Origin of the sequence: Pseudomonas lini, assembly GCF_001042905.1 — a bacterium.
In the GTDB taxonomy this organism is placed as follows: domain Bacteria; phylum Pseudomonadota; class Gammaproteobacteria; order Pseudomonadales; family Pseudomonadaceae; genus Aquipseudomonas; species Aquipseudomonas lini.
In genome coordinates this window covers 1-57,671 of sequence record NZ_JYLB01000012.1, presented here as the reverse complement: position 1 = coordinate 57,671, position 57,671 = coordinate 1, and the positions used below count along the sequence as shown (strand labels likewise).

Genomic DNA, 57,671 nt, shown 5'->3' with positions numbered 1-57,671 from the left:
TTTGCCGCCGCCGGCCAGTGCCGGTCGCCAGCATTACCTGACCGCCATCAGCAAGGTCGATGATCAGTTGGTGGAAATCATCGATGTTGAAAAAGTCCTGGCGGAAATCGTTCCGTACAACGCCAAGGTATCGCGCGAAAAACTCGAGGATCCGGTGCTGGAGCTCGCTCGAGGCCGTGAAGTGCTGCTGGTGGATGACTCTAACGTGGCCTTGTCGCAATTGCGCGACACCTTGGGTCAACTGGGCGTGAAGATGCACATCGCCAGCGATGGCTTGAAGGCGCTGAACATGCTCAAGGCCTGGGCCGATACGGGAGAAGTCATGACTGACAAGTTGCTGATGATCTTCACCGATGCGGAAATGCCGGAGATGGATGGCTATCGTCTCACCACCGAAATCCGTAACGACCCCCGTTTGCGCGGCCTTTATGTCGTGTTGCACACCTCGCTGTCGGGCAGCTTCAACGACTCGATGGTGAAGAAGGTCGGTTGCGACAACTTCCTCTCCAAGTTCCAGCCCGACAAACTCGTCGACGTGGTGCGCCAACGCCTGATGCTCGATGCAGTGCCTGCTTGATAACGATCTGGAAAAAAGCGCAGTTGCAGTGTTCGGGCCGCTGCGCAGCCAAGCCCCAATGCCGGTAAGTTGAGCGACGAAAATCCTGTGGGAGCGTGGCTTGCCCGCGAAGAATGCACCGCGGTTTTTCAGGTATTACGCGTCATCGTTCTTCGCGGGCAAGCCACGCTCCCACAGGTTCTGCGCAAGCTCCCCCCGCCACAGGGTCTTTGATTCGGCAATCAAGCTCGTATAGGGTGGCGTTTTTACCCACCAGGGAGCTGGCCATGCGTCTGAGCGCGCTTTATCGTTTTCCGTTGAAATCCGGCAAGGGCGAGCCCCTCAATCAGGTCGGCCTGGACAAGCTGGGACTGGACGGCGATCGACGCTGGATGCTGGTGGACGAGGCCAGTGGGCGCTTTCTGACCCAGCGCGCGGTCGCGAAAATGAGTCAGCTGTCGGCGTTGTGGAATGCCGATGGCGGCTTGACCCTCAGTGCTCCGGACCATTCACCGATCGATATTGCGTTGCCTGACGGTGAGGCCGATCTGCGTGGGGTGACCCTCTGGCGCGACACTTTGCGCGTTCCCGATGCCGGCGATGCGGCGGGTGCCTGGGTCAGTGAGTTCATCGGCAAGCCGACGCGTCTGGTGCAAGTACCGCTTGATCGCGCGCGGACCACCCAGGCCGGCTATGGCAAGGACGATGATCAGGTAGCTTTTGCCGACGGTTTTCCGTTGTTGCTGATTGGTCAGGCGTCGCTGGAAGACTTGTCGAGCAAGGTAGGGCGGCCGCTGGAGATGTTGCGTTTCCGGCCCAATCTGGTGATCGAGGGCAGTGAAGCGTATGCCGAAGATAGCTGGAAGCGCATCCGCATTGGCGATGTTGAGTTTCGCGTGGTCAAGTCCTGCGCACGCTGCATTCTGACCACTATCGACCCGCAGACCGGCGAACGCACCGAAGATCGTGAACCGCTGGCGACCTTGCAGAAATACCGGGCCGAGGCCGACGGCGCGATGTTCGGTCAGAACCTGGTCAACGACGGCAATGGCCGGCTTGAAGTCGGCATGCCGGTGACGATCCTCGAATAAAAGCCCTTCAAAATGAAAAAATGCCCGCGTCCAAGGACACGGGCATTTTTTGTCACTGTGAAAACCTGGGGGTTTAGCCGCGGTATTCGCACAGGTAAGCGGTGTCGACGGCCACTTTCAGCTGGAACTTGCTGTTGGCGGGCACGTTGAACTGGCTACCGGCGGCGAAGGTTTCCCAAGTGTCGCTGTCAGGCAGTTTGACGGTCAGGGCGCCGGACACCACGTGCATGATTTCACGCTGGCTGGTGCCGAATTCGTATTCGCCCGGCGCCATGACGCCGATGGTCGCTGGACCTTCAGCGGTGCCAAAGGCGATCGACTTGACGGTGCCGTCGAAGTACTCGTTGACTTTAAACATGGGCGGTTCCTCGAAAAGGGCTAAAAAGGGCCGGCCAGTATGCACAAGGTGTCGATAGGCGTCACCTCCTGCACTCAAGGATTAGCGGGGAAAACTAGCGGTAACAAACGCGCAGTATTGCGCGCGTCTTCCAGCGCCCGATGCTGCTGACCGTTGAACTGCAGGCCCGCCAGTTGCAAGGCTCCATTGAGCCCCAGCGGGCGCTCGAGCCGACGAGCCTTGGCGAAGCGTTGCTTGAGGTTCATGTGCGGCACCCGGCTCAGGGCGCTGTCGAGTTGCAGGCGCTGCCAGTCCTGAAGCAGTTGTTTACGGTCGTAATCGCCCCAACTGGCCCAGCCTTCCAGGCGCGCGTGATGTTGGCCGAGCCAGCGTTCGAACAACGGCCAGATGTCGGTGAGCGGCTGTGCGGCATCGATATTGGCCTGGGTGATGTGGGTCAGTTCCCGGCAAAACGGCGTTAGCAAGGGCCGGCGCAACGGGCGCACGAAGCACTGGAAGTGATCCAGTTCCTGGCCCTTGCGGTCCACGAGGGTGGCACCGATTTCGATGATTTCCATTTCTGTTACTGGCCAGCCACCCTCATCGGTGGTGGCTTCCAGATCAATGACCAACCAGTGAGGCATCGCAGGGTTCCTGGTATCCGCGTCCTGATAGGGCTTGAGCGTAGCCAAACCCGGCGGATCCGCCTAGCGGCTTATTCGACCTCTAACAAAATCTGACGATTTTTGACCTGATCGCCGACCCTGACCTGCAAGCGTTTGAGTACCCCGTCGATACCCGATTTGAGCGGATGCTCCATTTTCATTGCTTCAAGCACCACCAGCAGCTGACCTTTGCTGACCGGGCTGCCCTCACTGACCAGTACATCGACGATTGCCCCGTCCATCGGCGCCTTGAGCGTGCCGGAACTGACACTGGCCTGGCCGCTGACCAGCGCCTGGGTCCGATCGACCAGTCGCAAGCTGCCGGGGCGCGTGAACAACCACAGGTGCCCGGCTTCGAGGCGATAGGCATGGCGTTGGCGAATGCCGTCGATTTCCAGGGTGGCCCAGCGTCCGTCGCATCCGATGACCTTCAGTTCGAGGGCGCGAGTGCGAACCTGAACACGGTAGGGTTTGCCAGGTTCAGCGTTCAATTCCACCGGCCAATCCTGATCCTCCAGGCCGATTCGGTAGTGCAAAGGCACGCTGGCGTTGTTGCGCCAACCGGCCAGCGGGGCGCGGTGAGCCTGTGCCGACGCTTGATAAAACAGCGCCGCGGCGATGGCCAGTTCTTCGGCGCTCGGCACGTGGGGATGCAGGCACGGATGATCGGCGAAGCAGGTGGGGATGAACCCGGTGCTGAACTCGCCGCTGATGAACTGCGGATGTTCCAGCAGACTGGCGAGCAAGCGCTGATTGTTCTGCACCCCCAGCAGCACGCTGTCCTGTACCGCCCGCAGCAACTTGCGCCGGGCTTCTTCGCGGCTGGCGCCGTGGGCGATGAGCTTACCCAGCAGCGGGTCATAGAACGGGCTGACAGACTGGCCTTCGATCAGGCCATGGTCGATCCGCACGCTGCCCTGCAACGCAGGTTTCCAGGCTGCGATTCGCCCGGTTTGCGGCAGAAATCCCTGGGCTGGATCTTCGGCGTACAGGCGCACCTCCATGGCGTGCCCGTTGAGTTGTACCTGTTCTTGTCGCAACGGCAGTGGCAGTCCTTCGGCGACGTGAAGCTGCCAGGCCACCAGATCGAGGCCGGTGATCAGCTCTGTCACCGGATGTTCCACCTGCAGCCGGGTGTTCATCTCCAGAAAGTAAAACTGCCCGCGAGCATCCAGCAGGAACTCCACAGTGCCAGCACCGACATAATTCACCGCGCGCCCCGCCTTGAGCGCAGCTTCGCCCATGGCTTGGCGCAGCTCGGTGGTCATTACCGGGCAGGGCGCTTCTTCGATGATTTTCTGGTGACGGCGCTGGATCGAACAGTCGCGCTCGCCGAGATAGATCAGGTTGCCGTGCTGATCGCCGAACACCTGAACCTCGATGTGACGCGGGTCGATCAAGGCTTGCTCGAGGATCAGTTCGTCGCTGCCAAATCCATGTAGCGCCTCGGAGCGTGCGGTACGGAGTTGCTCCAGCAATGCTCCAGCGCTGTGCACCAGGCGCATGCCACGACCGCCACCGCCGGCACTGGCCTTGATCATCAGTGGGTAGCCGATGCGTTCGGCTTCGCGGCTCAGGGTCGCGTCGTCCTGTTCGCTGCCCTGATAGCCTTTGATGCAGGGCACGCCGGCTTTGATCATGGCGAGTTTCGACAGACGTTTGCTGCCCATCAGCTCGATGGCCTCGGGGCTCGGGCCGATGAAGATGATGCCGGCCTGTTGGCAGGCGCGGGCGAACTCTGCGTTTTCCGAGAGAAAGCCGTAACCGGGGTGGATCGCATCGGCACCGGTGCGCCGGGCGGCGTCGATGATTGCCGGGATGTTCAGGTAAGACTGCTGCACCGGAGCCGGGCCGATGTTCACGGCTTGGTCGGCGATCTGCACATGCAATGCATCGGCGTCGGCATCGCTGAACACGGCGACGGTGCGGTAGCCCAGCGCTTGCGCGGTGCGCTGGATGCGGCAGGCGATTTCACCGCGGTTGGCGATCAGGATTTTGCTGAAGGCGGGCATGGGGGCTTTCCTTGAGTTTTGCGGTGTCATTCAGGGCCTCTTCGCGAGCAAGCCCGCTCCCACATTTGAAATGCATTCCCCTGTGGGAGCGGGCTTGCTCGCGAAGCTTTTAAGAAGCCCAACCCGGTTTTCGCTTTTGCACAAAAGCCATCGTCCCCTCGACCCCTTCATCCCCGGTCACCGCTTCACTGAACCATTCCGCTGCCTGATCCAGCAGGCCATCCGAGAGTTGCACCGCACTCGCCAGCAAGAGTTTTTTGGTCGCCGCATTGGCCCCCGGGGCGCAGCACAACACATGGGCAAGCACTTCATCGAGGCGCTCGGCCAAGGCTTGCGGGTCATGCTCGACAAAATGCACCAACCCCATCCGCCGTGCCTGGGTGCCATCGAACCGTGCGGCGGTCAGGGCCAGTCGGCGGGCCTGGGTCAGGCCGATGCGCTGCACCACGAATGGCGCGATCTGCGCCGGCAACAGGCCGAGGCTGGTTTCCGGCAGGCCGAATTGCGCCTGATGATCGGCCATGGCGATATCACTGACGCAGGCCAGGCCGAAACCACCGCCAAGCACCGCGCCTTGCAGCACCGTGATGACCACTTGCGGCGCGTGCTGAGCTTCTTCCAGCAAGGCGCCGAACGCACGGTTCAATTCGCGGTAGGCGCTCGCGCCTTGAGCGCGGGCATTGGCCATGTCCTTGATGTCGGCACCGGCACAAAAATGCCCACCGGCACCGCCGATCACCAACGCGCGAACCTGCCGGTCATCCCGCACCGCCGCCAGCACCGCGCGCAATTCGGCGACCATTTGCAGGCTCATGGCGTTGCGACTGTCGGGGCGATTGAGAGTGATGTGCAGGACGCCGTTGTGCCGTTCGAGCAACAGGGTCTGGCAAACGGGAAGGCTGTTCATTTCTTTTTCCCCGGCAGGATGCCCATGAGTTTGCAGATGATCCCCAGCATGATTTCGTCGGCACCGCCGCCGATCGACACCAGCCGCACGTCGCGGTAAGCCCGGGCCACCGGGTTGTCCCACATGAAGCCCATGCCGCCCCAATATTGCAGGCAACTGTCGCTGACTTCCCGCCCCAGTCGCCCGGCTTTGAGTTTGGCCATGGATGCCAGACGGGTAACGTCCTGGCCTTTGATGTATTGCTCGGTGGCCTGATAGACCAGCGCCCGCAGGCATTCGATTTCGGTTTGCAGTTCGGCGAGGCGGAAATGGATGACCTGATTGTCGATCAGCGCATTGCCGAAGGTTTTGCGCTCCTTGCAGTACTCGATGGTGCTGTCGACGCAGTACTCCAGGCCTTTGATCATGTTTGCCGCGCCGAACAATCGTTCTTCCTGGAACTGCAGCATCTGCATCATGAACCCCGCGCCTTCGTGGCCGATGCGGTTGCGTTGCGGCACGCGCACGTTGTCGAAAAACACCTGGGCGGTTTCCGAGCTGCGCATGCCGAGCTTGTCCAGGTGCGAGCTGAGACTGATCCCGAGGCTGTTCATCGGCACCATGATCAGCGACTTGTTGATGTGCGGCTTTTCGTCCGAAGTGTTGGCCAGCAGGCAGATGAAGTCGGCGCTCGGCGAGTTGGTGATCCACATCTTGCTGCCGTTGATCACGTAGTCGTCGCCGTCCTTGCGGGCGGTGGTTTTCAAACCTGCTACATCGGAGCCGGCGCCGACTTCGGAGACGCCGATACAGCCGACCTGCTCGCCGGTGATCGCCGGCCGCAGGAACTCTTCACGCAACTCATCGGAACCGAATCGCGCCAGGGCCGGGGTGCACATGTCGGTCTGCACACCGATGGACATCGGAATGCCGCCGCAATGAATGGTGCCGAACTCTTCGGCGGCCACAATCGAATAGCTGTAATCGAGCCCCATGCCGCCGAATTTTTCCGGTTTGGAAATCCCCAGCAGACCGAGGTCGCCGGCCTTGCGAAAGATCTCATGGATCGGAAAGCGCCCGGCCTTTTCCCATTCATCGACATGAGGATTGATCTCGTGATCGACGAATTGGCGGACGGTGCGGCGCAGTGCTTCGTGTTCCTGGGTGAAGATCATTTTTTATTGTTCTCCTGTGATCGTTCCCACGCTCTGCGTGGGAATGCAGCCTTAGACGCTCTGCGTCATCAAAAACGGGCTACGCCGAAACTGTTGGATTGCAGCGAACGAACTTCAGCCTCATGACAGATATCCAGCAAATACCCGAGCAATGTGCGGGTGTCCCGCGGATCGATCAGCCCGTCGTCCCACAGATTGGCGCTGCCATACAGCGCGGTGGACTGGCTGTCGAGTTTCTGCGTGGTGACCTGTTCCAGCATGTCGAGCATTTTCGGGTCGGGCACCAACCCGTCCTTGAGCTGTTTGGCTTCGGTGACGATCCGCAATACTTTGCCGGCCTGGGCGCCACCCATCACCGCGGTGCGGCTGTTGGGCCAGGCGAAGATGAAGCGCGGGTCGAGGCCACGGCCGCACATCGCGTAGTTGCCGGCGCCGTAGGAACCGCCGACGACGATCGTCAGTTTGGGCACTCGGGCATTGGCCACCGCTTGAATCATTTTGGCGCCGTGCTTGATCACCCCTTGTTGTTCCGACTCGGTGCCGACCATGAAACCGGTGGTGTTGTGGAAAAACAGCAGGGGCGTCTGGCTCTGGTCGCAGAGCTGAATGAACTGTGCAGCCTTGCTCGCACCTTTGGGCGTAATCGGGCCGTTGTTGCCGATGAAGCCGCAGGCTCGACCCTGAATCTGCACGTGCCCGCAGATTGTTTGCTGGTCGAACTCGCCCTTGAATTCGAGGAAGTTCGAAGCGTCGGCAATCCGGGCGATGATTTCGCGCACGTCGTAGGGTTTTTTCGGGTCATCCGGGATCAGACCCAGCAGTTCGTCGATGGGGTAGAGCGGTTCTTCCCACTGACGTTCGGGTAACCATGGCAGCTGATCGTTCCACGGCAACAGGCTCATGATCTCGCGCACCTGGCGCACGCCATCGGCATCGTTCTCGGCCAGGTATTCGGCGGTGCCAGCGGTTTGCGCGTGCATTTCGGCGCCGCCCAGTTCTTCGTCGGTAGCGACTTCACCGGTGGCGGCCTTGAGCAGCGGCGGCCCGGCGAGAAACAGCTTGGCCTTGCCGCGCACCACCACCACGTAATCCGACAACCCCGGCTGATAAGCACCGCCCGCCGTGGCCGAGCCATGGACCACGGTGATTTGCGGCAAGCCCATGGCCGACATCCGCGCCTGATTGGCAAAGCTGCGCGCGCCTTCGACGAAAATCTCCGCCGCGTAATTGAGGTTGGCGCCTCCGCTTTCCGCGAGGGTGATTACCGGCAGTTTGTTTTCCATGGCGATCTGTTGCAGGCGCAGGGACTTTTTCAAACCGCTGGGGGAAATGGTTCCACCCTTGATCGCGCTGTTGTTCGCTACCACCAATACCCGAGCACCGGACACGTAACCGATTCCGGCGATCAAACCGCCACCGGCCGAGCTGCCGTCCTTGTCGTCGTGCAATTTGTAGCCGGCCAGGCTCGCCAGCTCGAGGAATGGCGCGCCGGGGTCGAGCAGCAGGTTGAGACGCTCCCGGGGCAGCAATTGCCCGCGCTTGTCGAACCTGGGCTTGGCTTCGGCGGCTTTGCTCAGCAGGTTCTGTTCGAGCTGACGGATTTGCTCGATGCTGGCCAGCATGGCCGTCCGGTTACGGGCGAACGGTTCGCTGAACGGATCTACCTGGGACTGGATGACCGGCATGGTTATTCCTTGTCCTTGAGCTCGTCTGGATTGGACGCGTCTGGTTTGGGCACGTCGGGTCTGAGTACTTCGGGTAAATAGGCGCGGTGAAAGCCGTTGTACGAATGACTGTTCTGCGCCTTGTGCATCGGCCACGCCCGCCCGCCGAGGCTGGCGGCGCCATCGATGCGCAACGTGCTGCCGCTGACAAAAGCGGCTGCCGGGCTGAGCAGGAAAACAATCGCCGCGCTGATTTCCGATTCGGTGCCGATGCGTTTGAGCGGCACGTGTTCGCACAGGGTCGGGATCACGGCCCGGAACGCACCTTCGTAGGTATCCATGCCGCTGGAGGCGACCCAGCCCGGCGCGACGGCGTTGACCCGCACGCCGGCATAGCCCCATTCAAACGCGGCGGTCTTGGTGAAGTTGTCCATGCCCGAGCGCGCCGCGCCCGAGTGGCCCATGCCGGGCATGCCGCCCCACATGTCGGCGAGCATGTTGACGATGGCGCCGCCGTGCTTGCTCATGGACTGATTGAACACCTCCCGGGCCATCAGAAAACCACCCACCAGGTTGGTGCGCAGGATGGTTTCGAAACCTTTCTGATTGATCGACGCCAAGGGCGAGGGGTACTGCCCGCCAGCATTGTTGACCAGCCCATGAATCGGCCCGTGTTTGCGGATCAATTCGCTGACCAGTTGCGTGACGGCGTCTTCATCGCGGATATCGCAGACCTGCCAACTGGCTTTACCCCCGTCTTCGGTGATTTCGGCGGCAACCTTTTTCAGTTTCTCGACATTTCGCCCCACCAGCAGCACATGCGCGCCGAGGGCTGCGAGCTCATGGGCGGTGCACCGGCCGATACCGCTGCCGCCGCCGGTGACGATGATGTTTTGGCCAGCGAACAGGTCGGGTTTGTAAATCGAGTCATAAGCCATGGCGATAGTCTCTAGTTGACCTGATCGGCGATGCGCTGTGGCACCGGAATCTGGATCTCCAGCAGTTGTTGAGCGAACGCCTTGCCTTGCGGATCGATCCGCAGGCTGGCCACGCCACCGCCACCGAGTGCGTTCTCCAGAAGAAAATTAAAGCTCTGAGTGCCGGGTAAATACCAGCGTTCGACACGCCCGTGGATCGGGTCGAGGACATGGCTCATCCAGTCGACAATCACCTCAGGTGTCAGCGCTTCGGCGATCCACGGCAGGTAGTCGGGATGGCGGGCCATGACGCCGATGTTGCTGTGATTGCCCTTGTCGCCGGAGCGCGCCACGGCGAGTTTGATCAGGGCCACGCTGGCGTCAGCGCGTTCTGTGGGTTGGGGCGGATCGAACGGTAGTGGCAAGTCATCCGGGTCGAGTACATCGAGGGCGGGCAGGGCGCACGGGTGGCGCTCATCGGCGAGGTCGATTTCCAGGGTGCAGGCCGTTTTGTCGATCAGGAATGAAAACAGCCGGATCAGCGGGTACACCGTCGGCCGCCCGCCGACAATCCCGGTCAACCCCGGCGCCATGCCGGTGGCGGCCTGAGCGATTTCCCTGGAAAACAGAATCAAGGCCTGTTTGCTTGGGTGGCGCACGGCGAGTTTGATCACCACTTCACGGCTGTCCTGGCGCTGGCCATGAGGGCCATAAGTGGCTTCGCTGCCCAGCAGTTCGATGTTCACTTCGCTGTAGGGCGCCCAGCCGCGCTGGCTGAAGATTTCCGAGGTCTTGTTGATGATCGCCTGGCTGACCCGTCGGGCCTTGGCCACGGCATCGATCCCGGCGATCAGACAACTGGCGGTACAGCGGAAACCGTCCGGATATGTGGCGCTGACCTTGTAGTGATCGGTCGGCGGCAAGCCTTTTGCGCCATGCACCTGAACCGCGTTTTTGCCTTGTTGCACGAGTTTGACCTGACTGAAATCGCACACCACGTCGGGCAGCAAATAGGCCTGCGGGTCGCCGATTTCATAAAGCATCTGCTCGCCCACCGTCAGGGGCGTGACCAGGCCGCCGGAACCCTCAGGTTTGCTGACGATAAACTGGCCGTCGGCGCTGACTTCGACGATCGGAAAACCGATGTGTTCGTAGTCGGGCACGTCATGCCAATCGGTGAAATTGCCGCCGGTGCACTGGGCGCCACATTCGATAAGGTGCCCGGCCAATGCGGCCTGAGCGAGTTTGTCGTAGTCGTGCCACGACCAGCCGAACTCATGCACCAGCGCGGCGCTGACCACGGCGCTGTCGACCACGCGCCCGGTAATCACAATGTCGGCGCCCAGGCGCAGGGCTTCGACGATGCCCGGCGCGCCGAGGTAGGCGTTGGTCGAGACGCACATCGGTGGCAGGGGCGTGCCATTGAACATCTCATGGAGGCCAAGACTGCTCAGGCGTTTGAACTGCGGTTGCAAATCGTCGCCCGACAGCACGGCGATCTTCAGCGCCACTCCGGCCTTGTCGCAGGCGGCTTGCAGCGTAGCGGCGCAAGCCTGTGGATTGACGCCACCGGCATTGCTGATGACGCGGATCTTCTGTTCCGCGAGCTGGTTAAGGAGGGGACTTAGCACTTCTATGAAGTCGCTGGCGTAGCCGGCCGCCGGATCTTTCATCCGCGCCCCGGCCATGATCGACATCGTGATCTCGGCCAGATAATCGAACACCAGGTAGTCCAGCCGCCCGCCTTCCACCAGTTGCTCGGCGGCGGTCGAGGTGTCGCCCCAGAATGCGCTGGCGCAACCGATGCGGATTGTTTTGGGCGCAGCCAATTCCATAACCACCTCCGACAGAAGTGCTTCGAGACTACCAAGCAAGCGCTTGGTTTGTAAACGACTGAAATATCTTCTGCCCAAGCGCTTGCTTGGTCGCCCCCGCCAGCTTAAATTGCCCGCGCAACCCCGCTGTTTTAGCGGCCAGCGGCGCAATTGATTGATCGACTGTAGGAGAGAACGGGTGGACGAGCAAAAAGCCCTGAGGGTGATGCGCGAATTGGTCGACAGCGGCCAATTGACCGACCCGGACAGCGCTCGCGGCAAACTGCTGCAAGTGGCCGCTCACCTGTTTCGTAATAAAGGTTATGAACGTACCACCGTGCGTGACTTGGCCGGTGCGGTGGGTATTCAGTCAGGCAGCATTTTTCATCACTTCAAAAGCAAGGATGAGATCCTGCGGGCGGTGATGGAGGAGACCATTCGTTACAATACCGCATTGATGCGCGCAGCCCTGGCCGAGGCCGGCAGTGTGCGCGAGCGGGTTCTGGCGCTGATTCGTTGCGAATTGCAGTCGATCATGGGCGGCAGCGGCGAGGCCATGGCGGTGCTGGTGTATGAGTGGCGTTCGCTGTCAGCAGAAGGCCAGGCTCAGGTTCTGGCGCTGCGTGATATTTATGAAGACATCTGGTTGCAGGTGCTGGGCGAAGCCAAGGACGCCGGTTTTATCCGTGGCGACGTGTTCATCACCCGCCGTTTCCTCACGGGCGCGTTGTCCTGGACCACCACCTGGTTTCGTGCCGATGGCAGCATGAGCCTCGATCAATTGGCCGATGAGGCGTTGATTCTGGTACTTGAAGAACGGCAGTAAGCCGTCTGTCTCGGCAAGAAACTGGCTAAGTCGGCGAAACCGCCTAGCTTGTATGCATTGATGAGTATTTTTTGGGGAGTGGCTGTTTTGATGTCTTCGCCAATTCGAACGGCGTCGCGGCTTTTGCTGGCGGCGCTTGCAGTGTGCTGTGTGTTGCCGTCTCAGGCTGCACAACTGGTGCGGGTCGGTGCCGCGCATTTTCCGCCCTATACCGTGCGACCGGAGTCCGGTGCCGACACCGGTCTTTTGCCGCAATTGGTGGAAGCGCTGAATCAGTTGCAAACCGATTATCAGTTTGTGCTGGTGCCCACCTCGATTCCTCGACGTTTCAACGACTTCAAGGAAGGCCGGGTCGATATGGCGATTTTCGAGAACCCGGACTGGGGCTGGAAGGACATCCCGCATACTCTCGTCGACATGGGCCTGGAGGATGCAGAAATCTTTGTCGCACAGAAGAAACCCAATCGCGATGAGAGTTACTTCAAGGACCTGACGGACAAGCGCCTGGCGCTGTACAGCGGCTATCACTACGAGTTTGCCAATTTCAATGCCGATCCCAAGTATCTGGCCGACACCTACAAGGCCACGTTGACCTATTCCCATGACAGCAACTTGCTGATGGTGCTGCGCGCACGGGCGGACATTGCCTTGGTGACACGTTCCTACCTGAGCGATTACCTGCTGCGTAACGAAAAAGTCGGCGAGCAATTGCTGGTGTCCCAACGCATCGATCAGGTCTATCACCATTACGCGCTAATCCGCCCGCAGGCGCCGATTACCGGCGAAGCATTCGGCAAGTTGCTGCAAGGCCTGCGAAACAACGGCCAGATGCTGAAGATTTTCGACCCCTACAAAATTGCCCTGGTGCCGCTGGGCAAATCCTGAAACGTGCCACGGGTTGCGTATTTGGCGACGGCGCTTAAATTTCCTGCTCCGGCTCACGTCACATCGTTGAACTGTCGACGATTACCGTGAGCCCGACCCATGTCCAATCTGAATGACCTGACCACCCTGGCCTTGCCGTCAGGCAACAGTCTTGTAGCCGATGAAACCGCCAGCCGCCTGAGCCTCAGTCTGCAAGGGCAACCGCTGATCGAACTGCGGCTGACTCGCGAGCCCGAGTTGCGTCTGTGGCTGGAGGAGCGCTTCGGCCGTCCTGACGGTCAGGCATTCTGGGCGGCCTGCTATTGGCTGTTTGCCCGTGACCCTGGCTGTCAGCGCCTGACCTGGCATCTGGAAGAGGCACCCACTGAAGCCTTGCTCAGCGGGTTGCTGATTGCGACCGAAGTCACCGGTCAGTATCGCTGCGAACGCACGCTGTTCTGGCAATTGCCCCAGCCTTGGCTGGGTGAGTCGCGCACCGGCAGCTATCCGCAGCAAATGGTCATCAGTGGCGGCAAGCGTCATCCATTGCGTGCGGTGAAACCCCGTGGTGAGGTGTATCGACGCTTCGATGCGCGGCTCGGTGCGTGGGTCTCCCTGCGCACGGTAGAAATCGAGCATGACCTGGCGCGTTTCAACCGCTGGCAGAACAGCCCTCGGGTGGCGAGTTTCTGGCAGGAGGAGGGTAGCCTCGAGAAGCATCGCGAATACCTGAGCAAGCTCGAAGCCGACCCGCACACCTTGACGCTGATTGGTTGCTTCGATGATCAGCCGTTTGCCTATTTCGAAGCCTATTGGGCCAAGGAAGATCGCATTGCGCCGTTCTATGATGCCGGCGATTACGACCGTGGCATTCACATGCTGGTGGGCGAAGAACATCACCGCGGCCCGCACAAGGTGGCGAGCTGGCTATCGGCGCTGGTGCATTACCTGTTTCTCGACGATCCACGCACTCAACGGGTAGTCGCCGAGCCTCGCGCCGACAACACGAAGATGATCGGGCATATGCACAATCAGTGTTTCCACTGCGAAAAACAGTTCGACTTCCCGCACAAGCGCGCGGCGCTGATGATGCTGGGGCGTGAGCGGTTTTTTGATCGGTGTTCGTTGGCTTGATGCGTAAGGCTCAAGGTCTGTGGCGGTCTTGAGTCAGTCTTCGCGGGCAAGCCTCGCTCCTACAGGTTTGTGGTGCATCGCGCATCACCTCTAACTGTAGGAGCGAGGCTTGCCCGCGAAGCTTTTAACGGCGAGCAAAGGTATCCGCACGATTGCCCGACACCTTGCGGCAATGCACCAGCGCATCACGAATCATGAAGTTCACCAGGGTTGGCGAGACGCCGAGCTCCTTGGCGATGTCTTTTTGCGGCACGCCGTGCAGGCGGTACATCTCGAAGGCGTAACGGGTGCGGCTGGGCAGCTCCGTCAGGGCATCGGCAATGTTTTCCAGGGTCGAGAAATTCATGTGCGAGGTTTCCGGCGAAGCGCCCTGAATCACCACGTTCAGACCTTCCTCTTCCGGCCCCGAATACTTCTGCTCCAGCGCTTGCTTGCGGTAATGATCGATCGCCAGGTTACGCACGATCTGGAACAGATAGCTGAGCTGCGCCTTGATTGACGACGTGATCTGCGGCGCTGATTGCAGCCGGAAGAACGCATCCTGCACCACGTCTTCGGCGCGTGATCGGCAACCGGTGATGCGGGCGGCAATCTTGACCAGAATCAGTCGGTTGTCGACGAAGGCCTGAAGTAGCGGTGAATCGCACCTGCTTGTGGATACTTGTTCCGTCATTGGAAATCACCTTGCTGCAAATAGGGTCGTGGGACGGCAGGGGATAGGAGCCGTCCTACACATCGAGCGACAAATTAGGCTGAATGATAATGATTGTCAATTGAGAAAGAGAATTAATGCGCCAGAAAAGAGCAGAGTGAGAACTGCGACACGCTGACTCACCTGCTGACCGCAAGCCTGCTGGCACTCAAGTCTGGCGACTAATTATTTCAAGACCTCATCCGTTCTCATTGGTGAATGGCTGCGGGCACAAACCCCGGCCAAAACAGCATTCCCAAGCCTTGCGCGGTCGGCGAAGACCGCGTCCTGCATGCCCGTGAACGGGCGTGAAGTACGAAAACCGATTCCACTTGCAAGCCGAAATCAGGCAGGAAACCCCATGACCGACGCGTTCGAACTCCCTAGCACACTGGTCCAAGCCCTTCAGCGCCGCGCGGCCCTGACGCCGGACCGGGTGGCCTTGCGTTTTCTCGCCGAAACCGAGGATCAGGCGGTGGTGCTCAGTTATCGTGAGCTCGATCAGCGGGCGCGAACCATTGCCGGCGCGTTGCAGGCCGAGACGTCGTTTGGTGATCGCGCGGTGTTGCTGTTTCCCAGCGGCCCGGATTACGTCGCGGCGTTTTTTGGCTGCCTGTACGCAGGTGTAATCGCGGTGCCGGCCTATCCGCCTGAATCGACCCGTCGTCATCACCAGGAACGTCTGCTGTCGATCATTAGCGATGCCGAGCCGCGCTTGCTGCTGACCAGCGCCGACCTGCGCGACGCGTTGCTGCAAATCGACGAGGCGCCGCCGCTGCTGTGTGTCGACACCCTCGACGGCGCCCTGGCCGAACGCTGGGTTGCGCCGGACTTGCACGGCGACCACATCGCCTTCCTGCAATACACCTCCGGCTCCACGGCGTTGCCTAAAGGCGTGCAAGTCAGTCACGGCAACCTGGTGGCCAACGAACGGCTGATTCGTCACGGATTCGGCATCGATCTGAACCCCGATGACGTGATCGTCAGTTGGCTGCCGCTGTATCACGACATGGGCTTGATCGGCGGCCTGTTACAGCCGATTTTCAGCGGTGTGCCGTGTGTGTTGATGTCGCCGGCGTACTTCCTCGGTCGACCATTGCGCTGGCTGGAAGCGATCAGCGAGTACGGCGGCACCATCAGCGGCGGGCCGGACTTCGCCTATCGACTGTGCAGCGAACGGGTCAGCGAATCGGCGCTGGAACGCCTCGACCTGAGTGGCTGGCGCGTAGCGTATTCCGGTTCCGAACCGATTCGCCTCGACACCCTGGAGCGCTTCGCCGAGAAGTTCGCGGCCTGCGGCTTTACGCCGGACAGCTTCATGGCCTCCTACGGCTTGGCGGAAGCCACGCTGTTCGTTGCCGGCAGCCCGCGCGGCCAGGGCATTCCATCGTTGCGCGTGGATGATCAGGCCTTGGCGCAGAACCGTGCCGAGCCGGGCGATGGCAGTCCGATCATGAGTTGCGGCATCAGCCAGCCGGATCACGCGGTGCTGATAGTCGATGCCGTATCGCTCGAAGAACTCGCCGACAACGCAGTCGGTGAGGTCTGGGCCACCGGGCCGAGCATCGCCCATGGCTACTGGCGCAACCCCGAAGCCACGGCCAAGACGTTCGTCCAGCACGCCGGCCGCACCTGGCTGCGCACCGGCGACCTGGGCTTTTTGCGTGACGGTGAGTTGTTCATCACCGGCCGCCTGAAAGACATGCTGATCGTTCGCGGTCACAACCTCTATCCGCAGGACATCGAGCAGACCATCGAGCGTGAAGTGGAGGTGGTGCGCAAAGGTCGCGTGGCCGCATTCGCAGTCAACATCGAGGGGCAGGAGGGCATCGGCATCGCCGCGGAAATCAGCCGCAGCGTGCAGAAAATCCTGCCGCCCGAGGCCCTGATCAAAGCCATCCGTCAAGCGGTGGCCGAGGCGTATCAGGAAGCACCGAGCGTGGTGGCATTGCTCAATCCGGGAGCGCTGCCGAAGACGTCCAGCGGCAAGTTGCAACGCTCGGCGTGCCGCAATCGCTTGGCCGATGGCAGCCTCGACAGCTATGCGCTATTCCCCTCGGCAGACATCGCAAGCACGTCTGAAACCAACATCGGCTCAGAGTTGCAAACCCTGATCGGCCAGATCTGGTGTGAACAATTGCAGGTCAAGCAGGTCAGCGCCGATGACCATTTCTTCCTGCTGGGCGGCAACTCCATCGCCGCCACTCAAGTAGTCGCGCGCCTGCGTGAAGAGTTGGGGCTGGAGCTGAATCTGCGCCTGTTGTTCGAAGCGCCAACCCTTGGCGCATTCGCCACTGCTATCACTCAGCAACAACAGGATGGCGGCGTGGCCCAAGGCGCGATCATGCCCTTGTCGCGCAGCGAAGCCATGCCGCAATCCCTGGCGCAAAACCGTTTGTGGATCACCTGGCAACTCGACCCGCAGAGCAGCGCCTACAACATTCCCGGTGCCTTGCACCTGCGCGGCGAACTGGACGAAGACGCCTTGCGCGCCAGTTTCCAGCAACTGATCGAGCGTCACGAATCCCTGCGCACACGGTTTTTCGAGCGTGATGGTGTGGCTCTGCAACAGGTCATTACTGCCGGCGAATTCAACCTGCAAGTGATCGACATCAGCGACCTGCCAGCCGCCGAACGTGAAGCCCGCGCGCAGCAGATCCGCGAGGACGAAGCCCGTACACAGTTCGATCTGGAAAAAGGCCCGCTGCTGTGGGTGACGCTCGTGCGCCTCGGCGATGAGGACCATCAACTGCTGGTGACGATGCACCACATCATCGCCGACGGTTGGTCGATGAATGTGCTGATCGACGAATTCTCGCGCCTGTACGCGGCCGCTTCTCAGGGCCAGACCGCCAGCCTTCCAGCGTTGCCGACGCAATACGCCGACTACGGCAGTTGGCAGCGCCAGTGGTTGGCGCAAGGGGAGGGCGAGCGTCAACTTGCTTACTGGAAAGAGCAGTTGGGCGTTGATCATCCGACCCTGAACCTGGCCACCGATCATCCGCGTTCGGCGCAACACATTCACAGCGCCGCCCGCCACACGCTGCGTTTGGATGCGAGCCTGAGCGATGCCATTCGCCAGACCGCCCAGGCCCATGAATCGACGCTGTTCATGCTGTTGCTCGCGGCATTCCAGAGCCTGCTGCATCGCTACAGCGGCCAACGCGACATCCGCATCGGTGTGCCGAATGCCAACCGTCCGCGCCTGGAAACCCAAGGGCTGATCGGTTTCTTCATCAATACCCAGGTGCTGCGCGCCGAGGTGGATTCGCGACTGCCGTTCGTGGAGTTGCTGGCGCAAACCCGTCAAGCCGCATTGGGTGCGCAAGCGCATCAGGATCTGCCGTTCGAACAACTGCTCGAAGCCTTCCCGCAGGCCCGCGAGCAGGGTCTGTTTCAGGTGATGTTCAACCACCAGCAACGGGATCTCAGTGCGCTGCGTCGCTTGCCGGGACTGCTCGCCGAAGAGCTGCCGTGGCACAGCCGCGAAGCCAAGTTCGACCTGCAATTGCACAGCGAAGAAGACCGCAGCGGTCGCCTGAGCTTGTCGTTCGACTACGCCAGCGAGTTGTTTGACGTGGAGACTATCGAGCGACTGGCCGAGCATTTCAGCAACCTGCTGCGAGCTGTCTGCAAACAACCGACGACCGCCATCGGCGACCTGCAATTGCTGACCTTGAGCGAGCACGATCAGCAATCCGCCTGGAGCGCCGCACCCTGCACACCGGCCAGCCAATGGCTGCCTGAGTTGCTCAACGAACAAGCGCGCCAGACCCCGGAGCGCACCGCGCTGCTGTGGGACGGTGGCAGTCTGGACTTCGCCGAACTGCACGCTCAAGCCAACCGTCTGGCGCATTACCTGCGCGACAAAGGCGTCGGTCCGGACGTGTGCGTGGCCATCGCCGCCGAGCGTTCGCCGCAGTTGCTGATCGGCTTGCTGGCGATCATCAAGGCCGGCGGCGCTTATGTGCCGCTGGACCCGGATTACCCGGCTGAGCGCCTGGCCTACATGCTCAGCGACAGTGGCGTCGAGTTGCTGCTGACCCAAACCGAATTGCTCGATCGCTTGCCGGCCACCGACGGCGTCAGCGTGATTGCCATGGACGCCCTGCATCTGGAGAACTGGCCAAGCCATGCACCCGGTCTGCACCTGCACGGCGACAACCTGGCCTACGTGATTTATACCTCCGGTTCCACCGGTCAGCCGAAGGGCGTTGGCAACACTCACGCGGCCCTCGCTGAACGCCTGCAATGGATGCAAACCACCTACCGTCTGGACCAGACCGATGTGCTGATGCAAAAAGCGCCGATCAGTTTCGACGTGTCGGTGTGGGAATGCTTCTGGCCGCTGATCACCGGGTGCCGCCTGCTGCTCGCCGGCCCTGGCGAACACCGCGATCCACACCGCATCGCGCAACTGGTTCAGCAGTACGGCGTGACCACATTGCACTTCGTACCGCCATTGCTGGCGTTGTTCATCGACGAACCACTCAGCGCCGAATGCACCAGCCTGCGCCGACTGTTCTCCGGCGGCGAAGCCTTGCCCGCCGAACTGCGCAACCGCGTGCTGGAACACTTGCCGGCAGTGCAACTGCACAACCGCTACGGCCCGACCGAAACGGCGATCAACGTCACCCACTGGCACTGCACAACCGCCGATGGCGAGCGTTCGCCGATTGGCCGGCCATTGGGCAACGTGCTGTGCCGCGTGCTCGACAGTGACCTCAATCCGGTACCGGCCGGTGTGCCGGGTGAACTGTGCATCAGCGGTATCGGTTTGGCCCGGGGCTATCTGGGGCGTCCGGCGCTGACCGCCGAACGCTTTGTGGTCGATCCACTGGGTGAGCAGGGCGCTCGGCTGTACCGCACCGGCGACCGTGCCCGCTGGACCGCCGACGGCGTGATCGAATACCTCGGCCGTCTCGATCAGCAAGTCAAGCTGCGTGGTTTTCGAGTCGAGCCGGAAGAAATCGAAGCGCGTCTGTTGGCGCAGACCGGAGTCGCCCAAGCGGTGGTACTGGTGCGTGAAACGGCGGCCGGCGGGCAATTGATCGGTTACTACATCGCCACTGAAAACAGCGAAACCGAAGTGGCTCAAACCACGCGCCTGAAAACCGCGCTGGCCGCTGAGCTGCCGGAATACATGGTCCCGGCGCAACTCATGCGTCTGGATGAAATGCCGCTCAGCCCGAGCGGCAAACTCGACCGTCGCGCCTTGCCGGAGCCCCAGTGGCAAGTTCGCGAGCACGTCGAACCAGTCACTGCCCTTGAGCAACAAATCGCCGGTATCTGGCGTGAAGTGCTGGGCCAAGCACAGATCGGCCTGCGCGATGACTTCTTCGCCCTCGGCGGCCACTCGCTGTTGGCCACGCAAATCATTTCCCGCACCCGCCAGGCCTGCGACGTCGAGTTGCCGTTGCGGGCGCTGTTCGAGGCCAGTGAGCTGGGTGCGTTTTCCGAACAGGTTCGCTTGATCCAGGCCAGCGGCAAAACCAACCAACAGCCGCCGATCGAGAAGGTCGACCGCAGCCGACCGGTGCCACTGTCCTATTCCCAGCAACGCATGTGGTTCCTCTGGCAGATGGAACCGGACAGCCCGGCCTACAACGTCGGCGGCATGGCGCGGTTGCGCGGCGTGCTGGATGTCGGGCGTTTCGAAGCGGCGCTGCAAGGGTTGATCATGCGTCACGAAACCCTGCGTACGACGTTCCCGAGCATCGACGGCGTGGCCCGGCAACAGGTTCATCCAGACACTCGCCTGCGCATGGACTGGAAGGATTTCACCACGCTGGATGCCGATGGCCGCGAATGGCAGGTCCAGCAACTGGCCGATGACGAAGCCCATAAGCCTTTCGATCTGGAAACCGGGCCGCTGTTGCGTGCTTGCCTGGTCAAGACCGCCGAGCAGGAGCATTACTTCGTCCTGACCCTGCATCACATCGTCACCGAAGGCTGGGCGATGGACATTTTTGCCCGGGAACTGAGCGCGCTCTACGAAGCGTTCGTCGATGACCGCGAATCACCGCTTCAGCCGCTGCCAGTGCAGTATCTGGATTACAGCGTGTGGCAGCGTCAGTGGCTGGAATCCGGCGAACGTCAGCGCCAACTCGATTACTGGACCGCGCAACTGGGCCGTGAGCATCCGCTGCTGGAGTTGCCGGCCGATCGTCCGCGTCCGCCCGTGCAAAGCCATCAGGGCGAACTGTTCCGCTTCGACCTCAGCGATGAGCTCGCGGCGCGGGTTCGTGCCTTCAACGCCTACAACGGTCTGACTCTGTTCATGACCATGACTACCGCTCTGGCGGTTCTGCTCTATCGCTACAGCGGCCAGACCGATCTGCGTATCGGTGCGCCGGTGGCCAACCGCATTCGCCCGGAAAGCGAAGGGCTGATCGGCGCGTTCCTCAACACTCAAGTGCTGCGCTGCCAGCTCGACGGGCAGATGTCCGTCGGCGAGTTGTTCAAGCAGGTTCGCCACACCGTGATCGAAGGCCAGTCCCATCAGGACCTGCCGTTCGATCATCTGGTGGAAGCCTTGCAACCGCCCCGCAGTGCTGCGTACAACCCGCTGTTCCAGGTGATGTGCAACGTGCAGCGCTGGGAATTCCAGCAGAGTCGCAGTCTGGCCGGAATGACTGTCGAGTACCTGGCCAACGATGCGCGAGCGACCAAGTTTGACCTCAACCTGGAAGTCACCGACCTCGACCATCGCCTCGGTTGCTGCCTGACCTACAGCACCGATTTGTTCGATGAACCGCGCATTGCGCGCATGGCCGGGCACTGGCGCAATCTGCTGGAAGCGTTGCTCGACGATCCGCAACAACGTCTCAGCGAACTGCCGTTGCTGGAAGCCACTGAACAGCAAAACCTGCTCGACAGCCTCGGCATTGAGCCGGGCGAGCATCGCCTCGATCAATGCATCCATCACCTGTTCAGCGAGCAGGCGCTGGTGCGCAAGGACGCGCCGGCCCTGACCTTCGCCGGGCAAACCTTGAGCTACGCCGAGCTCGACAGCCGCGCCAATCGTCTGGCCTGGATGCTGCGCGAGCGCGGTGTCGGGCCGCAGGTGCGGGTCGGTCTGGCTTTGGAGCGTTCGCTGGAGATGGTGGTCGGCCTCCTGGCGATTCTCAAGGCTGGCGGCGCGTATGTGCCGCTGGACCCGGAATACCCGCTGGATCGCCTGCACTACATGATCGAAGACAGCGGCATCGGTTTGCTGCTCAGCGATGCGGCGATGTTCGCAGCCCTCGGTGAATTGCCGGCCAGCGTCGGTCGCTGGTGCCTGGAAGAAGACGCCGCTGCACTGGCCAATTACCCGGCCACTGAGCTGCCGTTTATCAGCCTTCCGCAACATCAGGCGTACCTGATTTACACCTCGGGCTCCACCGGCAAACCGAAAGGCGTGGTGGTGTCCCACGGTGAAATCGCCATGCATTGCCGCGCGGTGATCGAGCGCTTCGGTATGCGCCCGGACGACTGTGAATTGCACTTCTATTCGATCAACTTCGATGCCGCGACCGAACGTCTGCTGGTGCCGCTGTTGAGCGGCGCGCAGGTTGTCCTGCGTGCGCAAGGCCAGTGGGATGCGCAAGAGATTTGCGGGCTGATTCGCCGTCATAACATCAACATTCTTGGTTTCACCCCAAGCTACGGCAGCCAGTTGGCGCAATGGCTGGCGACCCAGGGCGAAACCCTGCCGGTGCGCATGTGCATCACCGGTGGCGAGGCCCTGACCGGCGAACACTTGCAACGAATTCGCGCGGCGTTCAAGCCGAGCCTGTTTTTCAACGCCTACGGCCCGACCGAAACCGTGGTCATGCCGCTCGCCAGCCTGGCACCCGAGCAATTGGAAGAAGGGCTTGGTAGCGTGCCGATTGGCAGCGTGATCGGCGCTCGCGTCGCTTACATCCTCGACGCCGATCTGGCGTTGGTGCCGCAAGGCGCGACGGGCGAGTTGTATGTCGGCGGTGCCGGTCTGGCGCAGGGGTATCACCAGCGTCCGGGCATGACCGCCGAACGGTTTGTTGCCGATCCTTTTGCAGCGAACGGCGGACGTTTGTACCGCACCGGTGACCTTGTCCGTCAGCGCGTCGATGGTCTGGTCGAGTACCTCGGCCGTATCGACCATCAAGTGAAGATCCGTGGTTTCCGCATCGAACTGGGCGAGATCGAAACCCGTTTGCTGGAACACGAGTCCGTGCGTGAAGCGGTGGTGCTGGCCCTCGACGCACCGAGCGGCAAGCAATTGGTCGGCTATCTGGTCACCGACGTCGCCGAACAGGATGAAGCGCAACAAACCGCATTGCGCGAAGCGTTGAAGGCGCACCTCAAATCTCAGTTGCCGGATTACATGGTGCCGACGCACCTGATCCTGCTGACAAGCATGCCGCTGACCGCCAATGGCAAGCTCGACCGCCGCGCACTGCCGGCACCGGACCCGGAGTTGAATCGTCAGCACTACGTGGCGCCGAGCAACGAACTCGAGCTGATGCTGGCCGGGATCTGGTGCGAAGTGCTGAACGTCCAGCAGGTCGGCCTCAACGACAACTTCTTCGAGCTGGGCGGCGATTCGATTCTGTCGATCCAGGTGGTCAGTCGTGCGCGGCAGCAGGGCATCCACTTCAGCCCACGGGACTTGTTCCAGCACCAGACCGTGCAGACGCTAGCCGCCGTCGCGACCCGCACCGAGCAGGTCACGGCCGAGCAAGGGTTGTTGAGCGGTGAATCGCGGTTGACGCCGATTCAGCACTGGTTCTTCGACACTGAAATTCCGGAGCGTCAACACTGGAACCAGGCGTTGCTGCTGGAACCAACAGTGGCGCTGGAGCCTCATCGTCTGGAGCAAGCGCTGCTGGCGGTGATTGAACAGCACGACGCCTTGCGTTTGCGATTCACCGACGTCGCCGGCCATTGGCAGGCCGAACACCAGGCGGTTTCCGACGCTGCCGTGCTGTGGCAGGTGCACGTGCCGGCCATGGACAGATGTGTGGCGCTATTCGCCGACGCTCAACGCAGCCTCGACCTAGAGCAAGGGCCGCTGATACGGGCGCTGCTGGTCGATGATGCTGAAGGGCAACAACGGCTGTTCATCGCCATTCACCATCTGGTGGTGGACGGGGTGTCGTGGCGGGTGCTGCTAGACGATCTGCAAACGGTTTATCGTCAACTCGACGCAGAGCAGTCAGTAAAACTGCCGGCAAAAACCAGCGGCTTCAAGGACTGGGCCGCACGGTTGCAGGCTTACGCCGGCAGTGAATCCTTGCGGGAAGAATTGAGCTGGTGGCAGACGCAACTGGCCGGCCCAAGCGCTGAATTGCCGTGTGATCACCCTCAAGGTGGTCAACAAAATCGTCACGCGCAAACCGTCAGCGTGCGCCTCGACAGCGAGCGCACCCGCCAACTGCTGCAACAGGCGCCGACGGCCTATCGCACTCAGGTCAATGACCTGCTGCTGACCGCATTGGCCCGTGTGCTGTGCCGCTGGAGCGGTCACAAATCAGCGTTGATTCAACTCGAAGGCCATGGCCGCGAAACCCTGTTCGACGAGATCGACCTGACCCGCACCGTGGGCTGGTTCACCAGCGCCTACCCGCTGCGCCTCACACCTATGAATGAACAGGGTGCGTCGATCAAGGCGATCAAGGAGCAACTGCGTGCGGTGCCGCACAAAGGTTTGGGTTATGGCGTGCTGCGTTATCTGGCCGATGGCGTGTGCCGTCAGACCATGGCCGCGATGCCGGTGGCGCCGATCACCTTCAACTACCTGGGGCAGTTCGACCAGAGCTTCGGCAGCGATGCGTTGTTCCGTCCGCTCGATGAACCGGTGGGCGCGGCCCATGATCCACACGCTCCGCTGCCCAACGAGCTGAGCGTTGACAGTCAGGTCTACGGCGGTGAGTTGGTATTGCGCTGGACCTTCAGCGCCGAACGCCACGATCTGCAAACCATCACTGAACTGGCAGAGGCGTATCTGGGCGAGTTGCAAAGCCTGATCCAGCATTGCCTGAGCGACAACGCGGGCGGACTGACGCCGTCGGACTTCCCGCTGGCCAGACTGACTCAGCCGCAACTCGACGCATTGCCAGTGCCAGCGGCGATGATCGAAGACGTTTACCCGCTGACCCCGATGCAGGAAGGCATGCTGCTGCACACCTTGCTCGAACCGGGCACCGGCCTTTACTACATGCAGGACCGCTACCGCATTAACAGCGAGCTCGACCCGCAACGTTTCGCTCAGGCCTGGCAAGCGGTGATTGCCCGTCACGAAGCCTTGCGCGCCTCGTTCTGCTGGAACGTCGGCGAAGACATGCTGCAAGTGATCCACAAACCGGGCAGCACGCCGATCGAGTATCTGGACTGGAGCGCGGTTGCTGAAACCGAGCAAGAGCCGAAGTTGCAGGCGTTGCTGAAAAGCGAGCGTGAGGCCGGGTTCGATCTGCTCAACCAGGCACCGTTCCACCTGCGTTTGATCCGCGTGGGCGCGGCGCGTTACTGGTTTATGATGAGCAACCACCACATCCTCATCGATGCCTGGTGCCGTTCGTTGCTGATGAACGATTTCTTCGAGATCTACACCGCCCTCGGCGAAGGTCGGGAAGCGCAGCTGGCAGTGCCGCCGCGTTATCGCGACTACATCGGCTGGCTGCAACGCCAGAGCCTGGCCGAAGCGCGGCAGTGGTGGCAGCAGAACCTGCAAGGTTTCGAGCGCACCACACCGATTCCGAGCGACCGGCCGTTCCTGCGTGAACATGCCGGCGACAGCGGTGGCATGATCGTCGGTGACCGCTATACCCGACTCGATGCCCGCGATGGTGCGCAATTGCGCGAACTGGCTCAGGCCCATCAGCTGACCATCAACACCTTCGCCCAGGCGGCGTGGGCGCTGGTGCTGCGTCGCTTGAGCGGTGATCGCGACGTGCTGTTCGGCGTCACGGTGGCCGGGCGTCCGGTGGAAATGCCGGAGATGCAGCGCACCGTCGGGCTGTTCATCAACAGCATCGCCCTGCGGGTGAAAATGCCCGAAGACGATCAGCGTTGCAGCGTTCGTCAGTGGCTCACTGGCTTGCTCGACAGCAACATGCAACTGCGCGAGTACGAATACTTGCCGCTGGTGAGCATCCAGGAAAACAGCGAACTGCCTAAAGGCCAGCCGCTGTTCGACAGCTTGTTCGTGTTCGAAAACGCGCCGGTGGAAGTCTCGGTGCTGGACCGTGCGCAGAGCCTCAACGCGACTTCGGATTCGGGCCGCACCCACACCAACTTCCCGTTGACGGCGGTGTGTTATCCGGGCGATGACCTGGGCTTGCACCTGTCCTACGACCAGCGTTATTTCGACGAATCCACGGTCGAGCGCATGCTCGGCGAATTCAAGCGCCTGCTGCTGGCGCTGGTCGAAGGCTTCCATGGCGACATGGCGGATCTGCCGTTGCTGGGCACCGAGGAACAGGACTTCCTGATCCATGGCTGCAACCAGAGTGAACACGACTACCCGCTGGAGCAGAGCTATGTCTCATTGTTCGAAGCGCAAGTTGCCGAGCATCCGCAGCGGATTGCCGCCAGTTGCCTGGATCAGCAGCACAGCTACGTTGAGCTGAACCAGCGCAGCAACCGTCTCGGCCATGCGCTGATTGCAGCTGGCGTTGGCCTGGATCAACCGGTGGCGCTGCTCGCCGAACGTAACCTTGATTTGCTGGGCATGATCATCGGCAGCTTCAAGGCCGGTGCCGGTTACCTGCCGCTGGACCCGGGTCTGCCGAGTCAGCGCCTGAGCCGGATCATTGACCTGAGCCGCACGCCGTTGCTGGTTTGTACTCAGGCGTGTCGTGAGCAAGCCGTCGCTCTGTTGGAAGAATTCGGTTGTGCCAATCGACCTCGATTGCTGGTCTGGGAAGACGTGCAGGCGAGCGATGTTTCGGTGGCCAATCCGGGCATTTACAGCGGCCCGGACAACCTCGCCTACGTGATCTACACCTCGGGTTCCACCGGCTTGCCGAAGGGTGTGATGGTCGAGCAGCGCGGCATGCTCAATAACCAGTTGAGCAAGGTGCCGTACCTGAAACTGAGCGCCGCCGATGTGATCGCTCAGACCGCCTCGCAAAGCTTCGACATTTCGGTCTGGCAGTTCCTCGCGGCACCGCTGTTCGGCGCTCGGGTCGACATTGTGCCGAACAGCATCGCCCACGATCCGCAAGGCTTGTTGGCTCACGTTCAGAGTCACGGCATCACCGTGCTCGAAAGCGTGCCGTCGCTGATTCAGGGCATGCTCGCCCAGGACCGCATGAGCCTCGACGGCCTGCGCTGGATGCTGCCGACCGGTGAAGCGATGCCGCCGGAACTGGCGCATCAATGGTTGCTGCGTTACCCGGAGATTGGCTTGGTGAACGCCTATGGCCCGGCGGAATGCTCGGACGATGTGGCGTTCTTCCGCGTCGATCTGGCTTCGACGCGCGGCAGTTATCTGCCGATTGGTACACCGACCGACAACAACCGTTTGTACCTGCTCGATGGCGCGCTGGAGTTGGTGCCATTGGGAGCGGTGGGTGAGTTGTGTGTGGCCGGCATTGGCGTAGGGCGCGGCTATGTGAGCGATCCGTTGCGTACCGCTCAGGTGTTTGTGCCGAACCCGTTCGGCGCACCGGGTGATCGTCTGTATCGCACCGGCGACCTGGCCCGACGTCGCAGTGACGGCGTGCTGGAATACGTCGGGCGCATCGACCATCAAGTGAAGATCCGCGGTTACCGCATCGAACTGGGTGAAATCGAAGCCCGTCTGCACGAGCAACCGGAAGTTCGCGATGCAGCGGTGGGTGTACAGGAGGGCGTCAACGGCAAGCATTTGGTTGGCTATCTGGTTGCAGCGGATTCGGCGCTGAACCCGAACGAACGACTGGAACGCATCAAGCAACGTCTGCGCGCCGAATTGCCGGAATACATGGTGCCGCTGCACTGGTTGTGGCTCGACAAGCTACCGCTCAACGCCAATGGCAAACTCGATCGCAAGGCCTTGCCAGTGCTGGAAATCGGCCAGTTGCAGAGCCAGGACTATCAGGCGCCGCGCAATGAGCTGGAACAGACCCTGGCGGATATTTGGGCTGAAGTGTTGAAGGTCGAGAAGGTCGGCGTGCGTGACAACTTCTTCGAACTCGGCGGCCATTCGCTGCTGGCCACACAGATCGCCTCGCGGGTGCAAAAAGCCCTGCAACGCAACGTCCCGCTACGGGCGATGTTCGAGTGCAGCACGGTGGGGGAGTTGGCCGAATACATTGATGGGTTGGCGGCGAGTGACATTACCGAGGAGAAGGTGGATCGGCTTAATGACCTGATGGCGGAGTTGGAGGGCCTTTAAAGTCAAAAGATCGCAGCCTGCGGCAGCTCCTACAGGTGTACGCCGAGCCCATTGGGTTCGTGCGGGTGTACACCGAGCCCATGTAGGAGCTGGCGAAGCCTGCGATCTTTTGATCTTCAATCGGGTTGACTGCCGGTCCCATGCGGATCAGTCTTCCTGTGCTTTTTAATGGATCCGATTTCACCAGGGAGACAGTCGATGCCCTTCGTAACGGTTGATGGACAAGCGCTTCACTACATAGATAAAGGCAAAGGCCCTGCGGTTCTGCTGGCCGGCAGTTACCTGTGGGACCAGGCCATGTGGGCGCCGCAGATTGCGGCGCTGTCGCAGCATTATCGGGTCATCGCCCTGGACCTGTGGGGCCATGGCGAATCCGGGCGGATGCCAGAGTGCATGACGTCGCTGGATGACGTGGCGCGCCAGGCACTGGCATTGCTCGATCATCTGCACATCGATCGCGTCACGCTGGTCGGTCTTTCGGTGGGTGGCATGTGGGGTGTTCGACTGGCGCTGTCAGCACCGCAGCGGCTCAACGGTCTGGTGCTGATGGACACCTACGTCGGCGTCGAACCGGAACCGACACGCCAATACTATTTCTCGCTGTTCAAGCAGATCGAAGACAGCGGTGTGATCTCGCCGCAGCTGCTCGACATTATTGTGCCGATTTTCTTCCGTCCGGGCATCGATCCGCAGTCGGCGCTGTATCAGGATTTCCGCGCCAGACTGGCTGCGCTGCCGGCCGATCGTCTGCGTCAAAGCATCGTGCCGATGGGGCGGATTACCTTTGGTCGTGATGATCTGTTGCCGCGTCTGGGTGAACTGAATCCTGAAACCACGCGGTTGATGTGCGGCGATCAGGACAAACCGCGACCGCCGTCGGAAACCAAAGAAATGGCCGAATTGATTGGGTGTCCGTATGTGCTGGTACCGGAGGCGGGGCATATCTCCAATCTGGAGAACCCGGCATTCGTCACCGAGGCGCTGCTGAGGTTTTTGGCCGACAGAGATCCGTGTAGCGCCTGAAAAAAGATCGCAGCCTTCGGCAGCTCCTACGCCGGTCTCATGTAGGAGCTGCCGAAGGCTGCGATCTTTTGATCTTGCTATTTGGGCCCGAGAATCTTCACCAATTTATCCGGCGACGGCGCGCCTTGTTGCTGTTGCAGCTGACCTTTGTCATCCATATAGAAAATCGCCGGGGTGGCGGCCAGTTCCAGGTCTTCCATCAACTGCATGTTCGCCGCGAGTTTCGCCTGAATGGCCGGCGGCACGTCTTTCAGGGCTTTGAGCGAACTGTCCTTGCCGGATTTCTCGTGGTCTGCCAACGCTTTTTGCGGGTCCTTGGCGGCCAGCAGCGCGGCGGATTTGCCCGGGCTGTCTTCGCGAATGATACCGACCATGATGTGCCGCAACTGCACTTTGCCGGCCTTGACCCACGGCCGCGCCTGTTCCCAGAACATGTTGCAGTACGGGCAATTCGGGTCGCTGAACAGATAAACGATTCGCGGTGCGTCCTTGTTGCCATCACCGATCCAGTTGCTCGCTTCCATTTTGGCCCAGACTTCCTTGGCCATCGGCGCGTAGACCAGTTTCTGCAACGGCGCGCTGCTCAGGTCATTGCCTTGGGCGTCGTACAAATTGCCCAGCAGTACATGTTTGCCATCCGGGGTCAGGTACAGCGCCATGCCGCGGTTCTGGTACTGCGCTGCATAACCGCGCAGGCCGTCGGGCGCGTCGAAGGTGCCGACAATTTTGGCGCCCTTGGCTTCGATCTTCTTGATCGCTTCAGGCAATTCTTCGGCCTGTACCGACGGCAAGTGCAGCAGGGCGGCACCCAGGGTCAACGTCAGCAGGTGGCGGAGGCGGAGCATGGCAATTTCCTTGAAGGCGTGGCCGAGGTGGCCGGGTTCGGGGTGTCGAAGTTTTCCAGGGCGCGGGCCAGGCTGGCTTCAGAGAGTTCGCCCAGATGGCTGCCCAGCAGGTATCCGTCGGGGCTATAGAACAGCGTAGTCGGCAATGCCATGGAACCCACGGCCTGACTCAATCGACCGCTGCCATCGAACAGCACGTTAGTCAGGCTCAGGCCCTGGGTTTCGAGGAAGGTGCTGACGCTCTGCATGCTTTCGGCTTGGTTGACGAACAGAAATGTCAGGTCCGGACGCTGTTGCTGGGCATTTTCCAGCACTGGCATTTCCCGGCGGCACGGCGGGCACCAAGTAGCCCAAAGATTGATGACCAGCGGACCGCCCTGGTAGTCGCTGAGCTGTATGGTTTGGCCGGCGGCATTGCGCAGGGTGATCTGCGGCAGGCGCGTGCCTTGTTCGTAAATATTCAGGGAGAACGTCGCCAGCAGCCAAAATGCCAGACCGCAGCCTACGCCGAAGCCTAACGGGCGACGCAGGGCCGGGCGACGCCAGCCTCGATACAGGGCGGCGAGCAACAGCACAATCACCCCGGGCCAAGCGAGGAAACCACCGTCGCGCAAGTCGATGATCTGCCATGGATCGTTGCGATACTGCGCCCAGTAGGCGATCACGAAACCGACCCGAGCCGCCAGCATGCCCAGCAGGAACAGGCTGAACAGCACCGACTCCGGGTTCTCGCCGCCACGCTTGGCCACCCGCCAGCCGACAAAAGTCGCCAGCGCCAGGGCACTGATCAGCAGCAGGTGATTAAGCGCGATGGCAAAGGTGCCGAGGGTAAAAGTCAGCATTAACGAGCGTCTCGGGTGGTGGTCCAGCGTTGCAGGAAGGTGCCGGCATCGACCTCACCGGTGATGCGCTGGCTGCGGCGCTCTTCGCCGTCGGGGCCGATCCACAACAGGCTTGGCGGCCCCGGCACTTTATAACGGCCGAGCAGTTCGCGGCTGGCGGCATTGTCGGCGGTGACGTCCAGCCGTAGCAAGCGCACATCGCTGAGCGCTTCCAGTACCTGCGGTTTGCCGAAAACCTGTTTTTCCATGACTTTGCACGACACACACCAGTCGGCGTAGTAGTCCAGCAGCACCCATTGGCCCTGAGCTTTGGCCGCGTCGAGTTCGCGTTGCAGGGCGGCGGGCTCCTTGATCGTCGTGAAGGCATCATGAGCGCTCGGCGCGGTAACGCCGGTACGGCCGGCGCTGTACACCTGCAACGGCTGATACGGATCGTCACTGCCGCCCGCCGCACCCACCACCAGCAGGCTGCCCCACAGTCCCAACAACAGCGAACTGGCGCCGAAAAGTTGGGCGATGCGACCGAAGCCCTCGGACTGTTTCCACGCGCTGTAAGCGGCGATTAACAGCAAGGCACCGCACAACCCGAGCCACAGGGAAGGCGCCAGCACCGAACGCAGCATCAGCAGCGCAGTAGCGAGGAACAGGAAACCGAACACACCCTTGAGCAGGTTCATCCACGCACCCGGTTTGGGCAGGAAGCGATTGCCGACAGTCACCAGAAGCAACAGCGGCACACCGATGCCAATGCCCATGGCGAACAAAATCAGCCCGCCATGCAGGGCATTTCCACTCTGGGCGATATAGAGCAGAGCCCCCGCCAGCGGTGCGGTCATGCACGGACCGACCAGCAGGCCGGACAAAGCCCCGAGCACACCGGCACCGATCAGGCTGCCACCACGCTGATTGCGCGAAACATGTTCCAGCCGATCTCGCACGGCCACCGGCAATTGAAGCTCGAAGAAACCGAACATCGGCAAGGCCAGCAATACGAACACCGCCGCAAAACTGCCCAGCAACCAGGGGTTCTGCAACAGTGCCTGAAGGTTCGCGCCAAGCAGCGCAGCCAAAACGCCCATCGCCGCATACACCAGCGCCATGCTCACGACGTAACTGGTCGCCAGGGCGAAGCCGCGTTTCGGCGTGGCCCCACTGCCAATAATCAAACCCGCCAGAATCGGCAGCATCGGTAACGAACAAGGGGTGAAAGCCAGCAGCAGCCCCAGGCCGAAGAACACCAACAGGCTCCAACCCAACGCTCGTTGTTGCAGGCCGCTGGCAAGGGCCTGGTCGGGCGCCTCTTCACCAAACGCGGCAAGGACGTTACTTGTGCCAAGGTTGACCACTTGAGTCTGCGGCGGATAGCACAAACCGGCATCGGCGCAGCCCTGGAAGCCAACTTTGATCTGACCAGTGGCTCCGGCCGGAATCTTCAGCTCCAGGCCCTGGCGGTAGACTTGCTGTTCGCCGAAGAACTCGTCGCTGTGGGACTCGCCCTCCGGTAGCACTGGCATCTGCTCCGGGGCCAGCCCGTCGAATTTCAGGCGTTTCTGATACAGGTAATAATTGTCGGCAATTTGCCAATAGAGCTGGGTTTCCCCGGATTCAAGGCGTTCGGAGGTGAAGATGAACGCTTTTTCCACCGGGAGAAACTCGGGTTTGGTCTCGAACGGATTCGTTCCAGCCTGGGCCACACCCGAGATCAACAGAACAAAGAATAAAAACAATCGACGCATGGGTAAGCCTTATCCCTGTGCAAGTGAGGTGCACAGTGGCGGGCGGCGATTAACCGATGATTAACCACACTCGCCTTGTGACAATGGCACTTGCGGCATAATGTCCGCTTAATCGGCTACCGGCCTAATCACCTTTTTTCTACGGGGCTCACCATGCACGTACTGGTTTGCGAAGACGATGAGCTAATCGCCAGCGGCATCGTTGCCGGGCTTACTGCCCAAGGCTTGACCGTGGAGCATGTCGCCACCGCCTCGGCAGCCCGGGCGATGCTCAAGGTCGCGGAGTTCGACGTCATGGTGCTCGATCTCGGTCTGCCCGATGAAGATGGCCTGAAGCTGTTGCAGCAGTTGCGCCACCATGGCCTCGAAATCCCGGTGCTGATCCTCACCGCGCGGGACTCGGTCACCGACCGGGTCGATGGCCTGCAAGCGGGTGCCGACGACTACTTGCTCAAACCGTTCGACCTGCGCGAACTTGCCGCGCGCCTGCATACCTTGCTGCGACGAGTGGCGGGGCGCAGCGTCAACCTGATCGAACACGGCCGTCTGACCTACGACCCGAGCAGCCGCGAAACCCTGCTCGGCGGCCAATCGGTGGATTTGTCACGCCGTGAGCAATCGCTGTTGCAAGCCCTGCTACATAACCGTGGCCGGGTACTGTCCACCGAGCAATTGAAGGACAGCGTCTACGGTTTCAACGATGAGCTGGAAAGCAACGCCCTTAACGTGCATATCCATCACCTGCGGCGCAAACTCGGCAATGGCATTGTCGAGACTGTGCGCGGCCTGGGCTATCGCCTGGGGCCGGCCGATGGCGGAGAACAATCGAAGTGATGAGCCTGCGTTTGCGGCTGAGCCTGACCCTCGGCGCCGCGTTTGCGCTGATCTGGGCCCTGGCCGCCGCCTGGATGCTCAGTGATCTGCGCAACCAGATGATGTTTTCCCTCGACCAGCGGTTGGTGGCGTCGGCGCGGATGGTGGCCGGGCTGCTGGAGCAACTGCCGGCGTTGCCGAGCAAGGGCGAGGGGACCCATTTCAGCGCTGAACAGTTGAGCATCCCTGGCGGCATGGCCTGTCAGGTCAGCTCGTTGCGCGGTGAAATCCTGGCTCGCAGCCACAGTAGCCCCGAACAAACCCTGGAAGCCGAAAAAATGGGCTTCCACGATCAAATGATCGACGGCGCACCCTGGCGCAGCTTCACCCTGGCGCGCGGTGATGTGCGCATTACCACCGCCGACCGGCAGATCGAGCGCGAAGCACTGAACATGTCCATCCTGCTGGCGGCCTCGGTGCCGGTCGGCGTCGCGCTGCTCGGTTGCCTGTGCCTGTTGTGGCTCGGCATCGGTCAGGGATTGGCACCGCTCAATCGTATGCGCGACGCGTTGATGCGGCGCAGTGCCGATTCTCTGGAACCGTTGCAAATCCAGCCGTTGCCCAGCGAGCTGCAGCCGCTGCTGGAAACCCAGAATCAGTTGTTTCAGCGCATCGGCAAGACCATCGAGCGCGAACGGCGCCTGACTGGTGATGCGGCGCACGAATTGCGTAGCCCGCTGACTGCCATCAAAACCCACCTGCAAGTGGCGCGCATGACCGAAGGCAGCGCCCGGGATCAGTCCCTGGCGCGGGCTGAAGAGGGGGCCGACCGGCTGCATCGCACACTTGAACAATTGCTGCTGCTGGCGCGCGTCGAGGGCAGTCTGTCGTTCGATGATGGCGTGCAATGCAGCGCCGAGCAGGTGGCGAAACTGGCGATACAGGATGCCGCCAGCGGTGATCGTCAGCGGATCAAGCTTCAGTTGCCGACGACATTCTCCGATGCGCCGCTGCAAATGCCCGCGGTGCTGTCGATTGCCGCATTGCGCAACTTGCTCGACAACGCCCTGCGCCATACCCCAGGCGATGGGGCAGTGGAGCTGAGCCTGGAAACCACCAACAATCGCGTGAGCTTTTTGGTCCGCGACCATGGTCCGGGGATTGCCGAAGATGACCTGCAACACCTGACCCAACGTTTCTGGCGCAACGGCCAGAGCACCGGTTGCGGCCTTGGCCTGGCGATTGTCCAGGCCATCGTCCAGCGCTGCGGCTGCACCCTGCATTTCGACAGCCGGCCGGATGGCTTGCGGGTTGAGTTGACGATGCCTTTGCAACCCATCTAACGACACAAAACCCTCTGTAGGAGCTGCCGAAGGCTGCGATCTTTTGATCTTTTTTAGAAGCAAGATCAAAAGATCGCAGCCTTCGGCAGCTCCTACATAAGTTCTGTGTCGCACACCAAATGTAACGTCTCTCCATTAGCCACCCGGCCCCCACAGCGCTATCGTCCCCGGCAGCTTTGACTCAATGGATTGAGGTAACAGCGCCATGGATGCATCGATACATATCTGCAAGGCAACGCCTGCCGACGCCGGGATCATCAGCCGGATCGTCGAGCGCTCCATTCGCGTCGGCTGTGCGCTCGACCACCGCAACGATCCGCGAACCGTCGCCACCTGGACCCACAACAAAACCATCGAACACGTGCAGCCCTGGCTGACCGACCCACGGTTGTACCTGAACATCGCCTTGCTTCAGGACAAACCGATCGGCGTCGCCATGGCAGCGATCAGTGGCAAGGTCGCGTTTTGTTACGTACAACCGGAATGGTTTCGGCGCGGCGCCGGACAAGCGCTGGTGCAGGACCTCGAGACGTGGTTGATCGCTCAGGGTTTGCCTCAGGCGCGGCTCAACAGCACCCGAACTGGCGAGGCGTTTTACCACCGTCTGGGTTACCGGGCTTGCGCTGAAACCTTCACCGTGGCGGGACTCCACGCCATTCCCATGCACAAGGCGCTGTCGCCACCTTCATAGAAAGCTGATCGAGGGTCTAAATCCTTGAGGTCCTGATGCGTTTCCAGAACAGGAAAACCTGCAAGTGCGCCCCGTGACCGGAACGCGCACTTGCCCGGTGTGCAGTTTTGGTCACTATCAACAGCGTATTGAGGGATCGAGAGATGTCAGTCGCTACCAGCCTTATCGAAGATCAGCCGGCCCGGATCGTCCCGACGCCCGCCGAGACGCTTTATCAATTCAACGAATCGCCACTTCTGGCCCGTCAGAGCCAGCAGGAATCGAATGCTCGCAGCTACCCGCGGCGTATTCCCCTGGCACTCAAGCGTGCCAAGGGCATTTATGTCGAAGACGTCGAAGGCCGCAGTTTCATCGATTGCCTGGCCGGTGCGGGGACTCTGGCACTGGGGCACAACCATCCAGTTGTGATCGAAGCGATCCAGCAAGTGCTGACCGATGAACTGCCGCTGCACACCCTCGACCTGACCACGCCGGTCAAAGATCAGTTTGTTCAGGACCTGTTCGGTCTGTTGCCGCCGGCATTGGCTGCTGAAGCGAAGATCCAGTTCTGCGGCCCCACCGGCACCGATGCGGTGGAAGCCGCGCTGAAACTGGTGCGCACCGCCACCGGGCGCACCACCGTGTTGTCGTTCCAGGGCGGTTACCACGGCATGAGCCAGGGCGCGCTGAGCTTGATGGGCAGCCTGGGGCCGAAAAAGCCGTTGGGTGCCTTGCTCAGCAGTGGGGTGCAGTTCATGCCGTATCCCTACGATTACCGTTGCCCGTTCGGGCTCGGCGGCGCGCAGGGGGTGCAGGTCAACCTGAATTACCTGGAAAACCTGCTGAATGATCCAGAGGCCGGCGTGCAATTGCCCGCTGCGGTGATCGTCGAAGCGGTGCAGGGCGAGGGCGGGGTGATTCCGGCCGATCTCGATTGGCTGCGCGGCTTGCGACGCATCACCGAGCAGGCCGGCGTAGCGCTGATCGTTGATGAAATCCAGAGCGGTTTCGCCCGCACCGGCAAGATGTTCGCCTTCGAGCACGCCGGGATCATTCCGGACGTGGTGGTGCTGTCCAAAGCCATTGGCGGCAGCCTGCCGCTGGCGGTGGTGGTCTATCGCGACTGGCTAGACACCTGGCTGCCGGGCGCCCATGCCGGGACATTCCGCGGTAATCAAATGGCCATGGCCGCCGGCTCCGCGGTGATGCGCTACCTGACAGTGCACAAGGTTTGCGAGCACGCCGCGGCCATGGGTGAACGCCTGAGCGAACACTTGCGCATCCTGCAGCGGGACTTCCCGCAATTGGGCGATATTCGCGGACGCGGCTTGATGCTGGGCGTCGAACTGGTCGACCCGACCGGCGTGCCGGACGCTCAGGGTCATCCACCGATATTCGGTCGTCTGGCGCCGCTGGTGCAGCGCGAATGCCTCAAGCGCGGGTTGATCCTCGAGCTGGGCGGGCGTCACGGCGGTGTCGTGCGTTTCCTGCCGCCGCTGGTGATCACTGCCGCAGAAATCGATCGGGTGGCTGACATTTTCGGCAAGGCCATGGCCGCCGCCACCGCCAGCGTTTAAATTTTTTGGTGCCTTGAACGTTCCTTCTACATAACGGCTGCGCACGGCGTGCAGCCCACCCTACAGCGATGGAGAGACAGCATGACGTCAGTATTCGACCGCGAGGACATCCTCTTTCAGGTCGTGGTCAACCACGAAGAGCAATACTCGATCTGGCCCGACTACAAAGCCGTGCCACAAGGCTGGCGCACCGTGGGCAAGAGCGGGCTGAAAAAGGAATGCCTGGCCTACATCGAAGAGGTCTGGACCGACATGCGTCCGCTGAGCTTGCGCCAGAAAATGGAAGAACAGGCGGCCGTGGCTCACTAAAGTCACTGCCCATAGAGAAGCCCGCTGACCGATATCGGTTCAGCGGGTTTTTTGTGTGTGGTTGAAAGTCAAAAGATCGCAGCCTTCGGCAGCTCCTACATAGACCGTTTTCATCCGCAATTTAACGGATGGATCCAATCCATGTAGGAGCTGCCGAAGGCTGCGATCTTTTGATCTTAGGCCGAAGGCCCGTTACTCAACCCCTTGATCACCAAATCCACATTCCCTTCCAATTCAGCCACCGGATCCGCCGCATCGACACTCAACACCACCAACCGGCTACCAGCCTCGGCAATCACCGCTTTCACCGCATCCGACGGCTGGCGATGATGCAACACCACCGCCACATCATTGTCCTTGAGCGTCGCACCCAATTGCTTGAGTGCCTCCGGTGTCCACTCGGCATCCGGTCGTGCGTCAAGGCCGATCAGCTCCAGATTAAGGCCACCGATCAGGTAGCCGAAATGATCGCTCAGGCTCATCACACTCAGGTTGTCGGCATTGGCCAAGCGTGACTCACTGTCGGCGCTGAGCTTGAGCAGGCGCTGTTTGAGCGCTGCCAGGTTGGCATCGATCTTCGGCTTGGCTGTTGGTGCCAGGCGCACCAGGTCTGCCGCCATGACATCCGCCATGCGGCCCATATTGTTGCTGGCCAACCAAGGCTGACTGTTCAAACCGTCGACCTTGCCGCCAGGCTGCACGGCGATGCCAGGCAGGGCGCCATCCACCGGGCGGGCGGCGTCGATCTCAATGATGCGGATATTGCTGCGACGGGCGTTCGGGTACAGCGGATCGTCCGGCCATAGCGAGCGCAGGCCGATGACCGCATCGGCGTCGATCGCCAGCTTATTGAGCGCTGGAGCGCCACGGCCGGTGAAATAAGCGGTCTGCCGACTGCCGGGCAGATTGGCCGGCGCGGCGCGCTCAAGGCTGACATCGGTGCCCTCCAGCAGCAGGGCACCCAGACCGTAGGTCACTGGCAACGCCGCCAGGACCAGCACTTTGTGCGTTGAAGTCGAGGCAAAGAGCGCGGTGTTACCCACACCGTGATTGGCCATCAGGCGGATCGGTTCGAAGCTGTCGGTGGCGAATGCGTTGAACGAGGCGGGCCCACACAAGGTCACCGCCAGGGTCAATTGACGCAGAGAAAAAGACATTTATCCGAGATTCCCTTTCAGACTTGGGACGATGCCGCGAGCAATCGCGGCCAGGGCGAAGGCGATGCCGGCCACCAGAATGATCGCGGCACCGGACGGGATAGGCAGGTCAAAGACAATCGGCGCGAGAATTCCGCACAGCGTGCTGACCGTGGCGATCAGCACCGAACACCAGAAGAAACCCTTCAGCGACTGGCTGAGCAAGCGTGCGGCCGCCGCTGGAATCACCAACAGTGCGCCGACCAGAATCGCCCCGATGACTTTCACCGCCGCCACCGTGATCAAGGTCACCAGAATCACGAACAGGTAATCCAGGGTCTTCACCGCCACACCACGCACCGCCGCCAGTTGCGGATTGAAACTGGCGAGCATGATGCGGTTGTACAGCGGCAGGGCCAACGCCATGACCAGCGAACCAACGATGGCCAACACCAGCAGGTCATTGCCGTTGACCGTGAGCACTGAACCGAACAGCACGTTTTCCAGAATGTGCACGTTGATTTTGCCGGCCAGGATCAGCAGCAGGCTCGCACCCAGCGCCAACGATACGGAGAGAAACACACCGATCAACGTGTCCGGTGCCAGACCAGTACGATTGCGCAGGTAGTTGAGCAAAATGCCAAACAGCAGGCAGTAACCGAACAGGCTGCCATAAGGCCCGGTGTAGGGTTCACCGAGCAGAATGCCGATGGCCACACCGGTCAGCGCCGCGTGGCCCACGGCTTCGGAGAAAAACGCGAAACGCTTGACCACCACTAGCGTGCCCAAACCGCCCAACACCGGGCCGATCAACAGGCCAGCGAGTAGGGCATTGACCACAAATCCATAGGCCAGCGCTTCCGGCAGGTAACCCGACGAGGCCCAACCCTGGACCATCAAACGAAAGGCTTCGTAACTCATCAGGTAGCGCTCCGGGGATGGGTCGAAAACAAGGTCAGCAGTCGCTCCGGGGTCAGTGCCTGTTTCGGCGTGGCATCGAACAGCACCCGGCGATTGAGCCCGGTGACCCGGTCGGCCAGTCGCCCGACCGCTTCCAGATCATGCTCGATCCACAGCACGGTGATGCCGCTCTGGCGCCAGTCGCCCAGTAGCCGCTCGAACACTTGAATACCGGCCTCATCGAGGGCCGACATCGGTTCATCGAGCACCAGCAACTTCGGCACCGGAATCAATCCTTGGGCCAGCAAAACACGCTGGCGCTCACCGCCGGACAACGCGCCCATGCGCCGCTTGCGCTTGTCCTGCATGCCGACCCGTTCCAGTGCTTCGCCGATGGCCGCTGCGTAATGCTTGCTCAACCCGAGGAACGCCGGGCGCCGCTGACACATGGCGGCCATGAAGTCATCGACAGTCATCGGTAAGCCGCGATCGAACTCCAGCGCCTGAGGCACGTAACCAATGGTTCCCGGTTCGCCAGGCCATTGCAGGCTCAAGCGACCCTGATGCGGCATTTGCCCCAGCAGGGTCTTGATCAGCGAACTCTTGCCGCCACCGTTGGGGCCGACCAGTGCATGCACGCTGCCGGGCTGAACCTGAAAGGTCACCTTGTCGAGGATCGTCGTGCGACCCAGCGTCAGGCTGACCTCGGCAAAATCCAGGGTCGGTCCCGAAACCTGTGGGAGCGGGCTTGCTCGCGAAAGCGGTGGGTCAGTCAACATTGATGTCGACTGAGACTCCCTCTTCGCGAGCAAGTCGGATCGCCGCACCGCCGCTCCCACAGGGGATTCAGTGATGGTTTCTTTAGCCGTCATGCGCCGGACTCCTGAATCGCCCGGACCACGGTGTTGAGATTACCGGTCATTTCTTTTTCGTACTTGTCGGCGGTGTATTCGCCATAGGAAATGTGCGACAGCGGGTACAGCTTCACCCCGGATTCACGCTGGATGGTCTCGACGTAAGTGGACGGGAAATCCATCTCCGAGAAGATCACTTTCACGTCCAGCTCCCGCAGTTGGTCGATGGTCTTTTTCAACTGGCTGGGGCTCGGTTCGATACCGTGGGCCGGCTCGACCACAGCAGTCACTTCCAGGCCAAACTCGCGCAGTAAATAGTCATAGGCGGCATGCACCGTGGCCACGCGCAACTCTGCGTTCGGCGCCTGGGTCAGTTTTGCCAGGGCGTCCGCGCGCATCTGACGCAGGCGTTTGCCGTAGGCGCGGGCGTTCTGGGTGTAGGTTTTGGCGTTGCTCGGGTCGAGCTTGCCCAGTTCCCGGGCGATATTGTTGACCTGGGCAATGGAAGCGCTGATCGACAGGAACGTGTGCGGATTGACCACCTTGCCGGCGCCGCGGGCAGCAACGCCGGTGGCGGCCAGCAGGGGCACGTTTTCGTTGGCTTCGATCACCTTGATGTTCGGGATTTCGCTGGCGGCGATCATGCGGTCGGCGAAGTCGTCATGGCCCACGCCGTTGAGCACAATCACGTCCAGCCCGCCGATGCGTTTGATGTCTTCGGCCCGAGGCTCGTAGGCATGCGGGTTGAAACCTGCCGGGATCAGCGGCACCACTTCGGCTTTGTCACCGACGATGTTGGCCACGTAACTGTAATAAGGGTGCAGGGTGATGCCGATGCGCAGGCGCTTGGCTTCGTCGGCACTGGCCAAAGGTGTCAGCAAACAGGCAAACAGGCCGACCAGCAGCAGGCGAAAAAAGGCATGGCGTTGAGATGAACTAGGCATGGGAAAGCGGTCTTCTCTCGGGTAAAGGCGAGGGTTCAATGCCGATGCTGGCGGGTGACGCCGGCATCGAATTGCGCGACGATCTGCTGCCAGCCGGCGCCATTGAGCGCAGCGTCGGTGAGATCGTTCGGCGCGGGGAGGGCGCTGCTGCGGTTGAGCCAGATGTCTGGCGCAGAGTCGTCTTCAGCGGTCAAACGCATCAAAAACGAGCCGGCGACGGTTGGGCTCTGGCTCTGGCCGAAGTACGCCTTGGCGTCCAGCAACTGCCAGGCATGGCCGCCACGACTGACAGAACTGGCGTCCTGGGCAAACGGCGCAAAGCCTTCATCGGCGAGGGTGGCGGGTGTGGGCAGCGCCTGTTGTTCCTGACGCAGCAGATGAATTTCATCCAGGGTGACCCGCAGGTCGGCGTAAATACCTTGCTCGGATGCGCTCAGATCACGACGGGCATCCAGTTGATGACTGCCAACGCTGCTCACTTCTTGAGCCTCGCCACGCCAGGCGACCACCGAGCCGGCAACCGCCAGGATCATCAGGCACAACAGCAACACATAAAGGGTTTCATGGCCGGCACCGGCCGGGCGAACAACTTGGGTGGTGGGCGAGGTCATGCTCACGTTCAGGGCGCCTCGATGTCGGCTTGGTCGATCTCGACGACATGGCCGGGACCGGCGTCGAACAGCACGTAGAACTCAGCGCCGGGTTTCTTGAACGTCAGAGTCGAATCGGCGCCGAGCTTGCCCGGCACCAGAATGGTTTCGTCGTAGCCGATCACGTCAAGAGTCACTCCAGGTGCGCCGCTGCCGTCGGAAAAACCGCCGGTGCATTGAATCTGTTCGGCGTCGATGGCCTTGCATTCGCACATCGGGTTATGGGCCAGGGCGCTGGTGCTGAAGGCGGCGCACAACATCAATAGAACGGGCCGAAAAGCGTTGATCATGGATTGCCTCCTTGTTTGTTCAGCCATGCGAGAGTGGCCGGGGATGCCTGGCTCAGGGGGATGGACGCTTGATGCATGGCGCCGTCCCAGCCTTCCATGGTGATCCACAGCTCGGCGTCGGTTTTGGTCTTTTCAGGCACCGGCAGCATTGCGCCCATGCGGTACGGCGTGCCGAAGAAAATCGCCCCGGCCGCGCGCAGGCTGCGGGGTTTGCCGAGGCGCAGGTAAATCGCCTTGACCTGATCGCGACAACGCTCGCACAGCGCTATGTTGAAGCCCTTCATGTAGCCGGCGGGGCCCGTCAATCGCGGCGCTTCGTTGCGCAGTTCGGCCAGTCGCAGGCTCCAGGGGCCAACCTGGATTTCGCCGATCTCCCGTTCCCCCAGCCCGCTGTCGCCGCGAAACAGCGAGGCGTCGGCAAAGTATTTGGGCATGAAGCCCAAAGGGATCAGCAGCAAGAAAATGTTGATGTGGAAGCGCCATTTGCGCCAAAGCAGGCTCGCCCGCGAAGGCTGCGGTGCAGTGATCGTCTTGCTCACAGGTTGCCCTCCGGAGTCTGTTGGTTCATGACCGTTTGCGGGCTCGACACCGGGCGTGGGGCCTTGTTGCTGCGCTTGAACGCATTGGCGGTGGCCAGGGCGGTGCGTTTGGTCCAGATCAGCAACCCGCTGAGTATCATCAGGCTCAGCAGCAAACCGAAGAAGAACCAGATCAGCTTGATCCAGATCCCGCCAAAGTCACCGGTGTGTAACGGACGCATCGACTCGGTCACGAATTCCAGGCCGGTGCGATCGGTCAGCAACCGCGTGCTGGCGATATCGCCGTTGTACGGGTTGACCTCGGCCGTCTGGAACATCAGCGGATACCAGCTGCGACCGCCCACTGAGAGGTGGCTGTAAGCATTGCTCGGCAGGGTGACGAAACTGGCATCGAGTCCGGGGATCTGCTCTTGAGCGACCTTGATAGCCTGTTCCAGATTGATCATCGGGGCCGGCTTGCCGGTGCTGATCAGCGGCACACTTTCGCGCGAGACGACCGACACCACCGGTTCCGTGGTAATCGAAATCTGGTTGTCGAACAGAATCGCCTTGATCAGGAACCAGACACCGGTGATCGAGATCACCGCGATGAACCAGATCGACCAGATGCCACTGAGCCGGTGAAAGTCGCCCCAGAAAATCCGCGCGCCATGACGAATGCGCAAGGTCGGTCGGAAAAAGCCTTTCCAGAACCGTTTGTAAACCACCAGCCCGGTGACCAGCGACGCCAGCATCGGCAGCGCGAGGAACGACACCAGATACCAGCCCCAGCTGTAGCCGTTGGTGAACGGCACCAGCCACCAGCCATGCAGTGCGCGGGTGAATGCCTTGAAATTGAATTGTGGAGCGGTGCCCTGAATCACCCCGCTATAGGGGTTCACATAGACCGTTACCGAGCGTCCGTCCGGGTAACTGACGTCCACGTCCAGAGCGAAATGCGACTCGTCGGGGCGATTGATACCCTCGACCAGCGTCTGGGGTTCGGCCTTTTTGATGGCGGCGATGATCTCGTCATAATTGAGCCGCGACGCATCGTCCGAAGGCGGGCTGGCACGCATTTGCGGATTGGCCAGCCAGACAATCTCCTGACTGACCACCGCCAGCGTGCCGGTCACACAGACGATCAAGACAAAGAACCAGATGGGCAGCGCCAGCCAGCTATGGACCAGAAACCAGAGTTTTGAGCGGGATTTCTTCGACATGATTAAAGGTCTTGTTTCGATGAGAGGAGCGCTGCTGTGGGCTTCCCAGCGTTGCGCTCCATGAAAAGTCCGGCCGTGGCTTTTGCCTACGCGACCGACTGCATCTAAATAAGACGTATGAGCATCGGAAATCCCGAAAAGGGATATGAAAGTAAATGTTTCGTGTTTTGCCTTGGGTGGGAGCTGGCTGATAGTCAACATTGATGGTGGATGTGATGACCTCTTCGCGAGCAAGCCCGCTCCCACATTTGACCGCATTCTTCAGATAGAACTCGGTCGAATGTGGGAGCGGGCTTGCTCGCGAAGGGGCTCGAACATTCACTGAAAAACTCAACCCTGCTTAAACATCTCCTTCGCCCGCTGTTCGATCTGTTCCTGAGTCAAATCCTCCTTGCGCGTGGCCAGAAACCACAAATGCCCGTAGGGATCCTTCAAAGTCCCCGAACGGTCGCCATAAAACTGGTCCTTGACCTCGGACACCACCGTGGCCCCTGCATCAATGGCCTGTTTAAAGGACTTGTCCACATCGTTCACATACAGATGCAGCCCCACGGACGGCGATTGATCCGGGTTGCTCAAGGGGCCCTGGTCGCAAGGTGTGCCAAGCATGATCGGGCAGTCGCCGATACGCAGCTCGGCATGCCCGATGCCGCCATCGGGCATGGCAAGGCGCATGACTTCGGTGGCGCCAAAGGCTTTCTTGTAGAAGTCGATGGCTTCGGCAGCTTTCTGAATGCCCAGATAAGGGGTGATGCTGTGATAACCCTCTGGAATAGGTTTTACGCTCATGACGGTTCTCCTTTTTTTGTGAGGTTAAGGTGTTCCTTCGCCGATTTCCGGTCGAATAACTATAGGTCAGCCCCTTTTCCCGCAACCGAGTGCCCGACGAGCAGCAGTGCCACTGTTCAGCTATCAATCGATCATTTCAGTAGCTGCGCCCCCGGCCCTTGCTCACCCAACACATCACCAAAGTTACGCAGCGGGCACGCCTCCATCGACAGACATCCACACCCGATGCACCCATTGAGCCTGTCCCGCAGCAGGGTCAGCTGATTGATCCGCTCATCCAGATCCCGGCTCCACTGCGCCGACAACACTTTCCAGTCCGCCGCCGTCGGTGCACGGTTATCCGGCAGGGATTTCAACGCCTCGCCAATCTCCGCCAACGGAATCCCTAAACGCTGAGCCACTTTGATCAGCGCCACCCGGCGCAACACTTCCCTCGGATAACGCCGCTGATTGCCCTGGTTGCGGTTGCTTTTGATCAGGCCCTTGGACTCATAAAAGTGCAGCGCCGTGACCGCTACACCACTGCGGGCGGCCACTTGGCCGACGGTCAGTTCTTTATGCAGGTTTTGCGAGGTGATCATTTAAAAAATGCCCCTTGACCTCTAGTTAGCTCGAGGTTTTACCCTGCAGGCCTTCGGATCGCAAGATCCGGCTTACAGTGAGTGGGGACTATTCATGCACGCGCCAGAGAAGAATCGCAGCTTCACCCAACTGATCGAATTCGAAATCGAACCCCGTCAGCAAGCCGCGCTGGTGTCGGCGCTGTCGGCGCACACTGAACGTCTGGCCCAAGGCTACCCAGGTTTCTTGAGTGCCAACATCCAGGCCAGCGACGATGGCCGGCGGGTGCTCAACTACCTGCAATGGCAATCCCGCGAAGCCGGAGAAGCCGCCTTTCAGAGCTTCGAGAGCGGCGAGCAGGATTTCTGGCAGCTGATTCGCGCCCATCGGGCGAAAACCGTGACCTTCGGCTCATTTCAGGTGCTGCATAGCCTGGCGCTTAGTCACGACAACGCGCTGCACTGCACGCTGATCGGCTAGATCGACAACTGCATCAAACGCTCGCCCTGCAGGTTCTCCGTGGGCCGGCGTTTATTCACCGCCAGTTCGCCGATCTTGATCAGCCGAGTGCGGGTTACGTTGCGGCTCAGCCCCAGCAGGGCAGCGGTATGCACCTGGTTGTAGTGGCTGAAGCGATAGGCTGCCCGCAACAATGCATCTTCGACTTTCTCGTGCAGCGCGCCGGCCTGTTCCTCGAAGAGCTTTTGAAAGGCCCGATCAAGCAAGGCTTCCGGTGAGTCGTCGACGTTGGCGTGGTGGTCGTCCTGACGCTCGATGCGCATGTTCGACAGGCGCAAGTCGTCGCGCTCGATCACACTGTTGCGGCAGATCAACAACGTGTGGTGAATGACGTTTTCCAGCTCACGGATATTGCCCGGCCAACTGTAGCTGCGCAGTTTGTGTTCGGCCTCTTTGCTGATGGTGATGCTGCCGTAACCCAAGCGCTGGCTGTAGGCTTCGACGAAATGCCGGGTCAGCGGCAGGATGTCTCCGGGGCGCTCGCGCAACGGGCTCAGTTCCAGGCTGACCACGTCGAGGCGGTAATACAGGTCCTCGCGAAAGTGCCCGGCGTTGATGGCTTTTTCCAACTGCACGTTGGTCGCCGCCAGCACTCGCACATCGATGGGAATGCTCTTGCGCGAACCCAGGCGCACCACTTCGCGCTCCTGCAGCACCCGCAGCAATTTCACCTGAATCGCCATTGGCAAATCACCGATTTCGTCGAGGAACAAGGTTCCGCCATTGGCCTCTTCGAACCAGCCGGCCTTAGCGCTGAGCGCGCCGGTGAAGGCGCCTTTTTCATGGCCGAACAACTCGGCCTCCACCAGCGACTCGGAGAATGCGCCGCAGTTCACCGCCATGAACGGCCGGTTGCGCCGGGCGCTGAGGTTGTGGATGTGCCGCGCCACCAGCTCCTTGCCGGTGCCGGTTTCACCGATGATCAGCACGCTGGCTTCACTCGGCGCGACCTGCTGCAAGTGCGCCAGCAGGGCTTGGGATTTCGGGTCTTCGAACACCTGTGCCGTGGCGCGAATCGAGGTGGCCAGCGCGGGCGAGGGCGGTAAGGTCAGCAGTTGCATGGGGCAGGCTCCATGAGTGAAAGGCTAGGAATAGAAGGTCGGGATCGGCAGGGACTGGTTCAGCGCCCAGTCACCCAGTTCATGGAGTTTGTAATCCACCGGATCGTGCAGGGTTTGCGTACGCAAGTTGCGCCAGTGGCGGTCCAGTCGCAGTGAGGCGTGAGTCGAGCGGGCGCCGGTCACTTCGAACAAACGGCTACACAGTTCCAGGCCATTGCGCGTCGCTGCGACCTTGGCGGTGGCGATGGCGGTGGCCAGATGTCCGCGTTCCTCGGCGCTCAGAGTCGAGCCCTTGGCCCAGGCTTTGTCGAGCAACTCGGCGGCGCGTTGCACCAGTAATCGAACACCTTCCAGTGCCACCCAGAATTCGCCGTAATGGCCGAGCACATAAGGATCCTCCCGCACATCCGCAGCACTGGATTTGTGCCACGGACGGGTTTCGGTGAGGGTGTATTGCCGCGCCTCTTCGAAAGCGCCTTCGGCAATGCCGAGGAACATATGGGTGAATGTGAGCTGGGCAATCAAGGGGCGCAAGCAGGCGAACGGCGTGCTCAACGGACCGGGGTCAAGCAGTAATTCCGACTCTTCGACCCGCACCCGTTCAAACGTGGTGCTGCCGCTGTCGGTCTGGCGCTGCCCCATGTTGTTCCAGTCGTTGTGCAGCGTGATACCGCTGCGCCCACTGGGAATCGCGGCGATCAACAGCTTGCCGCCGGCACTTTCATCGACGGCCGAGGCGATCAGCATTTCCGAGTCGCTGGCGCCGGAGCAGAAGCTCTTCTTGCCGGAAAACTCGCGCCAGCCTCCGAGGTCTTTCACCACGGTGCGGGTGTCCAGCGGGTTGAGGGCGTTGCCCCAGAACCAGTTCTTGCGCGCGGTTTGTTCAAACCACGGTTGCCATTGATCCGGTCGGGCGAACAGGCGCACGGTGGCGAGCATCAGGTGATGAAAGCCGAAGACGTGAGCGATCGAACTGTCGACCTTGGCGAACTCGCGCACGATGTTCAGGGTTTCGCTCCAGCTGGCGCCGAGACCGCCGTACTGGACGGGAATGCTTAAAGCGAGCAGGCCGCTGTGGCGCAAGGCATCACGTTCGGCTTTCGGCGTACCGCCGCGTTCATCGCGCTCGACAGCGGTCAGGGCAAACTCGGCGGCCAGCTGGCGGGCGGTCTGTAAGGGGGGCAACAGGGCGCTTAGCGGCTTGGCAGTCACGCGGAATTTCCTATATGTCATGGACCACTGTGATTGATCGTTCCCACGCTCTGCGTGGGAATGCCTCTAGGGACGCTCCGCGTCCAGTGACGCGGAGCGTCACGGGCTGCATTCCCACGCAGAGCATGGGAACGATCAGTAGGGGAGGTTTTCAGGCCGTGGCTTTGGCCGGCAGCACATCATTGGCGATCATTTCGCCAAACGGCCCGGTGAGGTTGGTGACGCCACGTCCGGCCAGGCTGGCATACGGCTCGGGCAGCAGCGGGAACACCAGTTCGGCAAAGCGATAAGCCTCTTCGAGATGCGGGTAGCCGGAGAAGATGAAACTCTCGATTCCCAGATCCGCATACTCCTTGATCCGCGCCGCCACTTGCTGCGGGTCACCCACCAGCGCAGTCCCGGCCCCGCCGCGTACCAGACCTACACCGGCCCACAGGTTGGGCGAGATTTCCAGGTTGTCGCGACGGCCGTCATGCAGTGCGGCCATGCGTCGCTGGCCTTCGGAATCAAATCGCGAAAACGACTTTTGCGCGGCAGCAATGGTCTCGTCGCTGATGTGCTCGATGAGTTTGTCCGCGGCTTTCCAGGCCTCTTCGGCCGTCTCGCGCACGATCACATGCAGGCGAATCCCGAACTTCACCGTGCGACCGTTTCGCGCCGCGCGCTCTCGAACATCGGCGAGTTTTTCAGCCACTGCGGCGGGTGGCTCGCCCCACGTCAGGTAAACATCGACCTGCTCGGCAGCCAGGTCATGAGCGGCCTCGGACGAGCCACCGAAATACAGTGGCGGATAAGGTTTCTGCACCGGTGGATACAGCGCTTTGGCGTTCTGCACTCGCAGGTGTTTGCCTTCAAAATCCACCGATTCGCCTTGCAGCACGCGGCGCCAGATCTTCAGGAATTCGTCGGTGACTTCGTAGCGTTCGCTGTGATCGAGAAAACTGCCGTCGCCACGGTTTTCATCCGGGTCGCCGCCGGTTACCACATTGATCAGCAAGCGGCCGCCAGACAGTCGATCCAACGTCGCGGCCATCCGTGCCGAGACCGTCGGCGAAATAATCCCCGGACGAATCGCGACCAGATACCGCAGGCGTTCGGTCAGCGGCACCAGGGCCGAGGCAATCACCCACGAATCCTCGCAGGAACGCCCGGTAGGAATCAGCACGCCGTGGTAACCGAGACTGTCGGCAGCCTGGGCCACTTGTTTCAAATAGTTGAGGGTCACCGGGCGGGCGCCCTGAGTGGTGCCCAGGTAATGGCCGTCGCCGTGGGTCGGCAGAAACCAGAAAACATCCATGAAGAGATCCTTAAGCGATTTTCAGCAGATTTTTGGGGTGCACGCCGAACAACGGCGCCGCGCGTTCTGCAGCAAGACGAATGCGGGCCTTCAAGGGCTCACTGGTTATTTGGTAATTGGAGAAGTCGGCTTCGGTGGCATAGACGCCAATCGGCAAGGTCAGGGCCTGGAAGAAACTGAACAGCGGCCGCAACTGATGATCGAGCACCAGCGCATGACGTTCGCTGCCACCGGTGGCAGCCAGCAGCACCGGAGTGTCGATCAGCGCGTTGAGGTCGATCAGGTCGAACAGGTGCTTGAGCAGGCCCGGGTAGGAGCCGCGATAAACCGGCGCGGCGACGATCAGCAAATCGGCGCTTTCGATCGCTTGCAGCTCGGCTTCGATGTCGGCGCTCAGTTCCTGACGCGACAGCGCGGCGCCTAGTGGTCGAGCGATATCGCCCAGTTCGATCAGCTTGCTTTCGATTGGCAACTGCTCGGCCAGTTCGGCCAACAGCGCCTGGGTCAACACCAAAGTGCGAGACGGACGCCAGGTACCGCCGGAGAGGGCAACGACTTTCAATGGACGCGACATGATCAGTTCCTTTTTTAAACAGTTGCTCAGCGAGCAGTGATGAGTCACCGGAGTTGAGCAAGAGCTGTACCAATCCTTGGGAACCCCGTTTCCCGTGGCTTTCAGCGCGGTTGTTGGCAGGCGCTGTTCGATTTGACCGGGTGTTTGTTGATTGACTGTTGCCAGGCAAACAGTTGCGTGGGCAACAGTGCGTGAGGCGATGGAGTTGTTTATAAAGGCTCTCTGTTATTCCGCAAAAGACCATAAATTAATATTTATAGATCATTGGGAAATATGAGGTCGGCAATCGGAGCCGCGTTTACCAAAGTCGATAGCGACTATCGAGAGCGTTGATTTCTACCCTTCGAGCGGCACGAGTAGCCTGTGTTCATTGCCCCAAACACAGATCACCGGACGCCCGAAATGAAATCTCTACTTGCCACTTTCTTGTTGCTCGCCATCTCCGTTCTCGCCGGATGTGCCAGCCATGTTTCACCGGAATTGCGGCCCTACACCGCTGAAGAAACCCGGGAACTGGCGCTGGAGGCCCTGAATCGTCGTGGCTTGTCCTTCGACGAGTACCATGCGAAGAAAGCCGAATTGCTCGGCCAGCCGGCAAAATCGTTCAGTTTCGACAAACAAGGTGAGATGAACGCCGAACGCGCAGTACAGCTGCACGGCCGCCAAAGCTGAGCGACAACTGTACTGCTCGAACTTTCACGCAACTGTCCATGGGTTTCCCTCAAGGCGTGCGATAGGGTCAATACCTGACTGACCCTGATGGACTGCCACCCATGACACTCTCGCTCGACCTGCTGCTGGGCTTTGCCCTGTTTGCCCTTGTCACCTCGATCACCCCCGGCCCGAACAACACCATGTTGCTGGCCTCTGGCGTGAATTTCGGCTTTCACCGCACCATTCCCCACATGCTGGGCATTACCTGCGGCTTCTTCGTCCTGGTAGTCGCTGTCGGTTTCGGCCTGGGCACGGTGTTTCAAACCTATCCAATGCTTTACACCGTGTTGCGCTATGTCGGCGCGGCGTATTTGCTGTACCTGGCGTGGAAGATTGCTCATTCCGGGCCGGTAGCCGAGGGTGCACAGGGCGAGGGCAGGCCGATCAGTTATCTAGGTGCGGCAGCGTTTCAATGGGTCAACCCCAAGGCCTGGATCATGGCCATCGGTGCCATCAGCACCTACACGCCGATGCAGGGCTATTTCACCAACGTGATTGTGATTGCCGCGGTTTTCGCCTTGATCAACCTGCCAAGCGTCGGGGTGTGGGCCGGTTGCGGCACGCTGTTGCGCAATGTGCTGCGCGATCGCCGCTGGTTGCGGCTGTTCAACTGGGGCATGGCCTTATTGTTGGTGGCTTCGCTGTATCCGTTATTGCTCGAAAGCTTTGGCTGACGCATTGCTTCATCCGGTGGCCCGATGCCTGTTAAGCTCGACTTCAGGAGCGTTCCTACGCACTTTTAAATGAAGTTGTTCTTCTTTAATGGCCTCCGATCAGGTATTGCTGTCGTTCTGAAAATTCGGCGTCGCTCATGAGGCGGCGCTTTGAAACTTCCAGTGACGAGCTTCCTGATCCCGGAACACGCTCTGCGAGTCCTTTATGAATAAACGTCCGTTGTATTTCGACTACGCCGCCACCACGCCGGTGGATGAGCGGGTCATCAAGGTCATGGTCGAGTGTCTGGGTTTCACCGGTAACTTCGGCAATCCAGCGTCCAGTTCCCACGCCTTCGGCCAGCAGGCCCGGCAATCGGTCGAGCAAGCACGGCGTCAGGTCGCCGAATTGGTGGGTGCCCAGGCGGAGCAGATCGTCTGGACCTCCGGCGCCACCGAATCAAACAACCTTGCCCTCAAGGGCGTGGCCCAGGCCCGCGGTGTGTCCGGCGGCCACATCATCACCAGCCAGATCGAACACAAAGCGATTCTCGACACTGCAAAACAATTGCAGGACGCAGGCGTTGCGGTGACGTATCTGGTGCCCGATGCCGAAGGCCTGATTACCCCGCAAGCGGTCAGCGAAGCGATGCGTGAGGACACCTTTCTGGTGTCGTTGATGCTGGTCAATAACGAACTGGGCACCATCAACGACATCCCGGCCATCGGCCAGGTGGTGCGTGATCGCGATGCGTTGTTCCATGTCGATGCGGCCCAGGGCGCGGGCAAAGTGGCGATCGATCTGGCCCGGTGGCCGGTGGATTTGATGTCGTTCTCGGCGCACAAGGTCTACGGTCCCAAAGGCATCGGCGCGCTGTATGTCGGTCCTCGTGCGCAGCAGCGTCTGCAGGCGCAGATCCACGGTGGCGGTCACGAGGGCGGGTTGCGTTCCGGCACTCTGGCGACGCACCAGATTGCCGCCATGGGGGCAGCCTTCGCGTTGGCGGCCACCTTGTTCGATGAAGAAAAAGCCACCATCGCGCGTCTGCGTGAACGCTTGCTCGAGCCGCTGCTGAGCATTCCCGGCGTGCGTCTCAATGGCAGCCCGACCCAGCGCATTCCCCATACCTTGAGCCTGACTTTCAATGAAGGCGAGTTCAGTTCCGCGGCGTTGAGCACCTCGATCGCGTTTTCCGCGACCTCGGCCTGTAATTCCGCCAGCAATGCGCCGTCCCATGTGTTGCTGGCCCTGGGGCATGACGCACGCTCGGCCAGTCGCACCATTCGCTTGAGCCTGGGGCGTTTCACCACCGAACAGGATATCGATCAAGCGGTACACCTGATTAAGGCAACTTGCGCCAGTGCTCCGGCATTCTGGGCGACAGGTCCTTAAGCGCCGACTCCGATCGGCACCGAATAATAATGATGAGTGGTTAGCAGGAGACACGATGAGTACACAGCCTTTGACCAATGGATTGGTACCCCAGCGCCTGGCGCAAACCCGCGAGCTGATGAGCCGGGAGGGCATTCATGCTCTACTGGTGCCGTCGGCCGACCCGCACCTGTCGGAATACCTGCCGGGCTATTGGCAGGGACGGCAGTGGCTGTCAGGTTTTCATGGCTCGGTGGGCACGCTGATCGTCACGCCGGATTTTGCCGGTGTCTGGGCCGACAGCCGCTATTGGGAACAAGCGAGCAAGGAGCTCAAGGGCAGCGGCATCGAACTGGTGAAGCTGCAACCGGGTCAACCCGGCCCGCTCGATTGGCTGGCCGAGCAAACCCCTGAAGGCGGTGTCGTCGCAGTCGATGGCGCGGTGATGGCTGTGGCCTCGGCGCGTACTTTGAGCAGCAGACTCGAAGAGCGCGGCGCACGTCTGCGTACCGATATCGATCTGCTGAGTGAAGTCTGGAGTGACCGTCCGAGTCTGCCGAACGAGCCGATCTACCAACACTTGCCGCCTCAGGCGACGGTCAGCCGTGGCGAAAAACTCGCCAAACTGCGTGAGGTGCTGAAAGAGCGCGGTGCCGACTGGCACTTCATCGCCACCCTCGATGACATCGCCTGGCTGTTCAACCTGCGCGGCGGCGATGTGTCGTTCAATCCGGTGTTCGTGTCCTTCGCCCTGATCAGCCAACAGCAGGCCACCTTGTTCGTCGCCCTGAGCAAAGTGAGCGCCGAGTTGCGCGCCATTCTCGAACAGGATGGCGTGACCCTGCGCGATTACAGCGAAGTAACCGCCGCCTTGCGCGCTGTGCCGAGCGGCGAGAGCCTGCAAGTCGATCCGGCGCGGGTCACGGCCGGTCTGCTGGATAACCTGAACAGCGGCGTGAAACTGCTCGAAGGCCTGAACCCGACCACCCTGGCCAAGTCGCAGAAAAGCCTGGCCGATGCCGAGCACATACGTCGGGCCATGGAGCAGGACGGCGCGGCGCTGTGCGAATTCTTCGCTTGGCTGGAAGTGGCCTTGGGGCGTGAGCGCATCACCGAATTGACCATCGACGAACACCTGACCGCGGCGCGTACCCGCCGCCCGGATTATGTGTCGCTGAGCTTCAACACCATTGCCGCGTTTAACGCCAACGGTGCGATGCCGCACTACCACGCCACCGAAGAAGAACACGCGGTGATCGAGGGTGACGGCCTGTTGCTGATCGACTCCGGCGGCCAATACCTGGGCGGTACCACCGACATCACCCGAATGGTGCCGGTGGGTACGCCGACTGGCGAGCAGAAGCGCGATTGCACTCGAGTGCTCAAAGGCGTGATTGCACTCTCCCGTGCACAGTTCCCACGAGGCATTCTGTCGCCGTTGCTGGACGCTATTGCTCGCGCACCGATCTGGGCCGAAAGCGTCGACTACGGCCACGGCACCGGTCACGGCGTCGGCTACTTCCTCAATGTTCACGAAGGCCCGCAAGTCATCGCCTATCAGGCTGCGGCGGCACCACAAACCGCGATGCAGCCGGGCATGATCACGTCCATCGAGCCGGGCACTTATCGTCCAGGTCGCTGGGGTGTGCGGATCGAGAATCTGGTGTTGAATCGTGAAGCAGGCAAGAGCGAATTCGGTGAGTTCCTGAAATTCGAAACCCTGACCTTGTGCCCGATCGACACCCGTTGCCTGGAACCATCGCTGCTGACCGAAGATGAGAAGCAGTGGTTCAACGGCTATCACGCCGAGGTGCGTGAACGCTTGAGCCCGTTGCTCGACGGTCCGGCCCTTGAATGGTTGAACACCCGAACCGCGGCTATTTGAGCGGTTTGAGTCCAGGCGCTGTCTCCAGCGCCAGGCTCAGGTCATAGGCAGGCGCTGGCTATTGCGTACGCAGGGCTTCAAGGACGAAGTCCAGCCGATCCTGGCCGAAGAACAGCTGATCACCGACAAACATGCTCGGCGCACCGAATACACCGCGTTGCACCGCTTCCTCGGTGTTTTCCTTGAGGGTGGCTTTGACGGCCTCATCGGCGGTCAGCGCCAGCACTTCATTCGGATCAAAACCGTTTTGCGTCAGCACGGCGGCAACAGTCGCTGGATCATCGAGGCTGCATCCTTCAACCCAAAGGGCGTGAAACAGGCAATCGATAAACGCCTGAAAGCGTTCGGGATGGTGCAGTTGCATACCCGTGACAGCGCGCATCAGCATCAGGGTATTGATCGGGAAGTTCGGGTTGAACTTCAGCGGTACGCCATAGCGTTTGGCATAGCGGTCCAGGTCCTGAAACATGTAGCGACCCTTGGCCGGTACGGTGATGGGAGAAACATTGCCGGTAGCTTTGAAGATGCCACCCAGCAGCATCGGTCTGTAGATCAGCTGACTATCGGTCTGTTTGCAGATCTTCGGCAGTTGGGTATGGGCCAGGTAAGTGGCGGGGCTGCCGAGGTCGAAAAAGAACTCCACGGTTTTGCTCATGGTCGATGTGCTCTTCTTATTGCTGTAGGGGAGGGCTTACCAGCGTTCGTTCCATGGGCGCAGATCCAGCTCGAAGGTCCAGGCGTCTCGTGGCTGGCTGTGCAGGTACCAATAGTTGTCGGCAATGTGCTCGGGATTGAGGATGCCGTCCTGATCCTTGGTCGCGTATTTTTCCGGAAAGTTGTCGCGGATAAAGTCGGTGTCGATGGCGCCATCCACTACGACGTGGGCGACATGGATGTTCATCGGTCCCAGTTCGCGGGCCATGCTTTGCGCTAGGGCCCGAATCCCGTGCTTGGCACCGGCAAAGGCGGCGAAACCCGCGGCGCCGCGCAAACCAGCAGTGGCGCCAGTGAACAGGATCGTGCCCCGTTGGCGAGTGACCATGCGCTTGGCCACTTCACGAGCGTTGAGAAACCCTGAGAAACAGGCCATTTCCCAAATCTTGAAATACTTGCGGGCGGTTTCTTCGAGGATGCTGCACGGCACATTGGCGCCGATATTGAAGACGAACGCTTCGATGGGGCCGAGTTCGGTTTCGATCTGCTCGATGAGCGCTATCACGTCTTCTTCATTACGCGCATCGCAGGCAAAACCGTGAGCCTCGCCGCCACTGGCTGTGATGGACGCTACTAATGGCTGGAGTTTGTCTGCGCTGCGACGTGTGACGCAGGCGATATAACCTTCACGGGCAAAACGTTTAGCGATGGCGCCGCCGGTGGCATCGCCTGCGCCGACGACCAATACGATTTTCTTGTTATTGATAGCGGTGGTCATGGATATGGCCCTTTGCTGAACGGTCATTGACTGACGAACGTTAGCAGCATCCGGGCGAAGCGCCTATCGGGCTACGCAAGCCCGATAGAAAGGAAGGGTTACTTGCAGATGACGATCATGCTGCGGCTGGTATAGCCGGCAGGGTTGAGGCCGAACGGATAGTCGCCGGGCTCTTCCACTGCATCCCCTGACTTGGCGATGACCTTGTATCCCTTGGGCGCACATGAATTGGCGGCGCTGGTGTAGCACTTGTCCCACGAGGACGAGAGCCCGGAACAGTTGATATGCAGCCCTCTCTTGCCGTGTTTCGTCTGGGGTTTGGAGGTCGCCGCGCAGCCCGCAATTGCAAGTACGGCGATCAGTATCAAAATTCGTTTCATTGCTGTCCTTAATAGCGGCCCCGGATCTGTGCCTGGGTCTGCCTGCATTCGCTTTTGCTTGAAGCGTTCTGATATCCCTATCTGAAAAAATCCATGTCTGACACTGAGTTACGTAGCCTAAACATGGCCTAATTGAGCGGCAAATACCAGACCTTCGTCAATCTTGTTTCAATCCGCTGCGACCGCAGGCTTGGCGGTACTCCCCATGGTCAAGGTCGCGCCGACGGAAGCCAGAATGATGCACAGGATAGCCATCCACTGTGACAGGGAAAGGTATTCCTGGAGGAACAACAGGCCGGACAGCGCGCCGATCGCAGGTTCGATGCTCATCAACGTACCGAAGGTCCGGGCTGGAATCCGTGTGAGGGCGACCATCTCCAAGGTATAGGGCAGGGCGGTGGACAGAATGGCGACGCCGATGGCCACCGGAATCAATGAGGGTGTCAGTAACGCGGCGCCAGCGTGGACAATGCCGATAGGCGCTACGAACAGGGCGGCAATCATGACGCCCAATGCTGCGGTCTGCACCCCATTATCAGCACCGGCCTTCTGACCGAACAGAATGTATAGTGCCCAGCAGACACCAGCACCCAGGGCATAACCTGCGCCGACCAGATCGATGCCCGCGCTCGTGGCGCCTATTGGAATCAATAGCAGTAAACCCAAGGCTGCCAGAGCGATCCACAGAAAATCGATCGCTCGACGTGAGGCATAAATAGCGACAGCCAATGGGCCAGTGAACTCCAGGGCTACAGCGATACCCAGAGGGACAGTGCGCAAGGACATATAGAAGAGGAAGTTCATGCCGCCCAACGCCATCCCGTAGACGATAACCGTGCGCAGGGATTTCGCGGTGAGCTTCGCTCGCCATGGGCGCAACAGCAGCAGCATGATCACACTGGCAAAGATCAGTCGCAGGGTGGTCGTTCCTTGAGCACCAACAACCGGGAACATGCTTTTGGCCAGGGAAGCTCCGGACTGGATCGATGCCATGGCTATCAAGAGCAGGCCAACCGAGAACAGAGTCGAGGCAAGGCTGCGGGGGTGGTCATTCATTGCGTGGCATCGTCCGAAGTAGCAAGCGAGAGTATTGTTGTATGTGTTGGGCAATATACTGCGCATTCGTTGCGGGCGCGTCTATATATAAGCAGGGATTTTGAGCATCCTGATAGAAAAACCAAATCAGGGGTTGACGGCAGATTCTGGAAGTCTATAATTCGCCCCACTTCCGGCGCAGTCGAAACGGAAAACTCCTTGGTAAACAAAGAGTTAAGCAGTTTTCGGCAGCGGTTACGCTTCAGTTCATCGAAGCCAGAAGGAGTTGGTAAGGCAGTGTGTTTTTGCCTTATTGACGGTTCGATCATCTCGGTCGAAAGCGGAGAAAAAGAGGTGTTGACAGCAGCGTGTAACGCTGTAGAATTCGCCTCCCGCTAACGAGAGATCGGAAGCGCAAGTGGTTGAAGTTGTTGAAGAATTCTTCGAAAACTTCTGAAAATAACCGCTTGACAGCAACAGAGGCTGCTGTAGAATGCGCGCCTCGGTTGAGACGAAAGATCTTAACCAACCGCTCTT

General features: G+C 60.6%; 47 protein-coding genes (1 of these 47 running past the window's edge). 17 read left to right on the top strand and 30 right to left on the bottom strand.

The window, feature by feature from the left end; translation table 11 throughout:
• Together TU81_RS27185 and TU81_RS27180 are read left to right on the top strand one after the other, a co-directional pair.
• Window positions 1-577: the 3' portion of a chemotaxis protein CheV gene (locus tag TU81_RS27185; protein ID WP_038982257.1), read on the top strand. The gene continues 359 nt to the left of window position 1, outside the view; 577 of the gene's 936 nt are visible here — the last part of the coding sequence; its start codon lies off the left edge, out of view; it ends in the stop codon at window positions 575-577.
• 266 nt (window positions 578-843) lie between these two features.
• Window positions 844-1,647 carry an MOSC domain-containing protein gene (locus TU81_RS27180; RefSeq protein WP_048397541.1) on the top strand — a complete coding sequence of 268 codons (804 nt, stop codon included), beginning with the start codon at window positions 844-846 and terminating at the stop codon, window positions 1,645-1,647.
• A 73-nt stretch (window positions 1,648-1,720) separates the two neighbouring features.
• On the opposite strand, the gene ppnP is transcribed toward TU81_RS27180, so the two are convergent.
• From ppnP to TU81_RS27140, 8 genes are all read right to left on the bottom strand, one after another.
• A complete protein-coding gene (gene ppnP / locus TU81_RS27175; protein WP_007895072.1) occupies window positions 1,721-2,005 on the bottom strand; it encodes a pyrimidine/purine nucleoside phosphorylase in 285 nt (94 codons plus the stop codon).
• Window positions 2,006-2,079: 74 nt separating this feature from the next.
• Complete coding sequence (locus TU81_RS27170) at window positions 2,080-2,628, bottom strand: exonuclease domain-containing protein (protein ID WP_038982259.1); 549 nt, start codon at window positions 2,626-2,628, stop codon at window positions 2,080-2,082.
• Between the two features lie 71 nt (window positions 2,629-2,699).
• A complete protein-coding gene (locus TU81_RS27165; RefSeq protein ID WP_038982260.1) occupies window positions 2,700-4,661 on the bottom strand; it encodes an acetyl/propionyl/methylcrotonyl-CoA carboxylase subunit alpha in 1,962 nt (653 codons plus the stop codon).
• A 109-nt stretch (window positions 4,662-4,770) separates the two neighbouring features.
• Window positions 4,771-5,568, bottom strand: a complete 798-nt coding sequence (locus TU81_RS27160; protein ID WP_048397538.1) for an enoyl-CoA hydratase/isomerase family protein — start codon at window positions 5,566-5,568, stop codon at window positions 4,771-4,773.
• Entirely contained in the window at window positions 5,565-6,722 is a 1,158-nt protein-coding gene (atuD, locus tag TU81_RS27155) for a citronellyl-CoA dehydrogenase (RefSeq protein ID WP_038982262.1), read from the bottom strand. Before atuD ends, TU81_RS27160 begins: the two co-directional genes overlap by 4 nt.
• A 68-nt stretch (window positions 6,723-6,790) precedes the next feature.
• Window positions 6,791-8,407, bottom strand: coding sequence for a geranyl-CoA carboxylase subunit beta (gene atuC, locus TU81_RS27150; RefSeq protein ID WP_048397532.1), 1,617 nt, complete (start codon window positions 8,405-8,407; stop codon window positions 6,791-6,793).
• Between the two features lie 2 nt (window positions 8,408-8,409).
• Window positions 8,410-9,324, bottom strand: coding sequence for an SDR family oxidoreductase (locus TU81_RS27145; protein ID WP_038982264.1), 915 nt, complete (start codon window positions 9,322-9,324; stop codon window positions 8,410-8,412).
• An 11-nt stretch (window positions 9,325-9,335) separates the two neighbouring features.
• On the bottom strand, window positions 9,336-11,138 hold the full coding sequence (locus tag TU81_RS27140; RefSeq protein ID WP_038982265.1) for an acyclic terpene utilization AtuA family protein: 1,803 nt from the start codon (window positions 11,136-11,138) through the stop codon (window positions 9,336-9,338).
• 178 nt (window positions 11,139-11,316) lie between these two features.
• Between TU81_RS27140 and TU81_RS27135 the strand changes: the two genes are divergently transcribed.
• The 3 genes from TU81_RS27135 to TU81_RS27125 all read left to right on the top strand — a co-directional run bounded on the left by TU81_RS27135 (window position 11,317) and on the right by TU81_RS27125 (window position 13,941).
• Window positions 11,317-11,943 carry a TetR/AcrR family transcriptional regulator gene (locus tag TU81_RS27135; RefSeq protein WP_038982266.1) on the top strand — a complete coding sequence of 209 codons (627 nt, stop codon included), beginning with the start codon at window positions 11,317-11,319 and terminating at the stop codon, window positions 11,941-11,943.
• Window positions 11,944-12,033: 90 nt separating this feature from the next.
• Complete coding sequence (locus TU81_RS27130; protein ID WP_038982267.1) at window positions 12,034-12,828, top strand: substrate-binding periplasmic protein; 795 nt, start codon at window positions 12,034-12,036, stop codon at window positions 12,826-12,828.
• A gap of 99 nt (window positions 12,829-12,927) precedes the next feature.
• Window positions 12,928-13,941 (top strand): GNAT family N-acetyltransferase, encoded by a 1,014-nt coding sequence (locus TU81_RS27125; protein ID WP_048397524.1) that lies wholly within the window; start codon window positions 12,928-12,930, stop codon window positions 13,939-13,941.
• Window positions 13,942-14,065: 124 nt separating this feature from the next.
• Here TU81_RS27125 and TU81_RS27120 read toward each other — a convergent pair whose 3' ends face one another.
• Entirely contained in the window at window positions 14,066-14,614 is a 549-nt protein-coding gene (locus tag TU81_RS27120) for an RNA polymerase factor sigma-70 (protein WP_007894994.1), read from the bottom strand.
• Between the two features lie 379 nt (window positions 14,615-14,993).
• Between TU81_RS27120 and TU81_RS27115 the strand changes: the two genes are divergently transcribed.
• Together TU81_RS27115 and TU81_RS27110 are read left to right on the top strand one after the other, a co-directional pair.
• Window positions 14,994-27,977 carry a non-ribosomal peptide synthetase gene (locus TU81_RS27115; protein ID WP_048397521.1) on the top strand — a complete coding sequence of 4,328 codons (12,984 nt, stop codon included), beginning with the start codon at window positions 14,994-14,996 and terminating at the stop codon, window positions 27,975-27,977.
• A gap of 198 nt (window positions 27,978-28,175) precedes the next feature.
• Complete coding sequence (locus tag TU81_RS27110) at window positions 28,176-29,000, top strand: alpha/beta fold hydrolase (protein ID WP_048397520.1); 825 nt, start codon at window positions 28,176-28,178, stop codon at window positions 28,998-29,000.
• Window positions 29,001-29,077: 77 nt separating this feature from the next.
• Here TU81_RS27110 and dsbG read toward each other — a convergent pair whose 3' ends face one another.
• From dsbG to dsbD, 3 genes are read right to left on the bottom strand one after another with little or no spacing between them, the layout of a single operon-like run.
• Complete coding sequence (gene dsbG, locus TU81_RS27105; protein WP_038982272.1) at window positions 29,078-29,845, bottom strand: thiol:disulfide interchange protein DsbG; 768 nt, start codon at window positions 29,843-29,845, stop codon at window positions 29,078-29,080.
• Entirely contained in the window at window positions 29,821-30,687 is an 867-nt protein-coding gene (locus tag TU81_RS27100) for a TlpA disulfide reductase family protein (RefSeq protein ID WP_038982273.1), read from the bottom strand. The genes dsbG and TU81_RS27100 overlap by 25 nt, the downstream gene beginning before the upstream one ends.
• Complete coding sequence (dsbD, locus tag TU81_RS27095) at window positions 30,687-32,423, bottom strand: protein-disulfide reductase DsbD (protein WP_048397519.1); 1,737 nt, start codon at window positions 32,421-32,423, stop codon at window positions 30,687-30,689. The genes TU81_RS27100 and dsbD overlap by 1 nt, the downstream gene beginning before the upstream one ends.
• 153 nt (window positions 32,424-32,576) lie before the next feature.
• Here dsbD and TU81_RS27090 point away from each other — a divergent pair, with 153 nt between their 5' ends.
• From TU81_RS27090 to TU81_RS27070, 5 genes are all read left to right on the top strand, one after another.
• Window positions 32,577-33,257, top strand: a complete 681-nt coding sequence (locus TU81_RS27090; protein WP_038982275.1) for a response regulator — start codon at window positions 32,577-32,579, stop codon at window positions 33,255-33,257.
• Window positions 33,254-34,579 (top strand): ATP-binding protein, encoded by a 1,326-nt coding sequence (locus TU81_RS27085; protein ID WP_048397517.1) that lies wholly within the window; start codon window positions 33,254-33,256, stop codon window positions 34,577-34,579. Before TU81_RS27090 ends, TU81_RS27085 begins: the two co-directional genes overlap by 4 nt.
• A gap of 205 nt (window positions 34,580-34,784) precedes the next feature.
• Complete coding sequence (locus TU81_RS27080; protein WP_038982278.1) at window positions 34,785-35,270, top strand: GNAT family N-acetyltransferase; 486 nt, start codon at window positions 34,785-34,787, stop codon at window positions 35,268-35,270.
• Window positions 35,271-35,413: 143 nt separating this feature from the next.
• Window positions 35,414-36,826, top strand: a complete 1,413-nt coding sequence (locus TU81_RS27075) for an aspartate aminotransferase family protein (protein WP_048397514.1) — start codon at window positions 35,414-35,416, stop codon at window positions 36,824-36,826.
• Between the two features lie 81 nt (window positions 36,827-36,907).
• A complete protein-coding gene (locus TU81_RS27070; protein WP_007934245.1) occupies window positions 36,908-37,135 on the top strand; it encodes an MbtH family protein in 228 nt (75 codons plus the stop codon).
• A gap of 176 nt (window positions 37,136-37,311) precedes the next feature.
• Here the strand turns inward: TU81_RS27070 and TU81_RS27065 are convergent, their stop codons facing one another.
• The 10 genes from TU81_RS27065 to soxR form a co-directional block, all read right to left on the bottom strand.
• Window positions 37,312-38,292, bottom strand: a complete 981-nt coding sequence (locus TU81_RS27065) for a metal ABC transporter substrate-binding protein (RefSeq protein ID WP_048397512.1) — start codon at window positions 38,290-38,292, stop codon at window positions 37,312-37,314.
• A complete protein-coding gene (locus TU81_RS27060) occupies window positions 38,293-39,192 on the bottom strand; it encodes a metal ABC transporter permease (protein WP_007906536.1) in 900 nt (299 codons plus the stop codon). It abuts the gene before it with no gap.
• A complete protein-coding gene (locus TU81_RS27055) occupies window positions 39,192-39,950 on the bottom strand; it encodes a metal ABC transporter ATP-binding protein (protein WP_162232633.1) in 759 nt (252 codons plus the stop codon). The genes TU81_RS27060 and TU81_RS27055 overlap by 1 nt, the downstream gene beginning before the upstream one ends.
• Window positions 39,951-40,039: 89 nt before the next feature.
• Window positions 40,040-40,969 carry a metal ABC transporter substrate-binding protein gene (locus TU81_RS27050; protein WP_048397508.1) on the bottom strand — a complete coding sequence of 310 codons (930 nt, stop codon included), beginning with the start codon at window positions 40,967-40,969 and terminating at the stop codon, window positions 40,040-40,042.
• Between the two features lie 35 nt (window positions 40,970-41,004).
• On the bottom strand, window positions 41,005-41,580 hold the full coding sequence (locus TU81_RS27045) for a DUF6162 family protein (protein ID WP_048397502.1): 576 nt from the start codon (window positions 41,578-41,580) through the stop codon (window positions 41,005-41,007).
• An 8-nt stretch (window positions 41,581-41,588) separates the two neighbouring features.
• The gene (locus TU81_RS27040) at window positions 41,589-41,909 is read right to left on the bottom strand and encodes a hypothetical protein (protein WP_038982288.1); all 321 of its coding nucleotides are present in this window, start codon (window positions 41,907-41,909) and stop codon (window positions 41,589-41,591) included.
• The gene (locus TU81_RS27035) at window positions 41,906-42,448 is read right to left on the bottom strand and encodes a hypothetical protein (RefSeq protein ID WP_038982289.1); all 543 of its coding nucleotides are present in this window, start codon (window positions 42,446-42,448) and stop codon (window positions 41,906-41,908) included. Before TU81_RS27035 ends, TU81_RS27040 begins: the two co-directional genes overlap by 4 nt.
• Window positions 42,445-43,650, bottom strand: a complete 1,206-nt coding sequence (locus TU81_RS27030; RefSeq protein ID WP_048397500.1) for a PepSY-associated TM helix domain-containing protein — start codon at window positions 43,648-43,650, stop codon at window positions 42,445-42,447. Before TU81_RS27030 ends, TU81_RS27035 begins: the two co-directional genes overlap by 4 nt.
• A gap of 330 nt (window positions 43,651-43,980) precedes the next feature.
• Window positions 43,981-44,439, bottom strand: a complete 459-nt coding sequence (locus tag TU81_RS27025; protein ID WP_048397497.1) for a VOC family protein — start codon at window positions 44,437-44,439, stop codon at window positions 43,981-43,983.
• Window positions 44,440-44,570: 131 nt separating this feature from the next.
• Window positions 44,571-45,020 (bottom strand): redox-sensitive transcriptional activator SoxR, encoded by a 450-nt coding sequence (gene soxR / locus TU81_RS27020; RefSeq protein ID WP_048397492.1) that lies wholly within the window; start codon window positions 45,018-45,020, stop codon window positions 44,571-44,573.
• 94 nt (window positions 45,021-45,114) lie between these two features.
• Here soxR and TU81_RS27015 point away from each other — a divergent pair, with 94 nt between their 5' ends.
• Window positions 45,115-45,480 (top strand): antibiotic biosynthesis monooxygenase, encoded by a 366-nt coding sequence (locus tag TU81_RS27015; RefSeq protein WP_038982293.1) that lies wholly within the window; start codon window positions 45,115-45,117, stop codon window positions 45,478-45,480.
• On the opposite strand, the gene TU81_RS27010 is transcribed toward TU81_RS27015, so the two are convergent.
• From TU81_RS27010 to msuE, 4 genes are all read right to left on the bottom strand, one after another.
• Entirely contained in the window at window positions 45,477-46,580 is a 1,104-nt protein-coding gene (locus tag TU81_RS27010; RefSeq protein WP_048397479.1) for a sigma-54 interaction domain-containing protein, read from the bottom strand. The two genes, TU81_RS27015 and TU81_RS27010, sit on opposite strands and share 4 nt — an antisense overlap.
• A 24-nt stretch (window positions 46,581-46,604) precedes the next feature.
• Complete coding sequence (locus tag TU81_RS27005; RefSeq protein ID WP_161794739.1) at window positions 46,605-47,813, bottom strand: acyl-CoA dehydrogenase family protein; 1,209 nt, start codon at window positions 47,811-47,813, stop codon at window positions 46,605-46,607.
• A 130-nt stretch (window positions 47,814-47,943) separates the two neighbouring features.
• Complete coding sequence (ssuD, locus tag TU81_RS27000) at window positions 47,944-49,089, bottom strand: FMNH2-dependent alkanesulfonate monooxygenase (RefSeq protein WP_048397477.1); 1,146 nt, start codon at window positions 49,087-49,089, stop codon at window positions 47,944-47,946.
• A 10-nt stretch (window positions 49,090-49,099) separates the two neighbouring features.
• A complete protein-coding gene (gene msuE, locus TU81_RS26995; RefSeq protein ID WP_008006482.1) occupies window positions 49,100-49,663 on the bottom strand; it encodes an FMN reductase in 564 nt (187 codons plus the stop codon).
• 402 nt (window positions 49,664-50,065) lie between these two features.
• Here msuE and TU81_RS26990 point away from each other — a divergent pair, with 402 nt between their 5' ends.
• From TU81_RS26990 to TU81_RS26975, 4 genes are all read left to right on the top strand, one after another.
• Window positions 50,066-50,335, top strand: coding sequence for a hypothetical protein (locus tag TU81_RS26990; RefSeq protein ID WP_008075566.1), 270 nt, complete (start codon window positions 50,066-50,068; stop codon window positions 50,333-50,335).
• 101 nt (window positions 50,336-50,436) lie between these two features.
• Window positions 50,437-51,051, top strand: coding sequence for a LysE family translocator (locus tag TU81_RS26985; protein WP_038982298.1), 615 nt, complete (start codon window positions 50,437-50,439; stop codon window positions 51,049-51,051).
• A 205-nt stretch (window positions 51,052-51,256) separates the two neighbouring features.
• Window positions 51,257-52,423 (top strand): cysteine desulfurase family protein, encoded by a 1,167-nt coding sequence (locus TU81_RS26980; protein ID WP_038982299.1) that lies wholly within the window; start codon window positions 51,257-51,259, stop codon window positions 52,421-52,423.
• 55 nt (window positions 52,424-52,478) lie between these two features.
• Window positions 52,479-54,287 carry an aminopeptidase P family protein gene (locus TU81_RS26975; RefSeq protein WP_048397472.1) on the top strand — a complete coding sequence of 603 codons (1,809 nt, stop codon included), beginning with the start codon at window positions 52,479-52,481 and terminating at the stop codon, window positions 54,285-54,287.
• A gap of 58 nt (window positions 54,288-54,345) precedes the next feature.
• Here the strand turns inward: TU81_RS26975 and TU81_RS26970 are convergent, their stop codons facing one another.
• The 4 genes from TU81_RS26970 to rhtA all read right to left on the bottom strand — a co-directional run bounded on the left by TU81_RS26970 (window position 54,346) and on the right by rhtA (window position 57,155).
• Entirely contained in the window at window positions 54,346-54,942 is a 597-nt protein-coding gene (locus tag TU81_RS26970) for a 2-hydroxychromene-2-carboxylate isomerase (RefSeq protein ID WP_048397470.1), read from the bottom strand.
• Between the two features lie 36 nt (window positions 54,943-54,978).
• Window positions 54,979-55,719, bottom strand: coding sequence for an SDR family oxidoreductase (locus tag TU81_RS26965; protein ID WP_038982302.1), 741 nt, complete (start codon window positions 55,717-55,719; stop codon window positions 54,979-54,981).
• Window positions 55,720-55,817: 98 nt separating this feature from the next.
• On the bottom strand, window positions 55,818-56,099 hold the full coding sequence (locus TU81_RS26960; RefSeq protein ID WP_038982303.1) for a hypothetical protein: 282 nt from the start codon (window positions 56,097-56,099) through the stop codon (window positions 55,818-55,820).
• Between the two features lie 168 nt (window positions 56,100-56,267).
• A complete protein-coding gene (gene rhtA, locus TU81_RS26955) occupies window positions 56,268-57,155 on the bottom strand; it encodes a threonine/homoserine exporter RhtA (protein WP_038982304.1) in 888 nt (295 codons plus the stop codon).
• Window positions 57,156-57,671: the final 516 nt, after the last annotated feature.

Coding starts and splice junctions, on each gene's coding strand:
- ssuD (WP_048397477.1), bottom strand. CDS start 49,089: ATGGATGTTTTCTGGTTTCTGCCGACCCACGGCGACGGCCATTACCTG.
- atuC (WP_048397532.1), bottom strand. CDS start 8,407: ATGCCGGTCATCCAGTCCCAGGTAGATCCGTTCAGCGAACCGTTCGCC.
- TU81_RS27050 (WP_048397508.1), bottom strand. CDS start 40,969: ATGCCTAGTTCATCTCAACGCCATGCCTTTTTTCGCCTGCTGCTGGTC.
- TU81_RS27125 (WP_048397524.1), top strand. CDS start 12,928: ATGTCCAATCTGAATGACCTGACCACCCTGGCCTTGCCGTCAGGCAAC.
- TU81_RS27160 (WP_048397538.1), bottom strand. CDS start 5,568: ATGAACAGCCTTCCCGTTTGCCAGACCCTGTTGCTCGAACGGCACAAC.
- TU81_RS27025 (WP_048397497.1), bottom strand. CDS start 44,439: ATGAGCGTAAAACCTATTCCAGAGGGTTATCACAGCATCACCCCTTAT.
- TU81_RS27060 (WP_007906536.1), bottom strand. CDS start 39,192: ATGAGTTACGAAGCCTTTCGTTTGATGGTCCAGGGTTGGGCCTCGTCG.
- TU81_RS27055 (WP_162232633.1), bottom strand. CDS start 39,950: ATGTTGACTGACCCACCGCTTTCGCGAGCAAGCCCGCTCCCACAGGTT.
- TU81_RS26965 (WP_038982302.1), bottom strand. CDS start 55,719: ATGACCACCGCTATCAATAACAAGAAAATCGTATTGGTCGTCGGCGCA.
- rhtA (WP_038982304.1), bottom strand. CDS start 57,155: ATGAATGACCACCCCCGCAGCCTTGCCTCGACTCTGTTCTCGGTTGGC.
- TU81_RS27045 (WP_048397502.1), bottom strand. CDS start 41,580: ATGACCTCGCCCACCACCCAAGTTGTTCGCCCGGCCGGTGCCGGCCAT.
- TU81_RS27090 (WP_038982275.1), top strand. CDS start 32,577: ATGCACGTACTGGTTTGCGAAGACGATGAGCTAATCGCCAGCGGCATC.
- TU81_RS27115 (WP_048397521.1), top strand. CDS start 14,994: ATGACCGACGCGTTCGAACTCCCTAGCACACTGGTCCAAGCCCTTCAG.
- atuD (WP_038982262.1), bottom strand. CDS start 6,722: ATGATCTTCACCCAGGAACACGAAGCACTGCGCCGCACCGTCCGCCAA.
- TU81_RS27110 (WP_048397520.1), top strand. CDS start 28,176: ATGCCCTTCGTAACGGTTGATGGACAAGCGCTTCACTACATAGATAAA.
- TU81_RS26990 (WP_008075566.1), top strand. CDS start 50,066: ATGAAATCTCTACTTGCCACTTTCTTGTTGCTCGCCATCTCCGTTCTC.
- TU81_RS27130 (WP_038982267.1), top strand. CDS start 12,034: ATGTCTTCGCCAATTCGAACGGCGTCGCGGCTTTTGCTGGCGGCGCTT.
- TU81_RS27005 (WP_161794739.1), bottom strand. CDS start 47,813: ATGACATATAGGAAATTCCGCGTGACTGCCAAGCCGCTAAGCGCCCTG.
- TU81_RS27170 (WP_038982259.1), bottom strand. CDS start 2,628: ATGCCTCACTGGTTGGTCATTGATCTGGAAGCCACCACCGATGAGGGT.
- TU81_RS26980 (WP_038982299.1), top strand. CDS start 51,257: ATGAATAAACGTCCGTTGTATTTCGACTACGCCGCCACCACGCCGGTG.
- dsbG (WP_038982272.1), bottom strand. CDS start 29,845: ATGCTCCGCCTCCGCCACCTGCTGACGTTGACCCTGGGTGCCGCCCTG.
- dsbD (WP_048397519.1), bottom strand. CDS start 32,423: ATGCGTCGATTGTTTTTATTCTTTGTTCTGTTGATCTCGGGTGTGGCC.
- TU81_RS27010 (WP_048397479.1), bottom strand. CDS start 46,580: ATGCAACTGCTGACCTTACCGCCCTCGCCCGCGCTGGCCACCTCGATT.
- TU81_RS27120 (WP_007894994.1), bottom strand. CDS start 14,614: ATGACGGAACAAGTATCCACAAGCAGGTGCGATTCACCGCTACTTCAG.
- TU81_RS27140 (WP_038982265.1), bottom strand. CDS start 11,138: ATGGAATTGGCTGCGCCCAAAACAATCCGCATCGGTTGCGCCAGCGCA.
- TU81_RS27070 (WP_007934245.1), top strand. CDS start 36,908: ATGACGTCAGTATTCGACCGCGAGGACATCCTCTTTCAGGTCGTGGTC.
- TU81_RS27040 (WP_038982288.1), bottom strand. CDS start 41,909: ATGATCAACGCTTTTCGGCCCGTTCTATTGATGTTGTGCGCCGCCTTC.
- soxR (WP_048397492.1), bottom strand. CDS start 45,020: ATGATCACCTCGCAAAACCTGCATAAAGAACTGACCGTCGGCCAAGTG.
- ppnP (WP_007895072.1), bottom strand. CDS start 2,005: ATGTTTAAAGTCAACGAGTACTTCGACGGCACCGTCAAGTCGATCGCC.
- TU81_RS26985 (WP_038982298.1), top strand. CDS start 50,437: ATGACACTCTCGCTCGACCTGCTGCTGGGCTTTGCCCTGTTTGCCCTT.
- TU81_RS26960 (WP_038982303.1), bottom strand. CDS start 56,099: ATGAAACGAATTTTGATACTGATCGCCGTACTTGCAATTGCGGGCTGC.
- TU81_RS27080 (WP_038982278.1), top strand. CDS start 34,785: ATGGATGCATCGATACATATCTGCAAGGCAACGCCTGCCGACGCCGGG.
- TU81_RS27165 (WP_038982260.1), bottom strand. CDS start 4,661: ATGCCCGCCTTCAGCAAAATCCTGATCGCCAACCGCGGTGAAATCGCC.
- TU81_RS26970 (WP_048397470.1), bottom strand. CDS start 54,942: ATGAGCAAAACCGTGGAGTTCTTTTTCGACCTCGGCAGCCCCGCCACT.
- TU81_RS27030 (WP_048397500.1), bottom strand. CDS start 43,650: ATGTCGAAGAAATCCCGCTCAAAACTCTGGTTTCTGGTCCATAGCTGG.
- TU81_RS27180 (WP_048397541.1), top strand. CDS start 844: ATGCGTCTGAGCGCGCTTTATCGTTTTCCGTTGAAATCCGGCAAGGGC.
- TU81_RS26975 (WP_048397472.1), top strand. CDS start 52,479: ATGAGTACACAGCCTTTGACCAATGGATTGGTACCCCAGCGCCTGGCG.
- TU81_RS27065 (WP_048397512.1), bottom strand. CDS start 38,292: ATGTCTTTTTCTCTGCGTCAATTGACCCTGGCGGTGACCTTGTGTGGG.
- TU81_RS27100 (WP_038982273.1), bottom strand. CDS start 30,687: ATGCTGACTTTTACCCTCGGCACCTTTGCCATCGCGCTTAATCACCTG.
- TU81_RS27015 (WP_038982293.1), top strand. CDS start 45,115: ATGCACGCGCCAGAGAAGAATCGCAGCTTCACCCAACTGATCGAATTC.
- TU81_RS27075 (WP_048397514.1), top strand. CDS start 35,414: ATGTCAGTCGCTACCAGCCTTATCGAAGATCAGCCGGCCCGGATCGTC.
- msuE (WP_008006482.1), bottom strand. CDS start 49,663: ATGTCGCGTCCATTGAAAGTCGTTGCCCTCTCCGGCGGTACCTGGCGT.
- TU81_RS27145 (WP_038982264.1), bottom strand. CDS start 9,324: ATGGCTTATGACTCGATTTACAAACCCGACCTGTTCGCTGGCCAAAAC.